Source organism: Bradyrhizobium sp. i1.15.2, from assembly GCF_040548425.1.
GTDB lineage: Bacteria > Pseudomonadota > Alphaproteobacteria > Rhizobiales > Xanthobacteraceae > Bradyrhizobium > Bradyrhizobium canariense.
This window is the reverse complement of sequence record NZ_JBEPRQ010000015.1, coordinates 57,355-114,485: the sequence shown is the minus strand read 5'-3', so window position 1 is coordinate 114,485 and position 57,131 is coordinate 57,355. Positions and strand designations below refer to the sequence as shown.

Below are 57,131 nucleotides of genomic sequence, written 5' to 3'. Positions count from 1 at the left end.
CACGCAGGACCCACAGCAGCGGCATGTCAGGTGGCGCGTCGAACGATTTCGTTTCGCCATTGATGGTGAGAACAGTTGCCATATGCATCCCCTTGCTCGCGCGATCGCTTACGGCGATCTAGTCAGCGAATTTGCGCGCACAATAATCATATCGATGCGAAACGATGAAGCGTCGACATTTCCGGCAATGCATATTTGCGCAGCGAGCGGGTCAGGCCATGACGTTCACGAATTTGTGCGGCGATCACTGCAGTGATTTTGGGCTAATTGATATGATAATCGTCATGTTTTGACGCTTTTGCTTCACATGCGCCGTTGATCGCCGCAGATGATCGTGCGAATGCGCAAAATCATGCGATGACGAAAGTCGTGCGATTGTGGAAGTCAGACGGCGACGCGGACTTCTGACGCGATCAATTGCAGCAACTCATTGTTGTGCCCTCTCCCCTTGTGAGAGAGGACAGCGACGCCGGTAGACGCAGGCTCACTCGGGTGAGGGGTCTCTGTCCGCGTATGGGCGCCGTTGTGGATCAACCGACAAAGGGGAGCCAGATCGTGAACGAGGCACCGCCGTGCTCCCGATTACTCGCTGATATGAATCCGTTGTGCGCTTCGATAATGGTGCGCGCAATGGACAAGCCCATGCCCATGCCTTCCGCTTTGCTGGTGTAAAACGGCTCGAAAACCTGTTTCAATTTGTCTTCTGGAATGCCGGGTCCGCGATCTGATACGGATAGCTCGGCAAACTGATCGGCGCGCGCAGTCCGGATGCTGATAGTGCGGCTTTCGTGAGACGTGTCCTTCATAGCCTCGACCCCGTTCAGCACAAGGTTCAAAATGACTTGTTGAAGCTGAATGCGGTCGCCGAGGATCGGTAGCGCATCGGACGTGATCACGTTGACCATTTCGAATTTTCGGCTGACGGTTAGCGCCGAAAGAAATCTGACCGTCTCTTGCACTACCTCGTTGAGGTCCAGTTGCTTCAATTCGAACGGCGCCTTCTTTAGGAGGCTGCGCATCCTGCGAATGACCTCGGTGGCGCGCCGGTCATCCTGTAAAATATCGTTCACAATTTCCCTGAGTTCAACAACATCGGAAAGTGCAGCGATATCGGGACGCTGCGATTGCAGGATCGCGGCTGCGGTTTCAGCGTTCGTCAGAATAGACCCCAGCGGCTGGTTGATCTCGTGAGCAATCGAGGCGGTCAGTTCACCAGCGGTCGCGAAGCGATTAACGTGAGCCAGTTCAGTCATGCGCTGTCGCGACTGTACTTCGGCGAATTGCCGACGACGATGTTCAAATAACAAAAGCGCGATCAGTCCCGCTTGCGCGAGGACAAGCGCGATAGTGAATGTGATTTGCCACCAATATCGCTCCCACAACGTGGGCTCCCGGAAGTAGACGGCGCTACCGGGCGGCAGATTGCGCTCGGCAATTCCCCACCGCTGCATTTGTCGCCAGTCGAATATGGGAGATGCAACGTCAACGAATGATGGCTTGATGTCGGCGATCTTTTCGCCATTGAGGATGCGAAGCGCGACCTTGGCGGCTTTGGTGCTTTGCTCAATCACGGAATGCATGGGGCCACCGACGATGCCGTCTCCAAAAAAAGATTGGTCGTGAGTAAAGATCGGCGCGTTGGCCACCTTGGAAAGTTGGAGTAACGCGCCGGGCCCCTCATACGCCACGCCCGCGGCGTCAACATTCAGCAAGAGCCAGAAGATCGCACTATGTGGCGGGAGGGTCGCTGCGTCCTTCTGAATTTCTTCAAATGAAAGTTCATTGTAGTATCGAATTTGTACTCGCCCGGCCAGCGGCGCGGTTCGTCGGCGCGTCTCTTCCAGCCAATACGTTTCGCTTGGAGATGCTCCAATTACGACTGCAATCGTGGTTGTTAGAGGCAAAACACTCAGAATGTTTTCGAAGAACTCGATGGTGTTGTTGGTCGACCCTACCACGGTGTCATTTTCGCCCAATTTATCGAAGGCCACGCGCCGCCGCTCCACAGCCGTCAAGACCATCGGCGTATTTGGGAAAAGCTCTTTTCGGTGTCGCTGGACAAAATTGGCGGCTGGGGCGCCAATGGACATGATTAGATCGGGCGGGTGCTGGGCATTAAGGGCGTGAAGATATTCGACGAACGGACCATCTGATTTGTCGTTACTCAGGCGAGCAACCACAAGCGAGTGGTCCTGAAACTCCACGTTGCTGCGCCGACTTATTTCGGATCGAATGGCCTCTGCATAAACGGTCCAGGGCTTGAACCGAAGGCCGAACGAATGCAGCATCAGAACACGTTTGGGCGCTGGATCAGCTGCATGACTTTGGCCTGTCGTCGCGATCAAAAATGCGACGGTCAACGCAGCGGTGAATCTCCGCACGCGACAGGTTCGCCATGAGTGAGGCAGCCAGAAAAGCATCGCACTCCGAGCCCCGATCCAAGTGGAGTACCGTATCCGCTCGATCAGATTATCAACAAGCGGAGACAAGGGAAACTACGGGGCAATTCTGACACGAACAGTCCGCAAGATTTCATAGCGGGGCGTCGCGCGGTCCCCGCGATACGCCACGTCGTCCAGAGTACCTGCAGACCGATGGCGCAGGGTCGCCATCGTCGGACGGTCACCGCCAGCGCTTGCTTGCGCGCACAGAGGGCCAAGTTGCGCTATCGCCGCGTCGCCACGGATTAATAGGCGCAAATATAGTTCCCGTAAGCATCGTAGCAACTGCGGCGGTACGCAGCAGTGCCAAGGGCAGCCGCGCCGACCGCTGCCGCTCCTACACCGTAGCCTCGATAGCCGTAGCCGCGATAGCCGCCACGATAGCCGTAGCCACGGTAGCCTGCGCCGCGCACTGCAACAGCGCCGCCGCCCCGCGGTCCTCGAACTGCGACCGCACCGCCGCGGTAACCGCCGCCGCCCCGATAGGCACCTCCGCCGCGCCGAGCCTCGGCGTCATCGGGGATCAAGCAGACGATGAGCAAAACGAAAGCGGCAAGAGGAGCGAGAATATAGCGGAGCATGATGGAACCCTTCCATGAATTCATTGAGCCCCGCTCGCGAGATTGCGGCTCCCTGTGCGCGTGGGCTTGATGTAGATCAATCGAACCCGCGCACTGCCACGCCTACGCTATGTTCAGCCGCACCTGAGGCGGCTTCCGTCACCTTTCGGTGACGCAAGTGCGAAGAGGGAGGTCCGCCATGCATCCGAGGAAGCTTCTTTCGATCAAGTCAGCGACGGTCGCGGGCATTGCCGCCAGCGGCCTGCTTGGGCTTGCAACCCTGTCGCTTAGTCCAACCCCAGCCAAGGCTGTGATTTACTGCCAGTACGTAGAATATCCCGCGGGTTGCGTTGCCCGGGCAGGCGTCGTGCTCAGGCCGCGCCCGGTGGCGCGCGCCGCAGTCCGTCATAACGCCGGTGGCAATGCGAATGGTGGCGTCAACCGCGTTGGAGCCGGGCGGTAAAGGCCGGTTTCGCAAGCCAGCAAGAAGCCGTCATCGTTTCGTCCCGGTGGCGGCTTTTCTTGGTCTGGCGGGGATAGTCACTAGTACCGCCGGGGCGGCATTAGGGCATGAAACACACTTGGTATGTCACTTTTGAAGTGCCGCCGGACGGCACACTGTCAAGGCGGCGACATCCGCGTCTAACGAACACGTTTGAAAGCGAAGCAGCAGCTAAGGATTTTGCGCGCACCAAATTCAACGACGGACTGATCGTCACTGCAGGGACTATCATCCCTCACTTTCCGAGAGTGTCGATCCCATCGACCGAAATCCCAACGTGGCTTGAAGCACCGAAACAAGTTGATCCAGATCAATAGCTAGGCCACGGACGCTGGTGACATGCTCTGACGGGGCAGCAACCGGGAGCCTGAACATGAATGAACGTTCGGAGCCGAAACAGGTCTGTCGTCGCAACGCACTCACTTTCCTTGGATACGCAGGGGTGTTTGGGCTTGTGGCTTCGTCCTCAATTTTTGCGGCCTCAGAGGCTGTTGCTCAAACCACCGCGCCAGCCGCCGCGCCTACTACGCCGCCAGTGGACGCGCCTAAGTCGGGTACGGAACGCCGCCAGGAGCGGCGCAGCGGGCGAACAGAGCGGCGGCAGGAGCGCCGCGCCGGCCGCACGGAGCGGCGGCAAGCACGGCGTACGGGACGCGACGAGCGGCGGGACGCACGCGACGGCACCACCACCGGCGCCGCGACGACCACCGAGCAAAAGAAGTAGTCCGTTCATTGCCAAGCACAGCTACCGGGCCACCTCAGCGTAGGCCCGGAACGCCGTACAGCGCGCGGCCTATCGAAATCGGCTTCTCTCGGAAGGGGAGAAGAGGGGCTGAAGATTTCGGAATAATAGCAGTATGCACCTGTTTTGCCCGACGGCGCAACCACTTTACGAGCGCCTAAGCCCACGGATTTATCGGGCACTTAAGCCATTGATTCCGCTCGCCCCGGCTACTGTGCATGGGGTTGTTTTTCAGGTTTTTTTGACCCAAGGGCCGCTGGAGCGGTCCTCAGCTCTGCCGAAAGCCCATCCGGAAGGCGCCCCAGTGCTTGCCGTGGATCATGATCGGTGAGGACAGGTCCTTCATCAGCACGAACTGACCGCCGCCCATGTCGCGGCGATAGGTCTGCAGCAGGAACGGCTTGGTGTTGGCTGCGACCTTCTGCACCGCGCGATCGGTGAACAGGCGGCGGTTGCGGCAATTGGCATTATTCCAGACCGGATCCTTGCCCTGCGGCAGACGGTAGTTCGGGTTGTGCGTTGGCAGATAGCCGCCCTTGGCCCAGGCGACGCAGAACACGATGCGGGGATCGGACTTCTGAATCGGATCCTGGATCGCGGGCAGCACGCGGTCGGTGAAGTCGACATAGCCAGTGTTGTACTGCTTGGGATCGGTGCCGGGGATTTCCCGGTAATTCTCGTCCATGAACTGGTCGAGCGTGATCTCGCCGCGGCCGATGGCGGCTTCGAACTCGTCGGAGATCCGCTTGGCGGTCTCGACCACGATTCGGATCAGCGGCGCATCCGACGTCTCGACGCCGCTGTCGGCGATCAGCGCGATCAGGCCTTCGGACGTGTCGAGCAGTTTGGTCACGCGCTGATCGGCGTTCTTGAGATCGCGCGAGGAGAGGTCGACGCCCTTGGCGAGCTCGTTGAGCTCGCTGATGACGGTGTCGCAATGTCCGAGATTGGAGGTCGCGGCGCGCGTGACGCTGCCGATCTCCGCTTCCACGGAGGCGAAGCCCTGCTGGACCCGCGAGATGATGCCGGAGATCCGCTGGGCGCCTTCGCCGGCCGTCTTCGCGCGCTGCGAGGCATCGCTGCTCTCGCCGATCAGGCCTTCGATCTGGCCGTCGAGATCGCGTACGGTGTCGGAGATCTGGTGTGTGGCCTGGCGGGTGGCTTCCGCGAGGTTCTTGACCTCGCTTGCGACCACCGCGAAGCCGCGGCCGGCATTGCCGGCGCGTGCCGCCTCGATGGTGGCGTTGAGCGCGAGCAGGTTGGTCTGCTTCGCGATCGCCTCGATCGAGCCGGACACTTTTGCGACTTGTGCCAGCGCGGAGCCGACGGCGCTGAGCCGCGCCTCGATCCGCTCCACCGCTGCAACGAGCTCGGAGATGTGGCTGACCGCGGCGTCGACTGCGCCGCGCGACTGCGCGATCTCGCCGACCGCCGCTGACGTGGTCGTCTGCACCGCCTGCGACGCATTGGCGATGTCGTGATTGGCCGAGACCATGGTCTCGGCGGTTTCCTGCAGGTGATGGAACCGCTCCGACTGGTTCGCGACGCGGCTTGCGACTTCCTGGACGTTGCCGGCGATGTCAGCGAGTTCCACGCCGAGGCCGCCGATGCGGTCGGCGAGCTGATCGATCAGCCGTTCGGAAAGTGTTCGGTTGGAGCCGGTGTCCAGTACTGCAAGTTGTACGACGGACATGTCTTGAGAGTCCTCCAGTCAGAGCCGTTCGCCGGCTCTCCGCGGCATTCCCATTCCAATTCCGGTCTTAAGAGGTGATTCGCGCGTTGGCGTCTTGCCTGAGCGCGCACTAGAGCTTGTAGGCCGTCCTGAATCCGCCCCAGTGCCGGCCCTGCACGCGGATCGGAACGTCGATCTCGCGCATCATCACCGTATTGCCGTTGCCCATGTCGCGCGCATAGCTCTGCACCAGATACGAGCGCAGGTTGCGCGCGGCGGCCAACCCCGCCGGATCGTTGAACATCCGCCGGTTGCGGCTATTGGCCGTGTTCCAGGCGGCATCGCCCGGCCGCTGCGGATGCGAGTAGATTCTGTTGTGCACCGGCAGGAACCCGTTGCGATCGACCATGGCGCAGAACGCCAGGCGCGGGTCCTTTGCCAAAAAGGCTTCCTGGAACGCCGGCAGCGCGCGGTCGGCCCAGTCGAGATATTTGGTGCGGTACTGCTGTGGATTGGTTCCGGCGATCTCGACATAATCGGTGTCGAAGAGCTCGTCGATCTTCACCTCGCCGCGGGCAATCGCCTGCTCGAAGATTCCGGTCAGCGCGTTACCGGCCTCCATGGCGCGGGTGACGAACTCCGTATTTTCCTCGTGGATCGACCAGAGCCTGTCCTCGATCTTCTCGCTGAGCGCTGCATCGGGATGGACGAAGTGCGCGCGGGCGCCGGCCTTGGATTGCTCGACTACGCGCAGGCGGCAGGCGCCGACGCCTTCGAGGGTGCCTTCGATCATGGCTTGCGATGCAAGGCGGCCCGCGTCCGCGCCGCCGATCAGCACGCCGTCCATCGCTATCTCGTAGACCGGCAGCACCCCGCGGGCGGTTTCGAGCTTGAGATGGCAGGGCAGCCGTTCGGTCTTGCGGCGGTCGTCGTGCTCGCTCTGGCGCAGCAGCACGGCGCAGCGCGATTTCAATTTCTGTGCGAAGGCGGTCACGGCCTTGCCTGCGCTGGCGACGTTCTCGCCGTGGCTCTCGGCCGCCTTGGTCGCGGCATCGATCTCGGCCGCGCTTTCGCCGACCGAGATGATGAACTCCGACGCGCTTGTCGCGTTGCCGGAGACTTCGCTGGTGGTGGCGTTCTGTTCGGCGACCGCGCCGTTGACGGTCTCGAAGACCGGGCGGATGGCCTCGATCGCCTGCGAGATGCGGTGCACCGCATCCGCGGAGCCGGCGGCGTCGCGCTGCAGCGCGTCGATCTTTTTGGTGATCTCCTCCGTCGCGCCCTGGGTCTGCACCGCGAGTGCCTTGACCTCGGTGGCGACGACCGCAAAGCCTCTTCCCGCAGCGCCCGCGCGCGCGGCCTCGATGGTCGAGTTGAGCGCGAGCAGCGTCGTCTGCCGTGCGATCTGTGCGATCAGATTGACGACGTTGCCGATGGCGGCCGAGGATTCGCGCAAGCGGTCGACATTGGCGCGGGCTTCCTGTGCCGCGGCGCTGGCCTCGTCGGCGAGCTTGCCGGCCTCGCGTACCTGGGCCCCGATGCCCAGCGCCGACTGGGTGAATTTGTCGGCGGCATGGGCGAAGGTGGAGGCGTTCGATTGCGCGGCGTTGGTCCGGCCGGTCAGGGCGTCGGTTCGGTCGCGAATGGCGGCAAGCGTCGTGGCGGTCGCCTCGGCACCGCCGGCCACCGAATTGGCGGCGCGCTCGAGCTGGCGAATCATCGCGCCCAGCTCGAGTTCCAGCAGTTCCAGGATTTCTTTGGCCGAATCGCTTTCGACGGCCACGGCAGACTCGGAATGGGCCGCCGGCTGCGCAGCCTGCGGGGCGGCCGCAGTTGCAGCCATGTCCGGCAGACGCTTCCGAAATAGTCCGAACGCCATCAGCTCTCTCTTGTCGGGGGACGGTCGGGCGCTATTTTCGCAAGCTGGAATGAAATCAGGGTTAACGATGCCTGACATCTAGGCACGGGCCCGTACGGTGTTACCTTAAAGTCGTAGAGCCTCTTTCTTTCCAGTGGGGTGGCGGCCTATAAGGCCGCGCTTCCCACGCTCACCTTGGCGCACGATTCCCCTAGAGAAGATCACGCATGGCCGGACATTCCCAATTCAAGAACATCATGCACCGCAAGGGGCGGCAGGATGCCCAGAAGTCGAAACTGTTCGGCAAGCTGGCGCGGGAAATCACCGTCGCGGCCAAGCTGGGGACGCCCGACCCCAACATGAACCCGCGCCTGCGTGCGGCCATCACCGCGGCGCGCCAGGAGAACATGCCGAAGGACAATATCGAGCGCGCCGTAAAGAAGGCGCTCGGCAATGACGGCGAGAATTACGACGAAATCCGCTACGAGGGTTACGGCCCCGGCGGCGTTGCCGTTATCGTCGAGGCGCTGACCGACAACCGTAACCGCGCGGCTTCCGACATCCGCTCCTTCTTCACCAAGTCCGGCGGCAATCTCGGTGAAACCGGCTCGGTGTCCTTCATGTTCGATCGCACCGGCATCGTCGAATACGACCGCAGCGTCGCCTCCGACGATGCCGTGCTGGATGCCGCGATCGAGGCCGGCGCCGACGACGTGATCTCGAGCGAAGGCGGCCACGAGATCTACGCCTCGACCGAAGGCTATCGCGACGTCGCCAAGGCGCTGGAGGCCAAGTTCGGCGAGCCGCGCAAGGCCGCGCTGATCTGGAAGCCGCAGAACACGGTCGCGGTCGACGACGAGACCGGCGAGAAGCTGCTCAAGCTGATAGACCTGCTGAACGAGCACGACGACGTCCAGCACGTCTACGCCAATTTCGAGGTGTCGGACGCGCTGCTGGCGAAGATGGGCGGGTAGGGGGCCACTTCCCCTGTTACTTTCGTTCTGTTTCTGTTTCCCCCACGGCAGCCAGCCGCTATCACTGGCTCATGACGACGCTCCCGATTCGTGGCCCCGTTCGCATCATCGGCATCGACCCTGGCTTGCGCCGTACCGGTTGGGGCGTGATCGAGGCCGAGGGCAACCGCCTGATCTACGTCGCCTGTGGCTCGGTGGAGCCGCCGGACGATTTGCCGCTGGCGAGCCGGCTGCTCGCGATCCATGAGGGGCTCGCCGCCGTCCTGTCCGGTCACAAGCCGATGGAAGCCGCGGTCGAGCAGACTTTCGTCAACAAGGACGGCGTCGCGACGCTGAAGCTCGGCCAGGCCCGCGGCGTCGCCATGCTCGCCCCCGCGATGTTCGGCATCAGTGTTGCCGAATACGCGCCGAACCAGGTGAAAAAGACGGTGGTCGGCGCCGGCCACGCCGACAAGCAGCAGATCGCGATGATGCTCAAGATTTTGCTGCCGAAGGCCGATCCGCCGTCCGCGGACGCCGCCGACGCGCTCGCCATCGCCATCACCCACGCCCATCATCGCCAGAGCACCGCGCTGCGGCTGAAGGTGGCAGGCTTATGATCGGCAAGCTCAAGGGCCTGATCGATTCCTACGGCGAGGATTTCGTCATCCTTGATGTTGGCGGTGTCGGTTATCAGGTGCATTGCTCGACGCGCACGCTGCAGCATCTGCCCTCGCCGGGCGAGGCCGCCGTGCTGTCGATCGAGACCTATGTTCGCGAGGATCAGATCAAACTGTTCGGCTTCCGCAGCGACCAGGAGCGCGAGTGGTTTCGCCTGCTCCAGACCGTGCAGGGCGTCGGCGCCAAGGTCGCGCTCGCCGTGCTCGGCACGCTACAGCCGTCCGATCTCGCCAACGCGATCGCGTTGCGTGACAAGGCTGCGGTGACGCGCACGCCCGGTGTCGGTCCCAAGGTCGCCGAGCGCATCGTCACCGAATTGAAGGACAAGGCGCCGGCCTTCTCCAATGTCGATCCGGCGGTCGTGCACCTCGCCGGCGCTGTCGATGACCAGCGCGCCCCGCGGCCGGTCGCGGATGCGATCTCCGCACTGGTCAATCTCGGCTACGGCCAGCCGCAGGCTGCGGCCGCGATCGCATCGGCCTCGCGCAGCGCGGGCGAGAGCGCCGAGACTGCGCAGCTCATCCGGCTGGGCCTGAAGGAGCTGTCGAAGTGAGTGCGGCTCGCGCCAATCCCGTCGCCGGTCTTTTTCGTCGCCTTTCGCGCGTGGCCGGTATCGTCGTGATCTTCTCCATTGTGGGGCCGCTGACGGTCGCCGCGCTGGTTTCGGTGATGGTGACCACGCTCGGGGCCGCGGTGCTGCAGATGTTTCTTGCGCTCGTCGAGCTGGAAGCACTGCGCACCCTGGTTTCGATCGCGATCGTGCTGCTGGCCATCGCCACGGTTCTCGCCTCGTTCCTTCCCGCAGTCGCCGCCGGCTTGATCTTCGCGCTTGCCGCGGTCTACGCCGACCTCAACATGATCTGGATGGCGTGGCTCGCCGCGGCCGTGGCCGCCGCCGGGTTCGTCGGGTTTGGCATGTTCGTTGTGCCCTCCGAAACCTCGGCGGTGATCTTGCCGAGTGTCCGTTCCGCGCCTGAGGCGCTGAAGCTTTCCGCCATGCTCGCCGTCGTCGCTGTCATCCCGGCGAGCCTGTGCTGGTGGCTCGCGAAACCGCTGCACCGTGTTATCCTGCCCGCATGAGCACGCCTCCCCGCATGGTCACGCCCGAGCGCCGCAGCGATGATGTCGGCGACACTGCGCTGCGCCCGCAATCGCTGTCCGACTTCGTCGGCCAGCAGCAGGCGCGCAAGAATCTGTCCATCTTCATCGAGGCGGCGCGCAAGCGCGGCGAGGCGCTGGATCACGTGCTGTTCGTCGGCCCGCCGGGCCTCGGCAAGACCACGCTGGCGCAGATCGTGGCCAAGGAGCTCGGCGTCGGCTTTCGCGCCACATCAGGCCCGGTGATCGCCAAGGCCGGCGATCTCGCAGCACTCCTCACCAATCTCGAAGAGCGCGATGTGCTGTTCATCGACGAGATCCATCGCCTGAGCCCGGCGGTGGAAGAAGTGCTTTATCCCGCGATGGAGGATTTCCAGCTCGACCTCATCATCGGCGAGGGCCCGGCGGCGCGCTCGGTGAAGATCGAGTTGTCGAAATTCACCCTTGTCGGCGCCACCACGCGCGCCGGCCTGCTCACCAATCCCTTGCGCGACCGCTTCGGCATTCCGATCCGGCTCAATTTCTACACCATCGAGGAGCTGGAAAGCATCGTCACCCGGGGCGCCCGCGTGCTCAACGTCGGCATGAGCGCGGATGGCGCCAACGAGATCGCGCGACGCGCCCGTGGGACGCCGCGTATCGCCGGCCGGCTGTTGCGCCGCGTGCGCGATTTTGCTTCGGCGGCCGATGCCGACAGGATCGATCGCAAGATTGCCGATCACGCGCTGAGCGCGCTCGAGGTCGACGCCGCCGGCCTCGACGCGATGGACCGCCGCTACCTCACGACCATCGCTCAGAACTATGGCGGCGGCCCGGTCGGCGTCGAGACGATGGCCGCTGCATTGTCGGAGCCGCGCGATGCGATCGAAGACATCATCGAGCCCTATCTGATCCAATGCGGCTATCTGCAGCGGACCCCGCGCGGCCGCCTGCTCACCTCGCACGCCTTCCGCCATCTCGGCATCAGCGAGCCCTCGCGCGATGCGGCGGCACAGATCGGCCTGTTCGGCACCGACGAGAGCGACGACTGATCTACGCAACTGCAGACTGCTCGCGCCGTCATGAATTTCCGGTGATCTCGTGCAGAGGGTCTGCACAAACCCACCCCATTTCCGCTCCAATAGGATCGCATCAAGAAGCCGCATCACGATCGGGCTGCCATGATCACGCGCCGTCATTTCTTCCGTTCCATCGGCGGCCTGTCCGCCCTCGGCGTATCGACCGCGGCCTATGGCGTCGGCGTCGAGCCGGTCCTGCGGCTTCGCGTCACCCGCTATCATCCGACGCCGCGGCAATGGCCCGCGGACTTTCCGCTGAAGATCGCCGTGATCGCCGACATCCATGCCTGCGATCCCTGGATGTCACTGGAGCGGATCGATTCCATCGTCGAGCGCACCAACGCACTGAACGCGGATATCATCGTGCTGCTCGGCGACTATGTCGCCGGCTTGCACCAGGTCACGCGCATCATTCCGGCGAACGAATGGGCCAAGGTGCTGGCCGGTCTGAAAGCGCCGCTCGGCGTCCATGCCGTCATGGGCAATCATGATTATTGGGCGGACAGGACCGTGCAGCAGGTGGGGCACGGGCCGACGGTCGCGCATCGCGCGCTGGAGGCGGCCGGCATTCCTGTCTACGAGAACGACGTCGTGCGGCTCGCCAAGGACGGCCGCGCGTTCTGGCTCGCTGGCCTCGGCGATCAGCTCGCCTTTCTGCCGGCGCGCCGCTTCCGGAGCACGGGACGCTTCGGCGCTGACGATCTCGACGCGACGCTTGCCAAGGCCACCGACGATGCGCCGATCATCCTGCTCGCGCATGAGCCCAATATCGCGCCGCGCGTGCCCGCCCGCGTCGCGCTGCAACTGTCCGGCCACACCCATGGCGGCCAGATCCGCCTGCTCGGCTGGTCGCCGGCAGTTTCGCGGCAGCATGGCCTGCGGCTCGCCTATGGTCACTTCCGGCTCAAATGCGACCTCATCGTTTCCGGCGGCCTCGGTTGCAGCCTTATGCCGGTCCGCGTCGGCGTGCCGCCGGAGATCGTCGAGGTGACGCTGGGGCGGGGGCCGGTGGTGATCTAAGGCATGGAATTCTGCATCAAATGATGCTATATTCGATGTAGAGGTGCCCCATGAGAACGACGATCGCGATAGACGACGAGCTTTTTGCCAAGGCGCAGGAATTTGCTGGCGTCAGCGAAAAGGCAGCCGTCGTTAGGGAAGCCTTGATAGCCTTCGTTGAACGGGAGGCCGCACGCCGTCTCGCGCGGATGGGAGGTACCGAACCCAACGCCAAGGCTCCGCCGCGCCGCCGGCCCAAGTGAAAGTCCTGGCGGACACGTCGATCTGGATCGACCACTTCCGCCGCACGGATGGACGGCTTGCTGGCCTCCTCGATCACGGTGACATCGTTATTCATCCGTTCGTGATCGGCGAATTGCTCCTGGGGCGCGTGTCGAAGGCTTCTGACATGCTTGATGAACTGAACCTCCTCCCTAAGGCGACGATCGCCAGCAATAGCGAAGTCTTAGAGTTTATCGTTAAGCGAAAGTTGTCCGGATTGGGCATTGGGTGTGTCGATGCCCACTTGCTCGCATCGACGATGTTGACAGTCGAGGCAACAATCTGGACACGTGACAAGCGATTGCTTGCGGCAGCTCGGTCGTTGAAATTGGCTGCCGATATCCAATGAGTACGCCGATGTCTCATCTCGACGGCGAGATCCGCGACGGCCGCCACCGCATGCAGGTCCGCGTCTATTACGAGGACACGGATTTCTCAGACTGGACGTTGTCGTAACAGATAAACGTGCTGATGTTCCCTGTTTTGGGACAGTTTTCTGGGAAAAGCTGCGGGCTGAAAAGGGCTGCGGCGTTCAAGTACGGGGTGTACTCGTAGGGCATCCGCTTGCGCACCGGATGCACTATAATGCAGTCGAGCAGGTTACGGAAAGCGACACGGGTCTCGATCGCCTTCGGATTTGTCTTGAGCGCGGTGACCAGTCTCTTTGCCTCCGAACAATATCGGTCACCAAACCTCGGATGATCGAACGGGATCACGTTTTCGCCACCGTTGCGGAGCAACCGCAGGCGCTCCTCGACAGTTTCCCGCTCCGCGTCACATTCATCTATCCGCTTGACTAACTCATCCGGCTTGCGACGGCTGTTCGCGATCGCATATGACAAGCGTTCGATCTCAGTGTTCAGCACATGGCACCGACGCTCTAGGTTAGAGCGTTCGCTGTTCTTTTGCTGATCGCTCTTGCGCTCCTCCTTCCAGGCACGCATCGCCTCTTCCATGGCTTTCGGAGAAAGCAATCTTACTTCCATTTTTTCCGCAACATCGTTCAGTAGAGCGTCCATATCAAAGCTGCGGGTATGCTCGCAGGTGCTTCGCTGATGCGCGTTGGCGCATGCGGCGCGTGGTCCGCCATTCCGGGAGGACTGAGCGATTCGCATATGGCCATAGCAAACGCCGCACCGAAGCACTCCTGCAAGCGGATGCTCGTTGTTGCGCGGGACCACGGGTCGGCGCCGCGGCTTGCCGGTCGGTCCGAACATGTGGATAGCGCGCTCACTGCGAACCTTCTGCGCTCTATCCCAGAGGGTTTGGGGAACGATCCGCAGATCGGCGTTTTTGACGATGATGTGGCGTTCTTCCGGATTGCGGCGCTTCTGCTTCTTCTGCGTTTCCGGATTGAGAATTGTTGAGCGAACATTCCAATGTATTTCGCCGATATACAGTTCGTTGCCGATAATGCCGCGACCATGGCGGCCGCCAGTGATGCACTGATGATTCCAGGTGGTACGACCAGCCTTGTTCTTATGACGAGTGGCCCCAGGCGAGGGAACGCCTTCGCGGGTGAGATCGGCGGCGATATCTCGCGTTGAACGGCCCGACGTATACTCAATGAAGATACGGCGCACGATCTTCGCTTCGCTCTCATCGATCATCCGCTCGCCAGGCGCGCCCGACCTTGGCCGATAACCATAGGCGTATGAGCCGGGAATTCTTCCGTTGCTGACAGCGTTATCGTGCCCGCGCCGAACCTTGTCGGCGAGCTGTGGCTTGTAGATCGTATTGTAGAGACTTGCGATGCTGATGTCAGTCGCCGTCGCATAAACGCCTTTCTGATCCATCAGCTCGACGCGGTTGAACTCAAACACCTGCTTGAGCCGCTGGATTGTGGCGGGGTCGCGCGACAAGCGGTCGAAATGCTCGACGATGATCACGTCGAAGTCTTGCTTTCGCACACCTTCGAGCAAACGCTGATAGCCATCGCGCTTGTCTTCGGTAAGGCCAGACTTTGCAGCGTCGACAAATTCACCAACGACATCAAGGCTATTGCGTGCGGCGACCTTCCGGCAGAGTAATAGCTGACCATCAATCGAGGTCACTTTTTGCATGTCGCTCGAGTAGCGGGCGTATATCGCGGCTCTCTTTTTTTGTGATGGTGTCGCCATCCCGTTCCTCTATCGACTGCCCCGAAACGCCTTGTTCATCCCGCGCAAGCTGCCGTCCAATGGCACGCGCCAGCTCAAGCCAAATTTCCTCATTGTTGGGATTGTCCCAACTTTGCAGGTGAGAAGGATCAAGCGGTCGCATGATCGCCTTTTGGCCCCGAGGCGATCGGATTCGGGTACGCATTACAGCGAAGCCTTCACAAGCTACCGTAAATTTCTAGCGCGCGCTATGGATAGGCGACAGGGATCACGTGCGGCGTTCGCGTGCTCCGTTCGGAGGCTCGATCGAAGCCCCTGCATTCGGCTTTCGCCCGATGCGGATCGCCATCCGGCAGCAGCCTCAGTCGGCAAGCGCCATGACCTGACAAGAGTCATGACAGGGCGACGGATGACTTTTGCTCCTGCAGCGCTCATGGAAGTCTCAATTGGCAATGGCGAGTCTATTCATGTTGACTGTTGCAGTCGTGAATGAAAATGAGATTCTTCGAATGTCGGGCGCGAGCGCGTCGCTGCGAAGGTAATCGTAGGCCGGAGGGAATTTACTAAGCAAAGCGGAGTAGAAATACTTGTGTCTGAGGGGGCGAGACATCCGATTCATCCGGTTCATAGCTTGACGATGCCGTTTTCGCAGTCATTACACGACGAACGTCATTGAATCGGACGCAAGGCACGTCGGAGTCGCGCCGACCCACTGGCGTGCGACTCTGGGACCGGATGGATCTAACTGCTTGCGCGCGCCTGCGCCGCAAATCCTCTGCCAACTCCTGGCAACCATCGGAGCCGTCATCTGCCCCGCTGCGGGAGACGAGGCCAAAGCAGCTGACTGCTATCGGACCTGCCCTAACCTTCCAGATATCATATCGAACAACGTACCAACACTGCGGGCGAGAACCGCTTCGGCGTTTGCCCGCCCGATGCGCACAGCGCGAACGAGAGGGCGCTGCAATGCCTAAGATTTTGATGATTGCTTGGAAAGGCGCGTCCGTGCAAGAGAACGAGTTCTCGAAAACCCAACAAGGGAAATCGCACTGTGACAGCCTCTCTTGACGGCGAAATTCGCGATGGACGCCATCAGATGGAGGTCCGCGTCTATTTCGAAGATACGGATTCCGGCAAAATTGTGTATCACGCGAATTTTATGCGCTTCATGGAACGCGGCAGGACGAATTACTTGCGCCTGCTCGGAACGAGTCAGCACGCGCTGCTCCAAGAGGCGCGGAACGATGCGCCCGGCTTTGCCTTTGTAGTCCGGTCGATGACAATCGACTTTCTAAGGCCGGCAGTCTTGGACGACGTGCTTGACGTCGTTACTCTCCCGCAAGAGGTGAGAGGCGCGTCAATTACCTTACTGCAGGAATGCAGGCGCGCAGAGGATCTCTTGGTCACGGCGCGTGTACGTGTGGCGTTTATCTCAGGCGGAAGAGCGCAGCGTATCCCGAAGGCGCTGCGGCTTGCTATGGAAGGGCATAAATTAAATCTGCTCCTAATTCAAGCCTTGGCCGTCCGGCGACAAACGAAGAGGTGCGTCGCGCCGCGGATCGGAGGCGCATAACTCCTGTGCTCTGTAGCGTGCAAATCGGACAGACCGGATGCGCTGTTGGCAAGCTCGCAGCACGCCGTGCCCGTGCTCACTTGGCCCCGTGTGCAAAGAAAAGACGAAGGTCGGCGTGAAGGCGCGCCAGCGCCCGGCCCGGGACCTTTCCAAACGTCTGGATGCCGCGCTCGTCGCGGATGAATTTGGCAGCACCGGTGGTCATACCCGCCGCCAGCAGCGCATTAATGCGTGCTTGAACTTCGGGCACATACCGAATCTCTCCGGCATCAAATCGCTGGCAAAACTGACATCTGAGCGAGTTCACGCATGGGACCAGCGGATAGGGGTCAACTGATGGAGAGTTGCGCCTCAATGTAGCTGTGCTAGTACGCCCACTCTCGAATCGAGGAGCTAAGAGTGGCGAAGAAGGCAAAGAAGACAGCTACGAAGAAGAAACCTGTGCGTCGTGAATACACGAAGGCTGACGTGAAGGAGCTGCGCGCTCATTCGAAAGCGAAGACTCCGGTTGCGAAAATTGCGAAGCTCACAAAGCGCTCCGAAGGCTCACTTCGCCAAAAGGCGCTCAAGCTTGGAATCCGGCTCGGTCACCAGCGCTAGAAGGCGGCATCATGACGCGCTTCAATAGAGTGTTCTCGACCAGAACGTTGTTGCAGCTCATCTGCGTTCTTGTCGCTGTTGTCACAATGAAGTTGTTGGGCGCTCATTATGACTGCAGCTGGGCAGCCGCAGTTGCGGTTGACAAGAACACCTTGGCAGGCTGAGCAGAAAAGAAGTACGCCTAGTGGCGAGCTATCACGCGGCGTTCAACCGTACGAAGTAACGGCGCCTTCAGAACCGCAGGGCGAAGAGGACCAATCAAAAATCTAGTGCGGGCGATTTCCCCATATGTGCGGCAGGACTCGAACCAGCAACCAGGCCGTTACGAGCGGCAAAATAACGAATAGCTTCGTTGATTTTACTGCCTTTCCGGTTGATTTTGGTCTCATTGGTGTGGTTTGTCGAGTTCGTTTCTGGTGCGAAACTGGTGCAGTTCTTCCAATCGAAGCTTGGACTTAGGGCGTTGCGCTCTGTTAGTGATAACGTGGGAAGGCATCTTGATGCCGGCGACGAGGCGAATTCTTTATGCCATCTTGCCGGCTGATCGCCGCGGCCTGTCCAGGTCAGCGTCTCGGTCCGCGCGCTATCGGTAGCGAGCAAAAAAGGGTTCAACGCCAGGGTGAAGGGATAGTCCAGACCACGAACGCCGGATCGGCGGCGGCGAAAGCCGAAGTGGTACGAGAATCCGTGGGGCCGCAAGGCCTGTGCCGGTTCGAGTCCGGCCGCCCGCACTAGATTCATCATTGGATATCTGCCACTTTCCGCGCCACTCGCGTGGCTTGCATCCACGAATCGATTTATATTTTTTGGGTAGCCGCAGCCGACCGTCCCGTGAGAGACGTAGCCCTTTTCGCGCTGCTGGATTGCCTGAAAATCTAATTGTAGTGCCAGCTCGGCCGAGGAGACGCGATGTTTGCAGACGTGAAAGGACCTTCTTTCATTTTTTGGCCTGTCGGGTGCGGCGACAGCACGACGATTGTCATCAGCGAGACCGAGGTGCTCCAGATCGACCTGAATGATAAGATCATGGCTGACGACGACGACAACGAGCACATCCCGTTAGTTGATGAACTCGTGGCAAAGCTCCCCCAGCGCGACGGGAAGCCTTACTTGTCTTGCTTCGTGCTTACGCATCCGGACCAGGATCACTGCCGCGGCTTCGCCGATCTACTCAAGAGAGTTGTGATCGGGGACCTATGGCATAGCCCCCACATCTTCCGGGAGTACGAGGACGAAAAAGTCCTGTGTGACGATGCAGAGGCTTTTCGCAAGGAAGCTCATCGCCGTGCGGCAAAAACCATTAAGGTGGGCGGCGATCCCGGGGCCGGAAATCGCGTAAGAGTTATCGGTTATAGCTCACTGTTCGAGCCTGGCGAGAAGTACCACAATCTTCCTGAGCAGTTTCACACTCGCCCAGGGTCTGAGATCACGACACTCGATGGCGCAGCTGTCAGCGACCGTTTCCATGCCTTCATCCATGCGCCGTTTAAGGAAGGTGAAGCTGACGCCCGCAACGAGACCAGCGTGGCAATGCGCGTGATTATTGGCTCTCAAGATCACCCGATGTACGGCCTCTTCTTGGGAGACGTCTCCTACCCGACCCTGATGCAGATCTTCCAGCAGACTCACGACCATGACAATGATGCCATGCTGAACTGGAACGTGCTGCTTGCTCCGCATCACTGCTCGAAGAAGGTTATGTACGAAGACGAAGCACTTCAGCAGGACGCAATGGACGAACTCCAGGCGCCCCAGCTCAAGATTGGTTACATCGTCGCTAGCTCGCCGGAATTCCCGGCGTCAAACTCCCCTGGCGACAATCCGCCCCATGTTAAGGCAAGAAACCGCTATGAGGAGATCGTCAACACAGCCTTCTTATGTACCGGCGAATATAGCACGCCCGAAAACTTGCGGCCGATCATCTTCACCGTGAATGAAAACGGTGTCTTCCTCGACGATGACGATTGCGAGGTATCTGATAGCGCGCGCGAAACGTTGGCAGCCGCCGTGGCCGGAGCCCGCGGGCACGCAGCACCTCCAACCGCCAAAGTTGGTTTCGGTCACGAATGAAATCTGACGGGCAGGCTTGGGCGCTCGAGCAATTAGCCGACATTGTTCAAGCCTCCTCTGGATTACTTGAGGTCATCGAGATCGTCGAGCCGACCGCCCAAGGCGAAGCGGTTTCTATCTCCCTATCGGTGGACTGCTTAGGGTATCCGCGAAAACAAGGCGGCATTCCACTTAAGGCGCGGGAGCGGTTGCTTCTTAAGCTACCAGCCAATTTCCCCTTAGAGTTACCGCGCTTGCACTTTGCGCATACGCGTTATCGCGACTTTTCGCATGTACAATGGGGCAGCTATATTTGCCTCTATCAAGCGACCGATAGTGAATGGCAACCGGAAGATGGTCTCTTCGGTTTCATGCAGCGCGTCGATGACTGGCTTCGAGCCGCCGCAGCGAATGAGTTAGACCCGGCCGGGATGCCGCTGCACCCGCCCGTCACCTATGCGGTCAGCGCGCTGAAGGTAGTCCCCACGCAAAATGCTCCCGTGCCTGATCCGACGTTTTGGGCTGGGTATGCCAAGATCACGCGTGAGAATGAGAACCGTATCGAACTCGGCCAATGGATCGAACACTCTGGCACTCTACCCGAAGGCCGGTTGGCTGCTGTCGTGCTATTGCCGACAGGGATGCCGCACGAATATCCCGACACACTCTCGGGGCTTCTGAAGGAGCTCAAAGCTCGTGATGTTCCCATCGAGATCATTCGGTTGATGATACAACTCGGCGTGCTTAGGGGTGACAGCGGCAAGCCGCTCATCTTCGTTCTGGGCGCTGCCATGCGAGGCATCGCGGGCGGGGAACGCCTACAGCATCTAGCCTGCTGGCAAATCGACGCGAAGCGCGTGGATCAGATGCGCGAAGCTATCAGGGCTTCTACGGACGATAACCCGATTGATGTAGCCGAGTTCTACATTTGGGCCGAAACGGCCAAGATCGATTGGTGCAGCGTCTTTGAGGACCGACCCGAGATTGTCACCAGAAGGGACGCCGAAAGCGCATCAGCATGGTGGGCTGGCCGTCACGCCGTTCTGTTTGGTTGCGGAGCTATCGGAAGCGCGGTCGCCATGCTCCTTGCTCGCGCTGGCGTCGCCAAACTGCAGCTATATGACAAAGATTCAGTCAAGCCAGGCTTATTGGTCAGGCAGTTGTTTGACCGATATCAGATCGGCGTCAACAAAGCGAAAGCAACGGCCGAAAACGTTCGCTTTGCGAATCCGTCAGTTGAGGCCCTACAATCGAGCGCCGATGTCATCAGATTGCTTGAAATCCCCGAGAGTCTGGCAGACATCCTGGCTGCGGACGTCATCATAAACGCGACAGCTTCGACAATGGTCGCGACCTCTCTAGAGAGGCAATTCCGGGATTGGCCCAAATCCCACCCACCGATTATCTCCATGGTTCTTGGGCACAAAGCCGACCAGGCATTGATGACGATGGGAGTTCATGGCGCTCCCGGCATCACGCTCGATATTGATCGCCGAGCAAAGATCGCCTTGTCCAATCTTGCCAAAGGAAAGCAGGTCCTTGACGAGTTCTGGCCTATAAGCCCCGACCGAACGCGTTTGTTTCAGCCAGAACCTGGATGCTCGAGTCCCACCTTCCGCGGCTCGGCTACCGACGTCATGGCGCTCACCGCTCAGATGACAAACGTCGCGAGTCGATGGTTGGCAGATCCATCGCCTGCCGTTTCGCGCGCTCGGTCCTTTGATCTGACAGGGCAACGCGCAGGCGGTCTCCGTGAGTTCGAGTTCGACTGGCCAAGCGACGTCATTCTTCCCGACGGTCGTAACGATTACCAAGTCCGCGTAAGTCAAGCAGCTCTTTCCGGAATGCGTTCGTGGATGCGCAGATCAGAGCGGGTTAATGGTCGGCGCGTCGAGACTGGTGGCATTCTGTTTGGCCATACCGATGAATTCCTGAAAATTATCTGGGTTGATGAGATCAGTGGCCCGCCCCCTGACAGCACACAGTCTGCCGCCGCGTTTATTTGTGGAACGGCGGGGGTTTCTGAAATGAACGCGGAAAAGATTAAAAGAACCAGGAAATCCGTCGCCTTTGTCGGAATGTGGCACACGCATCCGGGGGGAATACCAGTTCCCAGCCATACGGATTATAGCGCGATGGTAAACCTCCTTATAGGGGACGAATTCCAAGCCAAGCGCTTTCTGATGATAATCATCGGGGCCGACTCATCGCGGCCCCTCATATCGGGGACCGTTTTTGAGCGCGCCGACTACCGACCTTAGTCCGCTACAGAAGCGGCCGTTCATCGGACTCGCCATGTCCGGCGGTGGAGCGCGAGCGATGGCGTTCCATTTGGGATGTTTGCGCGCACTTCATGACCGGGGCCTCCTCGACAAAGTGAGAGTGGTCTCCACCGTCTCCGGGGGCAGCGTAATCGGTGCGTGTTACGCTTACAGTTCGGATGATTTCACAACATTCGACAAGAAGCTGGTCGAGCTACTCCAAAGAGGCATTCAGCGGATGATCGTGAAGGAGATGCTGCTAAGCTCTCAACTTACGAAAATCCTCCTAACGTTGGTCATAAGTGGACTGCCAACCCTCGCGCTGTGGTGCCTATCGTCACTCCTTGCGTTGCTGCGAATCTTCACGGGGATTACGACGAGACGGCTCGAGCATAGCCTGACAACGTTTCGGCAATCCCTGCCCGTTTGGGGCAGTCTCACCACGGCGTTCGAATTGGCTTTGACTAGGCTTTTTGGATCGAAGACCGTCCGCGACGTTGCGCGCCCAGGACTGCATGTTGTCATAAATGCCTGTGACTTGAAGACAGGCACGGCGTTCCGATTCGGCTCACAAAGGTCAGGAGGTTGGCGATATGGCCAGATTGCCGGAGCAACCCCGACCGTCGCGAAGGCCGTGGCGGCGTCTGCCGCCTTCCCGATCATTCTCCCGCCGTTGATTGAAACGTTCGAGTTCACCAAAGCTGGACGCACACAAAGCCAAACCGTTGTCCTAACTGATGGCGGAGTGTTTGATAATCTGGGTGTGGCCGTACTGGAGCCTGGTCGCGATGGCGACATCACTGACACTTATCCCGTGACACACATCATCAGCCTCAACGCGGGCCCAGGCCAGCTAGATGGAGGAGACCATCCATTCTGGTGGGCTAGCCGCGTCGCAAAGTCCTTTGAAGCTGTGCATCGCAAATCACAAGACCACGTCTATTCCCGGCTTCATCGCCACGTAGAAACGGGTGAATTAGACGGGTTCGGAATGGTCTACCTCGGCCAACAAGATCACCGGTTGCCCCACCGTCCGGCCGATCTGGTAAGTCGCGACGAAGTGCGTCAGTACCCGACAGACTTTGCGCCCATCGCGGCGAAAGACCTTGGTCTGTTGACCAAACGAGGTGAACAGCTCACCCACATCATCATCGATCGTTACATGCCTCACCTCTGACTTGTCCTGTTCTTTACGGACATTTCGGCTCGTGCCTACAATGTACGCTGGACCTAAGGAATGACCACTTTGCGAGACGAATTTCGCCGTCAGTTGCCATTGGCTATCGGAAGCCTAACTCCCGTCGAGCAGGCGGCTATTGCGGTAGAGGCGGCCAGATAAGCAATGAAGCCCGAGCAAGAACGGCTCAAAGACGAAGAAGACAGCGTCGCGGGCCACGAAGCGAGGGCCTGCCGCAGGTAGCGCGCAACGGCATCGGGTATTAATTTCCAAGCGGCCGTCACAGCGATTGCCGCAATCCACGTCGCGCGGGGGCGTCCACTTGGGTGGTTGGAGGATATAGCAGACGACGTCCCGGCATCTATTCGCGCCGAAACCGGCGGAGCTGGCGACGACCTCAATCTTCGCTATAGAGACGGCTCCGTTGCTGAGGTTCAAATCAAGCGCGGCCTGCACTCCGGCGCTCGTCTGTGGGAGCCTTTGCTAAAACTTGCTGGGGCTCTTCACGGCGGGACCATAGGCCATGGAATTCTGGTCATTTCGTCAGACAGCAGCCGAAGCACTAGCCTCGAACTGGCACGCGGTATCAAACAATTAGGGGAAGACCGAAACGAAGGGTTGGGCGAGCTAGCAACGAAATTGAGCGACAAGCTCAAAGCTGCAACGCTGCCCATGCAATCGGTTTGCTCGCGCCTTCGCATCGTTTCCATTCATGGCACAGACGCCGATTCAGCATCAATACGGGCCGCGCAGGCGGAATTGGCTCACCTTTGTAAGAGCCATGACGACGTGGGCAATTCATGGAACAGACTTTACAGAGACGCCACGTCCTTAATTGAGCATCGGGGACACCGAACCGCCTCATCTATCGTCGGCGTTTTGCGTACCGCAAACGTGGCGATCGCATCAGGCGTTGACACTCCGGGCTGCATTATTACTAGGCTCGTCGATTGGTCCCTCGCGGTGAACGCGACGTTCTCAATCTTCGGCGTTTCCAAGCCTCTTCCAATTGACACTGCGTGGATACCGGTGAGGGTAGCAATTCGCGATGAAGCTGGACACCCGCGCCTTCTAACCACCCGAAGCAACGTGTCGTTGCTCACGGGCAGCATAAGTCGACGGGCAAAATTCGCCGCCGGGCGGCCACCCAAGGCGAGGCCAAGGTGATGGACGATCAGATCGAGCCGGGTCGTTCGCCGCGCCCACGGTGCTAGAGCGCCGTCATCGAAGCGCTCGGTGAAAATACGCCGACCGCAGAGAGCAGTAACGCAGCGGAAGCGGCGCGCCACGACCACTAAGCGAACCTGCCGCCCCGCTAGCGGCAGATCGGTTAGGCGCCGCTGATATCGGCTATGGATCCGCCCAGAACTGGTCCCGCATCCGCGACAGAGACTCGTCCCGCTCGTGGGACGCACGGTGATCACGGTCGTAGCGCCATCACAAAAAGGCGCTTTCCACGTCAAACCCGTGAGGGACCAGAGCCGACGGACGTAGGGCTCGCTGCATCATATTGATTCCTTTGTGAAACCAACACGAGCCGGCGCTTGAACTTCATCAAAAGGGATGGTGTGGAACGGCCCTTCGGACCGGCATCAAAAGTGCCTAACGTGGTCGCGTAGAGAGGCGCCACAAAGGAAGGACCGTTCCATGGAGAAGATTATCACAGTGGGTTTGGATTTGGCCAAGTCGATCTTTCAAGTTCACGGCATCGCCGAAAACGGGAAAGTCTTGGTTCGTCGCACATTGCGGCGATCGCAGGTTCTGCCCTTCTTTCGGAGCCTTCCAGCTTGCGTGGTAGGTATGGAGGCGTGTGCGAGTGCCCATCACTGGGCACGCGAGATAGCGGCGTTGGGCCACTCTGTCCGCATGATGCCGCCAGCCTACGTGAAGCCTTACGTCAAACGAAACAAGACCGACGCGGCGGATGCTGAAGCCATTTGTGAGGCGGTCAACCGCCCGACAATGCGGTTCGTGCCCGTGAAGACTGCCGAACAACAAGCAGCCAGCATGATTTTGCGAACGCGAGAGATGCTGATGAAGCAGCGCAGCCAGACTGCAAATGCCCTGCGTGCTCATATGGCCGAATGGGGCATTATCGCCGGCACAGGCATGGCAAGCAGGTGCTTCTCCGGGACGAAAAAGACAATAGGATTCCCGGCGCCGCCCGCTTTGCCCTGATCCTATTCGCTGAACAGATTGAGCTGCTTACAACCCGCATAGAGAAGCTCGACAGAGAGATTTTGGTTGCCGTCAGAAAGGACCCTGATGCAAGGCGTCTGATGAGCATTCCGGGTGTCGGTCCTCTCATCGCCGCTACCGTTCGGACATCCGTCGTGGATGCTCGCGATTTTGCGACTGCACGAGATTTTGCGGCTTGGACGGGGCTCACACCGAGGGCACAGTCGAGCGGTGGGAAAGAAAGGCTCGGCGCGATATCAAAGCGTGGAAATCGGCAACTACGGACGCTCCTGATCGTTGGTGCGACCTCTATCATCAAGCTTGCTAAACGAGGCTTGAAAGTCCCACTCTGGATTCGGCCATGCTGCAAAGACGGCCGGTCAAGGTCGTATCGGTCGCGCTCGCCAATAAGATTGCGCGCACGATCTGGGCCTTGCTGGTCAGAGGCGGCATCTATCAGGCGCCGGCCGCAATGCTGAAATCCTAATCTCAAGAGCTCTCCGGCGGAAGAAGAACGCTGCCGAGGAGGCAAGGTGCAAATCTGGATGAACCCCGAATGACGTCATTCCCGGTAGCAATCAGACCGCCTGACTCACTGCGCTTCGAGCGCGAGAAATTGATTGGGCGATTGCTTCCGCGGATATCATCGTGGCCAGCGGCCAGGCGCCGCGTTCACAGGCCGAACATATGACCGCACCGTCATCCCTTGTTCAACCAGAGAAAGATCTTGCAGCCCGGGCCGTTCCACATATGAGTCAGAGCCCTTATTCCATGCCGAAACACAACGGGTGGATGGTCTCAAACTGGACATGGACCAGCGCGGCCTTGATGAGGGCGGAATACCGGACGATCTGAGCGCGCTCTGAAGGTCGACCAGCCTGAATTAATCTTCGTGGACTGCAGAGGTATTCTCAGGACGCGTTCGTTCGAACTCGTTCCCGGGACCCCCACCAGCGCTGCCAGCGTTCGCGCCGCCATCCCCGTTGCGCCGGGAGGCGCAGCGACGGCACTGCGGGACCGAAACGGATCTTCTTCGGCAACAGGCTCCAGATCACACGGACGAGCTTCCATAAACTCGAGCACCGCACGCCCCTTTTCGGTGATGCGCCAGCCGCCGTTCAGACGCTCGACGAGCGCTTGCGAGAAGATGTCCAGATCCGGCACGCGTGCGCCCAAGCGCTTGGTTCGCTCGGTCCAGTCGCGTCCGCTGGTCGCAAGAATCGCCATGTCGCGCTTCAGGTCGGCCATCACGGCGAACCCGTCCGGATAGCTGACCAGTATCTTCAGCACCGTGACCTGGAAATTCACCCTTAGGCCCCCTCGAGACCTAGCGCGACATCGTCGGCGCTTCGGACAGCTCGCGGCCGACCTGTATCACGCTGTCCGGGGATGTCTCGCCTCTGGTAGCGGTTTGGGATCTTTGAGGCCACGTGCGTACGGGCACCGGTTTCAGTCCGGGAAAACTTTTCGCAGACCTCGTTCAGGACGGCGCGCAGAAGCGCAGTCGTAGCAGGATCGAACATGGGAGACCCCAAAAGAAAAATGATCGTAAAGCAATCACTGCGGGCTTCGAATTCAACAGTGTTGATAACTCCCGAACTCTACACTTCCGCTTGGACTTGACGATAGCCCGAAAATGCGTGTCCCTAGCCGAGGCCTTAAGTTAGTGGCGGCGGGCGCCGATCGGACATTTATGGAGCGCAACAGGCGTATTTCGGTGGTTGAGGACGGTTTGATACGTTTGCTGGCCGTATCCTTGCGGCGTCGGCTCCCTGAAGCGCGGGATCAAGATTCCCTCTGTTCTCGGGCGATTTGGGCGAATTCTCGATCCAGCCGCGTACGATCGGCGATGGCAGAGGATTGTTTTCGCAGTCGCGGCAGACGTAGCCCTGGCGCTCTTCCGCGACATCGCCGGGGTGGGCCGTCATTGGCTTGCCGCACGTCGGGCACGCCTTCGGGCTTGAGTAGAGCTCCCCCACTGGATTTCTACTGGGTCGTCCGGTCGTGATGTGACATTGATGCGCGAATAGGCCCAGGCGAAGCCGCGGCAGCACGCTACAGGAATTCGCGTGTTGCAGCATCAAACGCGCCCGCGGGCATTCTTTGCGGCTCGCCGCCATCTATCCAGACAAACACGTTCCCCTCGGCGCGACACCGGCAATACACGAATTCGGAATCGCTTATCTGAATTCGGTGGAGCGCAAGGATAGTTGAGAGCCTGGAATTCCATTCGATAAATTTCTGCCATGCCGATTTAACATCGAAGCGCGGCCGATAGGGTCCATTTTCGTGTACGATCTCACTACAGAAATTGTACGCCTCAACCAGCTCGTCGAAATCAAACCCCGGCCTTTTCTCCGGCGAGATTGGCTCGAAGCTATTCGCATAGATCGGAACCATAAATGCGTGAACTCCGGGAAACCTGGCCTTCAAACTGTTCTGGATACCCTTGATCTGTTTCGTCTCATAAGAGATGCTCATACGAGGTTCAAAGGCGGTCCAGCACGCATAGATCATCAGCTCAAAAACCTTGCGGTAATGAATAGCGATCGATTCAGCTATTTCTCGACCTGAGAAATCGAACAACGAGACTTCTATTCCGCAGTTGGCAGCCCTGGTGGCTTCCTCGCTGGTCGCGAGGGACACAAGTCGACTTATGAAGCTGCGGCGCTTCCTGATATCTTCCATACATCCCTGATATGCGATCAAATCGGCAGGTGGTTCGGCCGTGTCGGGCTTGTCGAAAAGAATCGTGCCTCCGGCAAACGACATTTGGGTCCCGTAATACGCGACGTCCTGAGCCTCGAATGTCAGAATCCGGATATCGCCATCGTCATCGATCTCTGCCTTCAAGTTACGCAGGCTTCTCGCTCCTGCCGGACTCGTCAAATTCAGTATCTCGAGCCAGTGATGATCCTTGAGGCGGTATCTCTCGGTCGTGATGTTGATTCGCTTTCTCGTGTCTTCGCGCCTAAAAACGAGAAATCCATCGTGCCCAGGATCTGCATGCATGTTCACCACATGATTCAGATGTATGATGTCGCCCATCACAGCACCCATGTTGATGATCCTCCGAGCTTATGTGTACGGTCACCGGCCCGAGCATAGCCCTTTTCCAAAACCTCAGCCAGCGCTGGGGCACCTAACTAACCCGGTCGGCTGCAAAGAAGCAAAAAAGCAGGATCGCGGCCGTCCGCGTTGCACTTATGAGAGGGCTGCGCCAGGTTGGTTGGGCAGAGATCTGGGAGTTTGCAACAATAACGACAAAGCTGCGCGGCATCGACCGCCGCGAATTAACTATTATTCTTAGTGGCGCAAAGCGACGCTGGGACAAACGAAGCTTTCGCTTCTCTTCCTCGGAACGACTGTTCGACAGTCTGGATGGGCGTGAGTTCCGCTCGGCGCGCGATGCCGAACGCGTCTCATGTGCGTTTCTCTCCGAAGGCTTCGTTGCCGGAGCTAGCGTTGCGGCGAATGTTGCGCATCGCGATCCGGCTGGGATCGTCTACGCCAGTTTTCTCACGGTGCGCCTTGTTGGTAGCCGACATTTGCGCGCAAACGAGGGCAGCATCGAGCGTGATCCAGCGTGATCGACGAGGGGATAGTGGGGTGGTTGTGCACCAACGTACTCGAAGGAAAAATCCTATTTAGCGACAAGCGTCTAGCGATTTTCCAAGTTCGGAAGGGGTATGTAATTGGGGTTAGTTCCTCGTTACAGATCGTGATGGACCCGAAGTGTCATGCAGCGACTGTTACGCGCCCGCGCAATCACATTGTAGCACGGATTCCGAATCGATATCCATCTCGACTAGATCATCACGCTCATCGCCGACTGCTGGATCCGGCACGCGGCACTCCACGTCCTTCAAACGAAGCGATCGTGAAGATCGGCAAACGACCAGGTTTCTGCCATCCCAGCGATCGAGTTCCTTTAGCGGATAGAGAACGGCCTTGCCGATCTTGATGAACGACGGCCCGATCCTCATCGAACGCCAGTTGCGAAGCGTGCCTTCGCTGATCTGGCTGCGGTAACGTTCGATTCGACGACTTCGCTAAGCGTCAGGAATATCGGGTCGGACATGTCTGTCTTCCGTTTTTGTCCAGACATTTCCGAAAAGGCGAACGATTGCGTTCAGAGGTCTCACTCGTCCTGTCCGCGACGGAGGTCCGGAATTGAATGAGCCCCGTTGGATACAGAGCACGAAAATTCAATCCACAAAAACGTTGTTGAGGGAAAAACAGGCCGAACGCCGACGTCACCTTTTGTTCGCAACTGAAGATCGGACAAAGCGGATGCGCGCGACGTGATGATCCGAGTGCGATCATCGGGCCGACTTGGCCCAATGATGGATTGGACCGGGGTATCTCGGAAAGCGAGGCTCGCTAAATGGTAGCGCTCGAAGCAACTCGACAGGCCGTATTCGGGCCAGAAAACGACGCGTGTGTCGTCTCAAATAATTTGGTGCGTCTTTTTGAGGAGAGGGGCGGCCGCGCGGGGAATAAACGCGGGTCTTGAATTTGTTTCGATCGGCAGCTTTATTTAGGACCGTGGCGGCGGCCAGAAATCCGTCGATATAGGCGAGTACAGAGGCTTGTCTTGAGACTGCATTGGCCAACAGCTTCGTCGACTGCGCAGCGACGTCCGAGGCATCCGACAGGCGGGAGTTTAATGCGCGGCTTGTCGCGCATAGATCCCAGCCTGACGGTAAAACGGCTATGGTCGCCGAACTTGGAGACGATCACGTGCGCAATGGCCGCTTCGGTCGGCAGCCCACCAGGCAGGACATGCTCCGGCGCGTGTGCCTGCACGACAGCGCCCGAGCAGCGACGGCAGACGTATTTCGGGCGGCGCGTGACCAACACCCGCCATTGCGCCGGGATCACGTCGAGGCGTTTGCTGATGTCCTCGCCGGTCTTCGTCATGGCGCCGCAGCCGCACGGACAGAGCGTGCTCGCAGGCTCGATGATCCGCTTCACCCGAGGCAATGAGCAGGCAAGCAACCCCGATTGCGATGACGGTCTTGATCCGATCCGGCGCGCGATCGGCCCCTGATGATCGCCGCCGCCTTCTCCTGCGCCGCGTCCAGGACGCCTTGCGCGATCTCCACGTCTTCGAGCGGCAAATGATATTGATCTGGCCGCAGCTTCTCGGACTTCGCGCGAACTTCTCCCGGCGTAGTTCGCCGAGAATGACCTCCAACCGACGCCGTGCTTCTTCCGACGTCGCCAACGCCGCCTGATGCTCGCTCAACGCCGCTCGGGTTTGCGCCAAAAGCGCCTTCAGGCGTTCGTTCTCGTCGCGCAGCGTCGCGGTGCTCATGCGCAATGTCGAGCGCATCTCCGCCGCCGGCACCATGCGTAACTCGGCTCCGAGTCATTCTGCCGCAATTATCCAGCAGCCTGTGGACGCCGCGCTTCCTCCGGGCGGACCAACCTCCAATCCAGGCCTTCGAACAACGCCGCGAACATCGCCGGCGATTCCGCATCACGCCGTCCGCAATCTTTGGCCATACGAACTTGCAGCCCTCGAGGCGTTTGTGCACCAGCACCAGGCCCGTTCGATCCCAGACCAGAATCTTGATCCGCTCCGCCCGTTTGGACCGGAACACGAAGGCCGCGCCGCTGAACGGGTCGAGACCAAGCATCTCCTGCACCTTCGCAGCAAGCCCATCGTGGCCACAGCGGAAGTCGACAGGCCGCGTTGCGATATAAATCTTCAGCTCGGCGCCGGGGGCGATCATCGTGACGCCCGCACCGCGCGGATCACCCGAGATAGCTGCTCCCCATCTATCGCCGCGTCCGTCCGTACCACGACGTCGCCGATCGTAATTTCCAGCTTGGCCGCCAGAACGTGAGGCTCCTCTGCCGGCTCCTCCACCACCAGCGGCGCGAAGCTCGCTCCCGGATATTCCCGCGGAGCCAATTCGCCGCGCTGTCGAAGGCGCCGCCGCCAATCGTAAATCTGCCAGCGCGTTGCCCCATGCTTGCGCGCCACCTCCGACACCTGAGCGCCGGGCAGCAGACTCCCGGCGGCGATCCGCGCCCTTTCAGCCTCCGAACGCACACGAGGCCGAGACGGTCCTTCAAGCACTTCAAGCCGACTGACCGCCCCGACCGACGAGCCGTCCAAATGGACGTCCTTTTTGCCGTCCAATCCCATCCAAAACCTCCGTCCAAGCCGGAGGCCTTCTTCGCACATTTAATCTAACCTTGAAGCCAGGGTACCGGCTTCGCGCTTACCTGCAAACCGCTCGTCAGCTACCAGATCAATCGACAACTCTCTGGTGGAATCTTCCTCCACTGTTGATACGCGCCTTCGGGGCGCACCCCAGTTTCCCGCATAGCTCAGGTCACCGCACACAGTCCGACCGGTGTCGGGCGAGAGCCGCTCCAGCCAACTCTATCCGCACAAGCCAACATCAGCCTCTGAGACGGTTTTGCAGTGCCTGCCGATTGACGACGAACCGGTCCAGGTGGACTGTCTGCCCTACTTGCGCCAATCGCCTAACCAGCTCACGCGTACCGTCCACCACGAAGACGCCGCAATCATAACCGTTCTGCTGCTGGGCCATGCGGGCAGGCTTCAAGCGGAGGTCCAGCCTACCTGCGAGATGTTCTGCTTGCTTTTTGTTGAGTCCCCCGTAGGAATCGTAGTGATAGGCGACCGGCCGGTCCCGGTCGCTGCGATCAACGAACAGCAGCGACCAATGGTTGCCGCGGCTATTAGGATTTTCAGGATCGGCATTAATCACGGGCAGGAACAGGAAGTCGGCTGTATCATTACCATTATCATCATAGATGATGCGCTGGAATCCGGTTAGCACGACGCCATCGTGGTCAGAGCGCAGATAATTTAGGACTATGAGGGGATTCACGAACCGCGTCCGGGCGGCGAGATTTGGATGGTACCTCTGCAAGTCCTGCTCCTGGAGCCGGTAATCCCTGTCGATATGCTGGTCGCCCAGCCATTCCGTGTCATCGAGCACCAGCCCGCGGCCGTGAGACGACACTGTCGGATCTAAAGCCCTGATCTGAGCATTAGCGGAGGTGCTCGGAAACGGCCGTACAGAATTAGCATCGTCGCGTGATTCGGACGGCGTGGGCGCAGTCAGATCAACCAATGGAAAACCGCGGTAGGTGTCTGAGCCAGCCCTGGCAGCGGGCGCCGGCGCAAAGTGAGCATCGTCGCGCAATTCGGACGGTGTCGGCGCATTCAGATCAACAAACGGCTCAAGACCGCCGTAGGTGTCTGAGCGAGCCCTGGCGGGATACGCCGGCGCAAAGTGAGCGTCGTCGCGCAATTCGGACGGTGTCGGCGCATTCAGATCAACAAACGGCTCAAGACCGCCGTAGGTGTCTGAGCGAGCCCTGGCAGGATGCGCCGGCGCAAAGTGAGCGTCGTCGCGCAATTCGGACGGTGTCGGCGCATCCAGATCAACAAATGGCTCAAGACCAGCGTAGGTGTCTGAGCGAGCCCTGGCGGGATACGCCGGCGCAAAGTGAGCGTCGTCGCGCAATTCGGACGGTGTCGGCGCATCCAGATCAACAAATGGCTCAAGACCAGCGTAGGTCTCTGAGCGAGCCCTGGCAGGATGCGCCGGCGCAAAGTGAGCATCGTCGCGCAATTCGGACGGTGTCGGCGCATTCAGATCAACAGATGGCTCAAGCCTGCCCTTAGTATGTGACGGGGGCCTGGATGGTGATGCTGGTTCTTGCAGCTGTTCACCCAACCAAACCCAAGCTCCCGCGCTTGGGCTTGCCGGCGTTGAGGGAAGATCCTGCGCCGAGCCGGGATGCCGATCGCCCTGCGCGGCCGGCGAGCTCGGCTGCTCAGGGCCTGCCAGCCCCAGCTCTCGGTTCGCCTCGATGAGTTTTAAGTAGCTGCGAAGATGCGACAAATCGGGACCGTGTATTCTGCCTGCAGTCCGTTGGAACGCTAGCACATCGTTGTCGAACGTTAACTGCTCCTGGCTAGAGCCGTTAAGTCGCCCGATGATGCTCCCTTTGCGATTCCCTTTAAGCCACGCACTCAGTGCGCGAAGACGTGTCGCCCGCTTTTGCGCAGACCCCTTATCCTTCGCAGTTTTAAGATTTTTCAGAGCTTGGCTCAGCGCGCCCTCGATGAGGGGCGCATCTTCTGGATGAGGAACCAGGCGACGTGGGGCCCCGAGGACGCGGGGTTCGGGAGCTTCGGCTTCTTCACCCCCACGCAAGAGCCGCCGGAGAACATCCAGAGCCGATGTAATGCTGTGCTTGGGGTCACGGCCCAAGCTCCGGTACGCCGCAATTTCCGCATCCAGCGTTGCGCCTTTTCGCAGCCGAGATGCTACAGGCCCCCTAATACTTGCGTTGACCCAGCGAACAAATGTCCCAAGTCCGGAAACACTGTTCTTGATGGCGCCTGGGGTGAGCTTGCGCCGCTCGGCGTTTAAACGAAACCTCGCCAAGAGCTCCGCGTCTTCGCCCGGGAGCTGCTCGCCGATCAGCTCGTCCGGCGACGGCATCAGAGCCTGCATCTGCGATGGTGACGCCGCCAGTTGATGGGATGGCGTCTCCATCAGCTGCCGCTCAACGGCGACGCCCTGCGGATTGCTTAGCGTCTTCTGCCTCTTCGCTGATCTCAACTCCCCTATATCATGCTCATCGTTGACGACCTGCTCGCCTGGCCCGAGCGGGTTCCTGTGACGTTTATCCGTCAGTTCGTCGTCATGGTGGCGCCAGTTCAGGGACTCTGCAGGATGCAATGCCAAGCCATGCGGCGGTGGAACCCCATGGTCGTCGCGGGGCAAGTTCAAGTCACGAAAAGACCCTCCGGCATCCGCTGCTTGTTGATGGTGCGCGATTGTCTCGAGAGGCGGCGAGCAGCTGGGTCCGTCCATCGTCTCCAAAAGCAGATCCTGCTGGTTCGCAGGCAGAGTCTCCGGCCAGCTGATAGCTCCGTTCGACCCGCTGTGCTGCGCAGTCGCAGTCCGCCTCGGCTCGGCGCGAACCGCGTCTTCGAGATCAGGAACGGGGCGAATATGACGCCGGAGTTCGATCGCTCTAGCACCCGCCGGCGACCTCAGGAGATGAGCCAGTGCGGCCCCGGCTTTTCTGCGGCCACGGGGGTCCGCCTCCTTATACTGGCTGACATCATCATCCAGCGAGCCGTCGCCAAGTCGAGCAGCAATGCCGGGCTTATCGCTTTCACGGAGGTAATCACTGAAATCGATAAGAAGAGTTGCATAGCCCCTGACGGTGTTGGCGGTGCCTGACGCTGCATCTTCCTTGTACCTCTTGATGAGATCCGCATCTTGGGGATGGGGATTCAGCTCAACCCGGCTTGCAATCGGCGCGATGCCGCCCGGCGATTGGGAGGCTCGAAGATGATCCAGTGGCGTAGCGATGGCCTGCCCCTCCTGCTTGCCGAACTCCTGGGCATCCTTGTCCAGCGACTCTTCGGAAAGCCGGGCAGCAATGCCCGGCTTTCCGTTCTTTACGAGCCAATGTCCCAATCCGAGAAGACAACGTACATTGCGCCTGACGGTGCGATCGGAGGCCCCAGCCTTGAGGAGTGCCGGCCCGAGCCCCTCAATAAGAGACGCATCTTCGGAATAAACAGGATCCATGCTGCTACCTGCGAAAACCAAATTTGCATGGCCGAGCGGCAGCGCCGACGCATTCAGCATCGTTCCACCACCTTCACCGTGCGGAGCCGGCGTATATGGTTGCCCGCTCGCCCGCATGATGGGCCGCGCCTCAGATCGCGATGCATCCGCTTGATGGGCGCGGGCCTGCATGAGCACGGGAGAGGACGGGACAGCGACCTCGCTCAGCTGCTGCTGAAAGGCCGCCGCCTCTGCCGACGAGTCGGCCGGAGAGGCATCTTGCGCGTCCACGCTATCCGTTTGTTGACGCCCCCGATTCATTGAGACGAAGTTCATCTGTACTCACTTTCGATGATGAAGGGCCGGGAGCGCTGATCGTATGCGCCTGGAATTGAGCCGACACATCGCCGGCATTTGACGGTTCAGCTGCCAAGCGAAAGGAAGTCGGGGTCACGACGCTCCCGCTCGAATTTCAACGGACCCCGTTGTCGATCTGTTCGAGGGAGCCCGCGCCAGTTTCGAGCTCATCGAAAAGTTCCTCTCGGTGATAACGGTCTGCTTGATGGCGTCACCACTACATCCCCAGCCGAGCCATCTGCGCCGACACGTGCTCCGACTCCGGAACCGAGTGCAACGGACGGCCGCCAACTGCGTCGCTCATCAAGGACCTACAGAACGAGGCGTGAGAGCGGCGCCGTTCTATCTCGAGGCCCGGAGCGCATCCGCTCAACGACGGAGTCGAAAGATTGCCTGCCTTCCCCGGGGGCGGGACCGGGCTCCGGGCTCGAACTGCTCGATCCCGATGTGCTGTTGGCTCCTGCGGGCCCAACGTGCGATTTGCCAGGTCGGCCAATGCCCGTCATATTCCACCTCCAATCAAGTCGAGAGTGCGCAGCCTGTCTGGATAGACAGGCTGGCTGACGAGTAGCTGACGAAGGGCGTTTTTCCTGGATTCATAGGAAAACCCGGATCACCGCGGGTTGCAATTCTGGTGGATTGTGGTGAGGCAAAAATGCCCGGGGAATATCGAGTGGCGGACCTTCGGCTGCCGCACGTCCTGCTCTCCGGGAAGGAGATGCGAATCCGAAGAGCCTATCCAGCGGTGATGCACCATCCTGACCAGACGCAGAGCGTGGGTCAAAGCAACATTTTCTTGCTCCCCGTCCGAGATGTTGCGCAGCGCCTTTCGAAAGTAGCAGCCGAGGATCTCGCGCACAGCGCGGGTTACGTGACCCATTATTTTGCCTATCGAAAGCGGGCTGCTCAGCTGAGGAGGTGACGATGTTTTCACCTCACGGGAGATTGCTCTCGCCGCAGGTCTTTCGGCGAGGAATTACGGTTTCCTTGTCGACGAAAAGGTGGCACCGCCCGCGCTCGAACCGGCGGCCGATGGACGGTCCGGAAAGCAAACTCTACCACGCCGAGGCGTTGGCCCAGACGGCGCTGGTCGGCGCGCTGCACGCGGCCGGGTTCGAATTGCTGGTCTCCGCTCGGGTCAAGGATCGCACTAATCGTGGAACTGAATCAGCGCGGAAAGTCAGAGTTGATATTGGCATGGATGCCTCTCCAAGGCGCCAGCTCGAGGTCTGCGGTTTTGGGACGCAGCAGTGTGAGTTGGCTCGCCTCGAACTTGATGCGCACGCGCACCGCTGGGCACAATTCGTCATTGAACATCGCCCATCGCAGCACAATGGGCGGCGCCTGTTCGTCCCTGCCGACGCAAGGCGGTCTCGAGAGGATTGCGATTGCATCCCATACGACGTTGAAACGTTCGGTCGCGCAGATCACTGGGATGAATGGTGCCCCGATGTTCTGCATGCGCCTTCTGATCTCGATTGATCGCCCTTCCAGTTCTTGCCGTCGCCTTATCCCATTTCCCTATGAACTCTTGGGAAATACTCTCGAAATTGGCGAGTGAGATAGCTTATAGTCGTGTGATGCGGGTACGAAGGGGGCCTTTTCGGTGCACGATAGTTCGGTGGAAAGAGCCAGATGGCTCCGCGATTTGCTACGCTTTCTGCCTTTGCGTAGCCAATTCGTGCTCTCGGGCAATACCCGCGACCTTCAGACGCACGAGATCGTTCCGGGCGAGGTGACCGCAGCGCCCCTATCCAGGGTCTTGCCGGACGTTTTAAAGTCAGCTGGTTATGCGCAGATCGCATGGTTCGATCTTCTGAACGGATTTCGGGAGATCGAGCCGGCGGACGGAAGCTACCTCACGCGCGGGTTAGAGCTGTCGCCGCAGAAAGCTGATGGTATTCATGACGGTCAGCACCGAATATGGGAATAGCCGCAGCGTATAGTGTCCGCAGCCGAAGCGGATCCACGCGGGGGTCAGCCCGTGCGTCGACAGCCTGTCCACGTAGCGGCGGGTCGATTGCGGAATAAACACCGCGTCGCGCCGGCCCGATATGATCAATGCGTGATTGAGCCGTCGGCTGAGCCGTTGTGCGTAGGTCGCCGGGTTGATGACCGCCCACGCGGCCTGTACCTCCTCAAATGCAAAGCGTCGTTCGAGGCTCGACCTCACGTGGGCGGTGGCCGAGCCGGTCCAGACCACCTCGGCGAAATCAATCAGCCATCAGAATTAGGACAGCGGCGGACACGCGGGAGTCCAGCGCTGCGACGATTGAGCCGATCGAGGATCCGACGCTCACCCCAATGATGCCGAGCCGGCGGAATCCTAGCCGCTCGAGCCAGGCGAGGCAGGTGCGCGCGTCGAGGATTGCTTGCCGGTTGCTTCGGATCGTGAGCCCGAGATTCTCGCAGACCAGCTCACGGGCAAAGCCGACGCCGGGAGTTTTGCGCTCATGATGGTAGGGAAGACTCAGCCGCAGACAAGCGATGCCGGATGCCGCGAGCAGGCGAGCGAACGCGTGGTACGCCTCGGCCTCGGCGTTCCAGTGATGCAACAGGATGACGGCGCGCTCGCGGTGGCGTGCTTCGTACAGCCGAGCTCGCGCGACATCATTGGCAGCTCCGCTCGCGATAGGGCTTTTGAACGTGATGCTGTCGCGGTCTTGCGTGAATTCGACCGGCGTGTCGGGCGCGAAATAGCGCTCTGGGCTTTCGATGGCCGCGCCCGCGTGGCGCAACAAGGCGGAAAGATCGTCAGGTCGCCCATCGGCCTCGAGTAGATCGAAGCCGACCGAAGGGGCGGCCGAAAACTTGGTTGCGGCCACTTCAGCCGCGGCGGCGTGCTCGACTCCATCCACGTATCGTCGCCAGGAAATCACTCGCGCCATTCCGGATGAGTCTCCGCGCCGCTTCGAACAGCGTAGCGAGTCGGCCGCGATTGTCGAGGGCTACTCATCAAGCGGGGTGCCGCGGAGCGAAATCCCAGATTTTCGCTCGCTCCACGCCGGGCTACGCCTGCGACCCATAGATCGCGGCGCGAGATCAGCGCTGTGCACCCCTCAAGTATACGCGCTCGGTTCGGCGCGTTACGCGTGCTTCCGGCAGGCGTGCTCCTGACGCTCCACGACGGGAGCATTCTCGTTCCGCCGCCCGATTTCGCTAATCCCGCCGAAACCCTGACGCCGGCGGTCCGGCCCCGGTCGGGAAGTTCGATCCGGCCGAGCGGGACGCGCGCTGTGTGGCCTTCGCCTTCGGAGGGCAACGATGCCAGTCGTGATCATTCCCTCGATCGGCCAGAAGTACGAGGCGAAGATCACGCTCGATCACCGCCTAAGTGTGCTCAACGATGAACGAGCGTGAGGACGGGCCGCGAGTGGGATTGTTGTGCATCAAACCACTGCCGCTTCTATCCAATTAAACGCGTCTTAGTTCTTGGGATCGAAGAGGCACTGGGGACGCCAATAGGGATTGTAGGCTATGATCGTTTATGATCTTCACGTTGTTCATCGACACTCTCGTGACCTGCCTTTAGCCGAGCTAGCGACCTGCGCGTCGGCGCGAGCCGTCAGCATCATTGAAGCGAGAAGCAGAAAAGGAGCGATTATCGTTTTCATGGTGACGATGGCATGTTTGTGACAGTTATTTGAGGCTGCACACTCACCTTAGACGCCGCGCTAACCGCGCTGTCATGATGTGCTTGGGCCGCCGTTTTAGCGCCCGATACTGAGACTGTCCAAGCAAGGTAAAGCTGCGGTCATATCAGAATGCAAATGACAATAACTGCAAGAGCACGGCCCTACCATCTAAGTGAGGGCCAATCGAAATCGGTTCCGAGCGCGAGAAGCGGCTCAATCGCGACAGTTTGGTCTGTCTAGGAAAGGATCTCTGCGCGTATCCTCCGTACCTACCCCGCGCGAGCTTTACCGCCCCCTCTGCGAGCCGCGCCTCGCACGGTCATCGATCTCCTCGCGGAACGCGGGAGCCGTAGAAGTGACATCGTCTTTGTCTGCGGCTTCAACGGACCGTCTAACTTCAGCCGCTGCTTCGGCCACCGTCTCGAACTACGCTGGCGGCCGCGTGGGAAGCGAGGCGATTGGCTAACCGGTCGGCCAGATCTGCCCCTGCTCAAGGAAAGCGCGCTTTATAAAGTCGGCAACGCGGGGCCATATTTCCGGGCTAAGACGCGGCAGATATTGAAGGTGTCCGTAATCGCCTAGCGGCTCGCTAACGGCGATCTGCCAGGGCAGAACAACCTGCGGCCGCGCGGGCGGCGGAGGCCCTTCGGCTCCCAGCGCGATCTGGAAGGCGTGTGAACGTCGTGGAGCAGATTGGAGAGGGGATCGCCAATTGGAAACGCGAGCTTGAGCACCTTGTGAGAGGCGAGAAGCGAGATGTGCTCGCTATTCTTCGCCGCCACAGCGCATTGGGTGGTCAGGCACTCGCGGTTGACGCCGCCGCGGTGAGGCAGACCGAGCGCGCCTTGCGATTGAGGCGGGACACCGCCCCGAGAGCGAGCCGCGCGCCGAGGCTGTGTGTGGCTCGACGACCGGCCGACGCTCCTCATCATCGACGAGCGTTGGCTCGTCCTCGACGATCCGGCCTTCGGCCAGCAGCTTCGGGAAATGGCTGAAGACGCTTCGGGAGAAGAATGCGTCTGTCGTCTTCGCCATGCAACAGCTCTCCGACATCGACGGCAGCAACATCGTGCCGGCGATCGTCGAGAGCTGTCCGACGCGCGTCTTCGTGCGGAACGAGCGCGCGATCGAACCGCAGATCACCGCGATCTATCGGCGGTTCGGTCTGAATGATCGCTAAATCGAGGTTATCGCGCGCGCGACGCCGCAGCGGACTACTACTACTGCCAATCGCGACGCGGCAACCGGCTGTTCGAACTGGGTCTCGGGCCGATCGCGCTTGCATTCTGCGCAGCATCCGCAAAGGGCGACCATGCCGCCGGCTGCTCGCCGAGCACGGCCGCGAGAATTTTACGCCGGCCTGGCTCGCCGATCACGCGCTCCTTTGGGCTGCCGATCTCATCCCTGAACTGACAAACCTGGAGGTGCAATCATGATCGTCCGCAAGACGCGCCGTGGCTTAATGGCCGCGAGCGCCCTGTCGCTCACCTTGTCGATCTCGCCGTTTTTGACGGCGCGCAGTGGATCGTCTACGACCCGACGAACTTCAGCCAGAACGTGCTGACGGCGGCGCGCGAGCTGCAGCAGATCAACAATCAAATCCAAATGCTGAACAACCAGGCCCAAAGCCTAGTGAACCAGTCGAAGAATCCGGCGAACCTGCCGATGTCGACACTCGCGCAGCTTCAATCGACGATCGCTCGGACCCAACCGCTTCTGAGTCAGGCGCGCGCTCTCAACGTTCAGGGTATTCAAACTGTCTATTCCAGCAGCTACCGCACGGCGCCAGTCACGGGCTCCAATGCCACGCTGTTCACTGCTGCTCAAACCCGTTGGCAGAACTCGGTGGCCGCTTTCGAGGATTCGCTGAAGGTGCAGGCCGGCGTCGTCGGCAATATCCAGACCAACTCCGGCGCGATGACGTCGCTGGTCACCGCCAGGCAGTCCGCCAGCGGCGCGGCAGGCCGCTCAGGCCGGTAACCAGCTCCTCGTCCTGCAATCCCAGCAGTTGTCCGATGTCGTTGCTTTTCTCGCCGCGAAGGGACGAGCGGACGCGCTGGAGCAGGCGCGCGTGACGGCGACCGAGTCGCAGGGCCTGCAATAGTGCAAGCTCTTCGCGACGCGCAGCGGCTACCAGCCCGGCAACGTCACCATGTTCAGCGGCAACTGAGGCACAGATCATGGAGCGCTCGGATGTGCAGCCACTCCTTGACGCAGCAAGCCAGATGATGGGCTTCACCAGCTTCTTTGCGAACTTCGTCCAGATAGCCGTCTTGATGGTGTCTGGCTCCTGGTGCTGATCGCCTTCTTCATTCCGGCGGTGCAGCTGTTCGTCACGCTGATCGAATTCAAGCTGACCACGCTGGCTTCATCCTCATTCCCTCCGCCCTCTTCAGCAAGACCGTCTTCCTCGCGGAGAAGGTGCTGGGCAACGTCGTCGCCTCCGACGTGAAGGTGATGGTGCTCGCTGTCATCGTCGGCATTGGCACCGGGCTGTTCTCTCAGTTCACCACCGCTTATGGGGGCGGCCAGCCGACGATCGAGCAGGTGCTCACGGTCGTGCTCGCAGCTCTCGCCATGCTCGGCCTTGGCATTCTTCGGGCCCGGCATCGCAACCGGTCTGATGTCAGGGGCGCCGCAGCTCGCCGCGGGCGTTGTGCGGAACTGGCCTCCCCGTCGCCGGGACGGCGTGCAATCGTTGCTGCGTAAGCCGGAGGATGAAGACCACATCAGCAGATATCACTAGCGCAGAACAATCTTAATTTGATTGGGGAGCCAGTCCTACTGATGCGAGCGCTCGCACCCATTTCGTTGAAATCCTGCGTAGCAGCGTCAAAAGTGCTTAAAGTTCTGCAAGTTTTCGTTCCAGCTTCGCGAGTTTGCAGAAAAACAAACTGCCCCTTGGGTTAAATGAGGGGCTTGAAAATCAGGAGATTGCACATGAAGGTCGGTGTTCCAAAGGAAATCAAGGCGCACGAATACCGCGTGGGTCTGACCCCTGGCGCCGCCCGCGAATATGTAGCTGCCGGTCACAGTGTACTGGTCGAGACCAGTGCGGGTGCCGGCATCGGCGCGACGGATGACAATTATCGCAAGGTGGGCGCAACGATTGTGAGCTCAGCTCGTGAGGTATTTGCAGCAAGCGAGATGATCGTAAAGGTGAAGGAGCCGCAGCCTTCCGAGTGGACACAGCTGCGCGAGGATCAGATCCTTTTCACCTACCTGCATCTGGCACCAGACCCGGAACAAGCGAAAGGGCTCCTGAAATCGGGATGCTCTGCCATCGCCTATGAGACCGTAACGGATGCGCTTGGTGGCCTTCCGCTGCTTGCGCCGATGAGCGAGGTGGCGGGAAGGCTTGCGGTCGAAGCGGCAGGCAGCGCCCTCAAGCGCTATACTGGCGGACGGGGACTGTTGATTGGCGGCGTTCCTGGCGTGCAGCCGGCTCGCATCGTCGTGATTGGAGGCGGCGTTGTTGGGACTCATGCGGCACGAATGGCGGCGGGCTTAAGCGCTGAGGTCACAATCCTAGACCGCTCGATCCCCCGTCTTCGCGAACTAGATGAACTGTTCGAAAGTCGCATTCGTACCAGATTTTCGACGATCGATGCTGTCGAAGAGGAGGTCTTTGCAGCCGACGTAGTCATCGGCGCGGTCCTCGTCCCCGGTGCGAGCGCGCCGAAACTTGTCAGCCGCAGCATGCTAGGCTCGATGCGCAAGGGGTCCGTGATCGTTGACGTCGCCATCGATCAAGGTGGCTGTTTCGAGACATCACGCCCGACCACGCACGCCGATCCCACTTACGAGGTCGATGGCGTCATTCATTACTGTGTCGCCAATATGCCCGGAGCCGTCCCGCTCACTTCGAGTCAGGCATTGAACAATGCCACGCTACCCTTTGGGTTGGCTCTCGCCAACAAGGGTTTTGCGGCGGTGCTCGAAAATCCGCATCTGCGGGCAGGCCTTAATGTCTATCGTGGCCGGCTCACGTCCAAGGCCGTAGCCGAGAGCCTTGGCTTGCCATTTTCTCCGATCGAACAGGCTGCGGCCTGATCCCAGAGGTCCCTATGGGACGTTTCCTCCCTGACTTGGGCCACTCCTCGGAGTGGCCCGTTTTTTTTGAGGTGAGGGCACCGCACGCTTCGTTGGCGACTTGCGAGAGTTCGATATCTTGACCGCGCCCAGTTGAGCTTCTTCGTTAAGCTGCTCCAAGCCGCGGTGCGAACAAGTCGGAGAACTGCGAAGCGCTCTGTGAGCTGTGAAACGAGCTCACCTCAATCATTGTGCGGCGGGCGGCGCGGGAGGAGTCGACGCGCAAGAGACATCTAGACCAAGCTCGCTACCAGCTTCATGGCTCGATACCTTCCGATCAGACCGATGCAGTCTTGGACTTGTCGAGATACTTCTCGTGGAAATTTGTTGTTGTTGGCGGCGGCGGTCAGCTTCGTAGTCCGTGCGATCAGCCCCTCGATGCGCTCGATATCGTCCCATGTCCCGCCCGAGAGACCAGATTCGGTGATGCTGTGCGTGCGATAGCTTACGATGGACTTCAAACCTTCTAAGCAATCACACAATCCACTGCGCGTTCGAAGCGCTCCGCGCCGACACCCGGCTTGAACACCGCCAAGACAAACCGGACAGTAGCCATCTCGAATTCAAGCTCCTCAGGACCGCGCTAGGATAAGGAGAAGACCTTCTCAGACCAGGTGACAGGCGACGGACCGGCCGGGCGCAATCTCCTTCAGGGGCGGTCGTCTTTGCGCGCAGACAGGCTTGGCCAATGGACAACGCCCTCTCAGCATGCATCCGGGCGCGATATCGATAGGGCTTGGAATCTCCCCCGACAAAGCGAAATCCTCGCGCTTTGCGTCGGGATCCGGAATCGGAACGGCTGCCAGCAAAGCTCGCGAGTAGGGATGCAACGGGTTAGCAAACAGATCCTTTGTGCTCGACATTTCCACAATGCTGCCGAGATACATCACTGCAACGCGACTCGCGAGGTACTTCACTGTGGCCAGATCGTGTGAAATGAAAAGATAGGACAGACCGAGTTGCTCGCGCAGCTTCTCCAATAAGAGAATCGCGCGGGAGCGTAGCGATACGTCCAGCGCGGAGGTTGGCTCATCGAGAACAACGAACCGGGGATTCGTTGCAATCGCCCGGGCTATGTTGACCCGCTGGCGTTGACCGCCCGAAAGCTCGTGCGGATATCGGTCCAACTGGTCGCGGCCTAGTCCGACCTCCTGCATCAGGTCCTCAACGCGCTCTCGCCGCTCCTTTGCCTGAAGCTTGGTGTGAAGCGTGAGCGCCTCCTCGACCATCCGTCTCACCGACAGCCTGGGATTGAGCGAGGCAGTCGGATCCTGAAACACCATCTGGATGTCGCGGCGCAAAGGCTTCATGGCATGCGCATCAAGCGTCGCTATCTCCTTGCCATCATAGCGGACGGATCCTGCCGTCGGATCAAGCAGCCGGACCAGGCAACGCGCAACGGTCGATTTTCCGCACCCGGACTCGCCGACTAGGCCAACGGTTTCGCCGGCCTCGATGTCGAAGGAGACGGAATCGACCGCCCGCACCACGGGCTGCTTCTGACCGCGCAGGCGCGCGAGTGTGCTGGCCATCCCGCCGAGCGGAAAGTGCATTTGCAGATCACGAATTTCAACAAGTGCCACGGCGTTCCTCGAATCCATAACATGCAACAACATGGCCGGGACCGGCCTCGATCAACGCAGGGCGCGAAGCGCGACAGCGATCCATCACCCACTCACAGCGTCCTGCATAACGGCACCCGCTCGGCGGGTTGACCAGCGAAGGGACCGACCCGGGTATGGGCTCGAGAACGACGTCCCGATCTACCCGCGGTATCGACCGGACGAGCGCCTTGGTATAGGGATGGGCGGGATTATGGAACAGCTCCCGTACGGGAGCGCATTCAACCACCTGGCCTGCATGCATAACGGCAACGCGGTCGCAGATCTCGGCAACGACGCCGAGATCGTGCGTGACGAGCATGATCGCAGCACCTGTTTTCGCGCTCAATTCGCGCAGCAGATCGAGAATCTTGGCCGCGATCGAAACGTCGAGCCCGGTCGTTGGCTCGTCCGCGAGCAGGAGCTGAGGTGAGGTGGCAAGCGCCATCGCGATCATGATGCGTTGACACATTCCTCCCGAAAGCTGATGCGGATATTGCTGGGCTCGCTTTTCCGGCGCCGGGATGTGGACAAGGCGCAGCATTTCCAGCATCCTCTTGTCCGCCTCGCGTGCCGACAAGCCTGCGTGGACCATCAGCAAGCGTGAAATCTGCTTTCCAACAGTCAGTAGCGGATTGAGCGCGGTTCGCGGCGTTTGCGATATCATCGCGATCTTGGCGCCGCGCATGCGCCGCATCTCTTCCTCAGGAAGCGTGCCGAGATCAACGCCCTCAAAGTGGACCTTTCCTGAGACCACACGTCCCGGCGGACGGATCAGACGCAGCACGGCGAAAGACGTGACCGACTTGCCCGAGCCCGACTCGCCAACCAATCCGAGAACCTCGCCTCGGCGAATCGTCAGGTTGATGTGATCGACAGCTTTAATTGCGCCTTGGTCGATCTGGAAATGAACCGTCAGATCAGAGATTTCAAGAAGTGCGGTCATCGCAGTCCCCTCATGCGTGGGTCCAGAAGATCACGCAATCCATCGCCAATAAGGTTGAATGCAAGAACGGAAATCATGATCGCAAGGCCCGGAAACAGGAATAGCCACCACTCGCCCGTGACGATCTGCGAGGCGCCTTCCGCCGTCATCACGCCCCATTCGCTCTGCGGCGGCTGAATTCCAAGGCCTATGAAAGACAGGGAGGCCATCGTCAGGAGTGCAAAGCCCGTCGAGAGGGTCGCCTGGACGATCAGCGGCGGAAGACAGTTGGGCAGCAGGTGAATGAGCACAATCCTCCAGGTTGGATTACCAAGAGTGCGCGCAGCATCGGCATATTCCATCTCACGAAGCCGAAGCATCTCCCCACGCGTCAGCCGCAGGTAGGCCGGGATTTGCGTGATCGAGATGGCAATGGCGACATTCGTCGTGGAATTGCCAAGCCCCGCCGTGATGCCCATGGCGAGCACGAAGGCCGGGAAGGCCATCAGCGCGTCGACGACGCGCATCGCGATCGTATCAGCCCAGCCCCGGCTGTATCCGACGACGGCTCCTAGCAGCCCTCCGATGCAAACCGCGACAAAGGTTGCCGCAAAGGCCACCAGCAGGTCGACACGTGCGGCAAAAATGATCCGCGAGAGTTGATCGCGGCCGAACTCGTCAGTGCCAAGCGCATGATGCCAGGACGGCGGCTGCAGAGAGGCTGCAGGGTCGGTGGCATCGGGCGCGTAGGGCGCTATGATCGGCGCCAATATCGCGGCCGCTGCGATCAGCATGATGACACACAGGGCCGCAAACGAGATGGGATTGCGCTGAAGCCGCCGCCACGTCAGAGACGAAGCCGCTGGTTGCGAAATCGAGGTAGACACAAACGATGGTGAGGACATCAGCTGAACCTTATCCGGGGATCTACGAGGCCGTACGCAATATCGACCGCCAGATTGACCGCGACACACGTCACCGCGACGAAGAGGATGAAAGACTGGATTGGAGCCGAGTCCTTCGTGAGCAATGCAGTCACCGCGTAATTGCCGATACCCGGCCACGAGAACACGCTTTCAACGACCGCATTTCCAGCTATCAGAAATCCGAAAACGATTCCGGAAATCGTGATGACGGGTATGAGCGCATTTCGCAGGGCATCCCTGTAGATCACCGTTCGCGCCGGCAATCCGGCCGCCCAGGCTGCCTTGATGTAATCGGACTCGAGGATCTCAAGCATGGTGGATCTCACCATGCGGGCGACCGGCGCGATCGCACTGAGCCCGAGGGTAGCTGCAGGGAGCATGAGCTGATGCAGGCTTGAGCATAGGGTGGTCCAGTTGCCGGTGATCAGGGAGTCGATCACATAAAGCCCAGTTATCTGTGCGGGTGGTTCGATGCCGGATCCCAGCCGTCCAAGCGGAGAGGGGGCCAAGTTGAGCATGTAAAAGAAGACGTAAACGAACAGGAGCCCCGTCAGGAAGCTCGGCATCGCGACACCCATGATGCCGACCACTCGTCCGATATGGTCGATGAATGTGTCACGATGCACCGCAGATAAGACCCCGAGAGGCAGTCCGATCACGATCGCGATGAGAAGGCTCGCCAGATTGAGCTCGAGAGTGGCGGGCAGGCGCTGCAGGAAGTCCTGAGACACCGGCCGTCCCGTGGAGGCACTCTCACCAAGATCGCCTTTGAAGATGCCGGAGACGTAGCGGTAATACTGCTCTGGAAACGCACGATCCAGGCCCATTTGGTGCTCCATCACCGCCAGATGCTCTGGTGTGGCAAAGGGGCCCGCCTTCACCATGGCCGGATTGCCCGGGAGCAGGTAGGTGAGGGTGAAGCAGATCACGCTGACGCCGAACAAGGTCGGCAGAGCCAGCGCAAACCGTCGCATCACATAATTGAAAAAACCCATTGAAGCGATCTCCCGATCGAGACGAAGATTGACGTGTTCAGGCGAGCTTCATGCTGAAAAAGCGCTCATAACTATCCCAGCGCTTCTCAATGCCAACGAGGTCGGATCGCATGACGCGGGTCCAGTTCTCGTACCAGAGATGTCCCCAGACGGCATCGCCGATGACGATCTCCTGCAGGCGTTTTGCCGCCGCCAGACGCTTGCTGGTGTCGGTTTCGTGCATGTTCTCATCAATCAGCTTGTCAACTTCCGGATTGGAATAGAATGAGCTGTTGGTGCCTTTTGCTGTGCTGTGGAAGTTGAAGAACAAATGATAGAAGGGATCGTTGATCCAGGACTGCCACGACTCGATCGAAAGCTGGTGATCGCCTTTGGTTGCGATCTGCCGGAATGTGGCCTCGGTTTCCTTGACGATGCTCACCTTGAAGCCGATCTTCTCCAGCTCGGTCTGAAGCCAGACCGAGGCCTGCTCATGCGGCTGCCATCCAGCGCGCACCGCAAGGTCGATCGGAATCGGCTCCTTGCCGAAACCGGCCTCGCGCATCAACTCCTTGGCCTTTGCGATGTCGTACCTGTAGGGACTGATCGTGCTGTCGTAACCCGGCGTCAAACTCGGCACAGGACTCTTCATCTCGGTGCCAAAACCGTACAGCACGCTCGGGATGATGGCCTGAACCGGGATCGCGTAATTGATCGCCTGGCGTACCTTGACATTGTCAAGCGGCGCCTTCTGCGTGTTCATACAAACCCAGTGACACAGCGTGTCCGGCACGGAAACGGTCTTCAAACCCGGCTCCGCCTCGAGAGCCTTCACATTGCGCGGAGACAGAGTTGATCTACCGACCACCATATCGATGGCCTTGCGCTTGAGCAGCAGCACGCGGTCGGCTTCGTTCGGTACATATTTGAAGACCACCCGATCGAAGTACGGCCGGCCACGCCAGTGCTCGGCCTGCGCTTCCAGGACGACCTCGACCCCCGGCTGGTTCTTCACCAGCTGATACGGCCCGAGGCCGGCGGTGTTTCGCTTCAACCAGTTGGCAGCCCAGGGATCGTCCGCCGTCGCGTTCGCCTTGACCTCATCCGGGTCAAGCATCGCGTTGTTCATAAGCGCCATCATGTCCAGCGCCATCGGGCTTGGCGCGGGCATGTTGATCTCGATTGTAAACTCGTCGCGCCCCTTGAACTGCTCGGGCTTCGTCACCCCCAGAAGCCGCGGAAACAGGAGGCGCATATAACCCGGCGACTGCAGCCCGCGGTCGAGGAGATACTTCACGGTCGTGGCGTTGACATCGCGGCCGCTCGGTAATTTTACGCCTTTGCGGATGTTCAGCACGACCGTGGAGCCACCATTTTCGAAGGACCAGGACTGGGCGATGCCGCCCTCGATCTCGCCAGGCTTTGCTTGCGAGACTCCCGGTTTTCCCTCGACCGGCTGCACCTTCCACATCAGCGGGCTGTCGTAAACGTTGGCCTGTACGGTGTAGCCGGCCGACGTCTTGAAGGAGGCCGGATCGAGTGTGTCGATGTCAGCATCCCAGGCAACTGTCAGCGTTCGCTTTTCCTGCGCGGCAGCCAAACGAGCTGTGCCGGTGCATGTGAGGGCCGCGACGCTGGTCGCCGCAAATTTCAAGAAATCCCGACGGCGCGTGTCGCTTGTCATCTCATTCCCCTCCTGCTTTGCGCGAAAGATTTGCCGGTGATCCGGTGCGCGATGGCTTGCATTATTGTCATCGTCCTGTTATTGTCAACTGAGTTTCAATATACGAAACACGGTGATTAAAAAGTGGGCTCTATCGAGAATGCAGCGCAGATCCTCAGGCTTTTTGGCCCTGGCAGGCTTGAAGTCTCGGTGACGGATGTCTCGCAACTGTTGAATATGCCTAAAAGTTCAGCATCTCGATTGCTCAAGACGATGCTGCTGGAGGGGCTGTTGTCGCGCTCGGAGAATCCGCCGCGCTACAAAGTCGGAAATCTGCTTTTCGAGATTTCGCGCCTCTACAAGCTGAGCTCCTCGCTGATTGACGCGGTCGATGAGGCCATAAGAGAAATCACCCGAGTGACCGGGCATACCGGTTATGTCTCGATCCTTGATGGTGCGGATGTTCTGGTCATCCGGATGCATCAGGGGTCTCACGCCTTGCGCGTATTCACGCCGCTCGGGCAGCGTGCCCCGGCATTTGCGACGGCGATTGGGCGCTGTCTGCTTTCGCGCCTTCCGGATAGCGTGGTGCGCTCCCTTCATGCTGGAGGCCTCACTCCGCCTTCGCCGCGCGCCCCTCAAAATGTCGACGAGCTGGTGGCGGCGCTGGACCAGCCGCGCCGGTTCGGCTGGGCCGAGGCCCTCGATGAGGCGATCCCCGGGGTCGGTTCGATATCCGTGAGCGTCTCCGATCCTGAAATCGGCGAGACGGTGGGCTTCTGTATTTCCTATCCGGCCTCGCATGTGAACGATGAGGAGAGGAGTCGCGCAATCACGCAGCTTACGACGGCCGCCCAGCGCATCGCGCACCGCTTCGGCGATCAGTTTCTGTTGCAGCGGGCGCAGCGCGCCCTTGGTGGTGGCGGTCCTGTTGCTGCGTGATTTGTTTTTTTATCGCCGCGATGGATGCGGCTCGGAGGCTCTAGATGAAACAATTGAGTCCAGAGGATATCGAGGCGCTCTCGGTCGGTGCCTGGATTCTCGGAACAGGCGGCGGCGGGAGCCCGTATCACGCGCTGCTCAACTTGCGGCGTTTCTACGATGAGGGCGTTCGCCTCGATCTGATCGATCCCGACGAGCTGGACGATGATGACGCCATCGCGGTTGTCTCCATCATGGGCGCTCCGCTTGTTTTCCAGGAGCGTCTGGTCGACAGCCGGCTGATCGCTCGTGCCGTTTCGGTCATGGAAGAGCATCTTGACCGCAAGTTCAGAGCGGTCATGGCCGTCGAAATCGGTGGCGGCAACGGCATGCAGTCCTTGCTCGCGGCCGTCCACCTGAAAATTCCAGCTGTCGATGCCGATGCAATGGGGCGGGCCTATCCCGAAGCGCAGATGACGAGCTTTGCGGTCGGCAATCTCGCTCCCTATCCGCTGACCTCGGTAGATCCGCGAGGTAATGAGGCCATCGTCGGCAAAACCTCCTCCTGGAAATGGATGGAGCGTGTCAGTCGTAAGCTTTGTACCGAGTTCGGATCCATTGTCGCGACCTGCAAGGCACCGCGCTCCGGCGCTGAAGTGAAAAAATGGGCCATTCCCCGCACCACATCCAAGGCCATCAATCTCGGACGGGCGGTTGCCGAGGCCAACCGGCAGCATGCCGACCCGATCGCGGCCATTCTGAAAGCGGAATCCGGCAAGTTCCTGTTCGCTGGCAAGGTCGTTGAGGTCGAGCGGCGGACAACGGAGGGCTTCCTGCGCGGCCGGACTGTCGTGGAGGGGCTTGGCGATGATCACGGCAGCCAGATCCGGATCGACTTCCAGAACGAGTGGATCGTCGTCTGGCGCGATGGGCAGGCGCTCGTCTCGACGCCAGACCTCATCTGCGTTCTCGACAGCGAATCCGGCGAGGCGATCGGAACGGAAACCATTCGCTACGGGCAACGCACGACGGTGATCGCGCTGCCAGCAGCTCCAGTCTTCCTCTCGCCGCGCGGGCTCGACCATGTCGGTCCCCGTGCCTTTGGTTATGACATCGATTTCAAGTCGGTATTCTGCTCATGAGACGCATTGGTATTGACGTAGGTGGGACCAACACGGACGCCGTGCTGATCGACGGCGGAAAGGTCGTGCAGGGCGTGAAAGTCGCCACCACGGCCGACGTCACCAGCGGTGTGGCTGCGGCGATCGATGCACTCGATCTGAGCGCCGAGCTTGCAACCAGCATCGACGCGCTGATGATTGGTACGACCCACTTCATCAATGCGGTCGTGCAGCGCCGTCATTTGACCAAAGTGGCGGTGATCCGGGTCGCGCTCCCCGCCACGAGCTCTTTGCCGCCCTTCACCGATTGGCCGGCTGACCTGGCTGAGCTCGCCAATGGCGGGGTCTGGCAGATTGAAGGCGGTCACGATTACGACGGCCGCAGGTTCGCCACTCTGGATATTGCCGCCGCCAGGCGAATTGCCCGCGAAATCCGCAGCCTCGGCCTCGAATACGTCGTGGTCAACGCACTGTTCTCCCCACTTGATCCGTCCGACGAAGAAGCCGTCGCCGCCATCCTGCGCGAGGAGATTCCCGATGCATCGGTGACCTGCGCACATCTGCTCGGCGGGATCGGATTGCTCGAGCGCGAGAATGCGGCAATCCTCAATGCCTCTCTCATTGCGCTTGCGCAGAAGACCATCACGGCCTTTGAGCATGCCAAGTCAAAAGTCGGACTTAAGGCGCCGCTTTTTGTCACGCAGAATGACGGCACCGTCGCGGAGGCCTCTCGCGCCGCCGCATATCCGGTGTTCAGCTTCGCCTCCGGTGCGACCAACTCGATGCGGGGGGCGGCCTATCTTTCCGGGCTCAAAGATGCGGTGGTGGTCGATGTCGGCGGCACGACGGCCGATTTTGGCTTTTTGCGGAACGGCTTTCCCCGTGAAGCCAACACCGTCGTTCACATTGGAGGCGTAAGGACCCTGTTCCGCATGCCGGATCTCGTTTCCATCGGACTTGGCGGCGGCAGCCATATCGACCTAGAAGCGGCAACCATCGGGCCGCTCAGTGTTGGGTACCGCCTGTCCTCGGAAGCGCTTGTGTTCGGCGGCAATAGCGTGACCTCGACCGACATCGGCGTTGCCGCCGGACTGATCGACCTCGGCGATCGCAAGCGTGTGGCACACATCACCGCTGATGACGTGAAGAGGGTTCTGCGCCGCTGCAAGGAGATGCTGGAAGCGAACGTCGACCGGATGAAGACAAGCGCTTCAGACGTCACGCTCATCGCGGTCGGTGGGGGCGCCTTTCTTGTTCCGGAAGAATTGCAGGGCGTCGGGCAGGTGGTGCGCGTTCAGCACGGGGGCTGCGCGAACGCGGTTGGCGCAGCCATCGCTCAGATCAGTGGTGAAGTCGATCAGGTCTTCCAGGGGCTGACGCGAGAGGAGGCCGTCGGCTCAGCACGCAAGCTTGCCGAATCCCGAGCGGTGGAGGCCGGCGCGGAGTCGAAATCGCTGGCCCTGGTCGAGGCGGAGGATACGCCGATCGCATATCTGCCCGGCAATGCCATGCGCGTCCGTGTCAAGGTCGTCGGCGATATCAGATCAACCCGTATTGAGCAAACAGCCAAGGAGAAAGTCATATGCCAGTCCGTTTCCTGATCAGCACGCTCAAGGAAGGTGTCGACCCAGTCGAATACGAGGCCTGGGTCCGCGAGCGCGACTACGCTCTTGTGCGTAGCCTCGACAATTATGTGAGCTACAAAGTTCATCGCATTCGCCGCCCCATCCAAGGCGCCGAGACCGCAACGTGGCAGTACATCGAAAGAATCGAAGTCAAGAGCCTGGAGCAACACGACAAGGACCTTGCCTCATCTGCCGGTGTTGCGCTGCGAGAGGAGCTTTATGGCAAGTTTCTCGATCGCTCAAAGAACATCTATTTCGTCAGCGACGAGATAGAATGACCTCTTCGCGCCGTTGAGCTCCCTGATCCAAGACGTAAGCGCAAACAGGACACCAAGATGACCCTCGATCTGCTAATTCTCGGCAACGCGCCCATGGTCAAGATGCTTGAACGCGTCAAACTCGCCGAAGCGAGCGGATACGATACGGTCTGGCTTGCCGATGAAAGGTTTTATCGGGAGGTCTATTCGTGCCTGGGATATTTTGCGCAAAATACGTCACGGGTCAGGCTCGGGCCTTGCGTGACAGACCCCTACGCCAGACATCCGGCGCTGACGGCCATGGCGATTGCGACGCTCGACGAGATTTCGAACAAGCGCGCAATCCTCGGCATCGGCGCCGGCATTTCCGGCTTTGCCGAGCTCGGCATCGATCGCAAGAAGCCCGCGCGCGCGATCAGCGAAGCGATCGAGGTCATTCGCATGCTCCTGCGCGGCGAAACCGTCACCTACGAGGGAGAGGTCATTCAGTTCAAGGAGGGCAAGCTGAACTTCGCTCCCATTCGCGCCGATATCCCGATCTATGTGGCCAGCAACGGGCCGCTCGGCCAACGAACCGCAGGCGCTTGCGCCGATGCCGCGTTCATGGAGGCGGGCGGCAATGCTCCCGAAGTCAAGGCCTTCCGTGCGAGACTGGATGACGGGGCGAGGAAGGCGGGCCGCGATCCCAAATCCGTCAGGCTGATCGTCAGGCTCAATGCCTGTATTGCCTCAGACGGTCAGGCCGCCCGTGACACGCTCCGGCCGACGGTTGCAAGACTGCTGGGTGCAGGACGTCTCAAGTTTGAAACGGCCGAAGAGCAAGGGTTGACCCTGCCGGAGGACGCACTCGCATCGGTTCAGGGCGCCCACTACGCCGCCGGCGTGACGCCTTATCTTCCTTTGCTGCCGTATGTGACCGATCGCCATATCAACGCCTTCACTCTGGCCGGCAATGTCGAGGAGGTGACCGCGCGTGTGATCGAGCTGCGCCACGCCGGCGTCGACGGGATCATCATCATGCCCTTCGCGCCTGAAGGAGGTGCGATCGAGGACACGATTACCATGATGGGCTCCGAGGTGTGGCCTGCTGCCCAGGCCGAGCAAGGGAGCAAGCCATGAGCTTTGATCTTCATCGCCCGGCCACCGTCACCGAAGCCATCGACCTTGCTCAACGCTTTGCGCCGACCGCGCGCTATGTTGCCGGCGGGACCGATACAATCATCCAGATCAATCGGAAGAAGATCGATCCCTTACATCTGATCGATGTCGCGTGCCTGCCCGGCATGAGCGAAATCACCGAGACCGCCGAAGCATTCACCCTTGGCGCGCTGACAAGGTACCGCACGATCGAAACCCATGATGCATTTCGGGGTAATTTGCGGGCGCTGCTCGAGGCTGCCAGCGTCGTCGGTGGCCATCAGGTACGAAACATCGCAACCATCGGCGGCAACATCGTCAATGCTTCGCCTGCCGCCGATTTTGTGCCGCCGCTGCTCGCGCTCGATGCCAGTCTCGACATCACAGGTCCCGATGGCCGGCGCTCTGCCCCCTTACGCGACTTCATCATAGGTCCGGGAAAGAACGGCCTGCTGCCAGCCGAGATCCTGACCAGCATCCAATTTGCCAAGCTTCCAACCCGATCCGCAACCGCCTTCCTGAAGGAAGGTCGCCGGCGGGCCATGGAGATATCGGTGGTTTGCGTTGCAGCTTGTTTGACGCTGGAGGCTTCCACCTCGCGCTGCGCTTCAGTGCGCCTGGCCATCGGGGCGGCGAGCCCAAAGGCGTTCCGGCCCGAACAGGCGGAGAGCTATCTCCTTCGCAAGCCCGCCGGCAAGGAAAGCTTTGCGGAGGCGGGCAGGCTTGCGGCAGAGGCGTCCAGTCCGATCTCCGATGTCCGCGCGTCGTCCGGCTATCGCCGTGGTCTTGTCGCGATCATGGTCGAGCGGGCGCTTGAGACGTGTTTGCAACGAATTCGGGAACAGGATCAATGAACCGAACAATTCTCAATCTCGTTGTCAACGGCGAGAGCCATCAGCTGCTCATTGAGCCCCATTGGACGTTGCTGCAGGTCTTGCGCAACGAGATCGGCATGATGGGTACCAAGGAAAACTGCCTGGAAGCTGAGTGCGGCGTCTGTACGGTGCTGCTCGACGGAAGGGCCGTGAACTCCTGCATCCTGCTCGCAGGCCAGGTCGAGGGATCCTCGATCACCACGATCGAGGGGATCGGCGATCCCGAGCATCTGCATCCCCTTCAGGAGGCGTTCATCGAATGCGGCGCCGTTCAGTGCGGCTACTGCATCCCGGGAATGATCCTGACCGCAAAGTCATTCTTGGATGAAAATCCGGGCTGCCGACCCTCGCGCGACGAGATCAGGGAAGCCATCGCAGGGACGCTATGCCGCTGCACAGGCTATCGCAAAATCGTTGATGCCGTGGCAACCGCAGCAGACCGCATCGCACTCTCGGGAGTCAAGCAATGAACGCTCATACCCATCGCGTCGCCGGTCACCGCCTGCCCCGGCTGGATGGTGTTGGCAAGGTTACCGGAAAGCACGTTTATGCTGCGGATTTCAAGTTGCCCGGCATGCTCTATGGCAAGATCCTGCGCAGTGCTCGCGCGCACGCGCTGATCAAAAGGATCGATACCTCGCGCGCCGCTGCAATTGCCGGCGTGCGTGGCATTATCACCGCCGCTGACATCCCGCAGGTCCGTTACGGAGCGGCGGTGCGCGACACGACCGTGTTCGCAACCGATCGCGTCCTGTTCATGGGACATGCAATCGCCGCGATTGCTGCCACCTCTCTCGAAATCGCGGAGCGCGCGATTGAGGCCATCACGGTTGAATACCAGGATCTGCCGGCGCTGTATGATCCGGAGGAGGCGCTCACTAGCGATATCCGCATCCATCCGGATTGGGAAAGCTACAAGGCGCTGCCAATCATTTCGCGCAAAGGCAATATCGCAGGACAAGCCCGTATTCACGTCGGCGACGTCGAAGGGACCTTCGCCACGGCTTATAAGGTCTACGAGCATCGGTTCACAACCTCGCTGCAGCATCCAGGATACACCGAGCCGCGGGTCGCAACCGCGGACTGGGACGCCAACGGGATCGTGACGGTCTGGTGCAACACCCAATTGCCGTTTGACACGCAAACGACATTGGCCGAAATCCTCGATCTGCCGGCCGCGCGGGTGCGCGTGACTGTGCCAGGTATCGGTGGCGGCTTCGGCGGCAAGCTGAGGATCGGTGTTGAGCACTTCGCAGCTCTGCTCGCGCGCAAGACCGCGCGCCCGGTCAAGGTGATGTCGACGAGCGAAGAGGAGCTCACAGCAGCACTTCCCCGTCAGGCCTCCGTCGTCCTGCTCAAAACTGCCGTCGACAAAGACGGACACCTTCTTGCCCGAAGCGGCAGGATCATCGTGGATTGTGGGGCTTATGCAGGCTCAGGTCCCGGCACGGCTGCAATCGCACTTCAGGTCATGGCGGGTCCTTACAAGACCGGAGCGCTCGCATTCGAAAGCATCGCTGTCTACACCAACAAGGTCCATTCGGGCTCGTTCCGTGCGCCGGCAGGGCCGATGGCGAATTTCGCGATGGAAAGCCAGATCGATATGATCGCAAAGGATCTCGGCTTGGATGCTCTCGACATGCGCCTGCGCAACATCGTCAAGGAGGGGGATCCAGGTCCTTCCGGCGAGACGCACATATCCGTGAGCATCGAGGAATGTCTGCGCAAGGCAGCCGATGCGATTGGCTGGCACGATCGCAATCCCGAGCCAGGACGCGGCAAGGGCATTGCGTGCAGCTGGTGGATGACGACCGGAGGCTCGTCCGGCGTCTATGTCAAGATCAATCCCGACGGCAGTGCGACACTCGTCAGCGGCGCCGTCGAAATTGGCACGGGCGCCCTCACGGGAGCTGCTCAAGTGCTGGCCGAAGAGTTGTCCCTCGATCTGACCGACATCAACGTGACAGGTGTCGACACCCAGGCCGCGCCGTTCGACTACGGCGCCCAGGGGAGCCGCACGGCGTTCTCCGTCGGAAATGCGTGTCTGGCTGCGGCTCGCGAACTCCGACGCCAGATGTTCGAGATCGCAGCCAAGCAGCTACAAGCGCCGATCGAGGACATGAAGCTGCAAGACAAGCACGTCGTTGCCGGCAACAAGTCGATTTCGATCGCGGAGCTGGCGCGCATCTCGCGTCTCGCCGGCGGCGGGCTCATCGCGCATGGCACGGCCATTTCGCCGGCGCCAGCGTATGATCCGACACGCGTCAATAACCATCCGCTTCCCGTATGGAATACACCGAGCTACCATGCCCATGCCGTCGACCTTTCGGTCGATCAAGCCACCGGCAGGGTGACGATCAATCGATATGTCGTAGCCCAGGACGTCGGATTTGCGATCAATCCGACTTACATCGAGGGCCAGATCGAGGGCGGAGTGGCGCAAGGTATCGGTCAGGCCCTGTCGGAAGAGATCGTCTATCAGGACGGTCGTGTCATGAATGCAAACCTGACTGACTACAAGATGCCGACGGCAATGGATGTTCCGGAGATCGAGAGTATTATCGTCGAATGCCGCTCCGCAGCCGGTCCTTACGGCGCCAAGGGCGTCGGCGAGCCGCCCTGCATCGAACCACCGGCCGCAATCGGCAATGC

General features: G+C 60.1%; 48 protein-coding genes and 9 pseudogenes (2 of these 57 only partly in view). 33 read left to right on the top strand and 24 right to left on the bottom strand.

The genetic code is table 11. The features are described from left to right. The 3 genes from ABIB80_RS24895 to ABIB80_RS24885 form a co-directional block, all read right to left on the bottom strand. Positions 1-82 carry the 5' end (the start) of a (2Fe-2S)-binding protein gene (locus ABIB80_RS24895; RefSeq protein ID WP_198288264.1) on the bottom strand. The gene continues 383 nt to the left of window position 1, outside the view, so 82 of the gene's 465 nt are visible here — the first part of the coding sequence; the start codon lies at positions 80-82; the stop codon falls past the left edge of the window. A gap of 448 nt (positions 83-530) precedes the next feature. Continuing rightward, positions 531-2,420: a sensor histidine kinase gene (locus ABIB80_RS24890; RefSeq protein ID WP_354128647.1), complete on the bottom strand. Its 1,890-nt coding sequence runs from the start codon at positions 2,418-2,420 to the stop codon at positions 531-533. 266 nt (positions 2,421-2,686) lie between these two features. Further along, on the bottom strand, positions 2,687-3,022 hold the full coding sequence (locus ABIB80_RS24885; RefSeq protein WP_245285968.1) for a hypothetical protein: 336 nt from the start codon (positions 3,020-3,022) through the stop codon (positions 2,687-2,689). A 178-nt stretch (positions 3,023-3,200) separates the two neighbouring features. Between ABIB80_RS24885 and ABIB80_RS24880 the strand changes: the two genes are divergently transcribed. Further along, positions 3,201-3,464 (top strand): hypothetical protein, encoded by a 264-nt coding sequence (locus ABIB80_RS24880; protein WP_007599963.1) that lies wholly within the window; start codon positions 3,201-3,203, stop codon positions 3,462-3,464. Positions 3,465-3,571: 107 nt separating this feature from the next. Next, positions 3,572-3,820, top strand: a complete 249-nt coding sequence (locus ABIB80_RS24875; RefSeq protein ID WP_007599964.1) for a hypothetical protein — start codon at positions 3,572-3,574, stop codon at positions 3,818-3,820. A 693-nt stretch (positions 3,821-4,513) separates the two neighbouring features. Here ABIB80_RS24875 and ABIB80_RS24870 read toward each other — a convergent pair. Beyond that, entirely contained in the window at positions 4,514-5,938 is a 1,425-nt protein-coding gene (locus ABIB80_RS24870; RefSeq protein WP_007599966.1) for a methyl-accepting chemotaxis protein, read from the bottom strand. A 109-nt stretch (positions 5,939-6,047) separates the two neighbouring features. After that, positions 6,048-7,796, bottom strand: coding sequence for a methyl-accepting chemotaxis protein (locus ABIB80_RS24865; RefSeq protein WP_007599967.1), 1,749 nt, complete (start codon positions 7,794-7,796; stop codon positions 6,048-6,050). Between the two features lie 206 nt (positions 7,797-8,002). On the opposite strand from ABIB80_RS24865, the gene ABIB80_RS24860 reads away from it, so the two are divergent. From ABIB80_RS24860 to ABIB80_RS24820, 9 genes and pseudogenes are all read left to right on the top strand, one after another. Further along, entirely contained in the window at positions 8,003-8,749 is a 747-nt protein-coding gene (locus ABIB80_RS24860; protein ID WP_007599968.1) for a YebC/PmpR family DNA-binding transcriptional regulator, read from the top strand. Between the two features lie 71 nt (positions 8,750-8,820). Further along, on the top strand, positions 8,821-9,348 hold the full coding sequence (gene ruvC, locus ABIB80_RS24855; RefSeq protein WP_007599969.1) for a crossover junction endodeoxyribonuclease RuvC: 528 nt from the start codon (positions 8,821-8,823) through the stop codon (positions 9,346-9,348). After that, on the top strand, positions 9,345-9,962 hold the full coding sequence (gene ruvA, locus ABIB80_RS24850) for a Holliday junction branch migration protein RuvA (RefSeq protein WP_007599970.1): 618 nt from the start codon (positions 9,345-9,347) through the stop codon (positions 9,960-9,962). Before ruvC ends, ruvA begins: the two co-directional genes overlap by 4 nt. A 50-nt stretch (positions 9,963-10,012) precedes the next feature. Continuing rightward, positions 10,013-10,489 carry a hypothetical protein gene (locus tag ABIB80_RS24845; RefSeq protein WP_245285969.1) on the top strand — a complete coding sequence of 159 codons (477 nt, stop codon included), beginning with the start codon at positions 10,013-10,015 and terminating at the stop codon, positions 10,487-10,489. After that, positions 10,486-11,538, top strand: a complete 1,053-nt coding sequence (gene ruvB, locus ABIB80_RS24840) for a Holliday junction branch migration DNA helicase RuvB (RefSeq protein ID WP_007599972.1) — start codon at positions 10,486-10,488, stop codon at positions 11,536-11,538. Before ABIB80_RS24845 ends, ruvB begins: the two co-directional genes overlap by 4 nt. Before the next feature lie 129 nt (positions 11,539-11,667). Next, entirely contained in the window at positions 11,668-12,585 is a 918-nt protein-coding gene (locus ABIB80_RS24835) for a metallophosphoesterase (protein ID WP_219682863.1), read from the top strand. A gap of 50 nt (positions 12,586-12,635) precedes the next feature. Continuing rightward, the gene (locus ABIB80_RS24830; RefSeq protein WP_007599974.1) at positions 12,636-12,827 is read left to right on the top strand and encodes a type II toxin-antitoxin system VapB family antitoxin; all 192 of its coding nucleotides are present in this window, start codon (positions 12,636-12,638) and stop codon (positions 12,825-12,827) included. Next, positions 12,824-13,195 (top strand): type II toxin-antitoxin system VapC family toxin, encoded by a 372-nt coding sequence (locus ABIB80_RS24825; protein ID WP_007599975.1) that lies wholly within the window; start codon positions 12,824-12,826, stop codon positions 13,193-13,195. Before ABIB80_RS24830 ends, ABIB80_RS24825 begins: the two co-directional genes overlap by 4 nt. After that, a pseudogene (locus ABIB80_RS24820) lies at positions 13,192-13,284 on the top strand (4-hydroxybenzoyl-CoA thioesterase); the annotation flags it as partial. The gene ABIB80_RS24825 and the pseudogene ABIB80_RS24820, both read left to right, overlap by 4 nt. Here ABIB80_RS24820 and ABIB80_RS24815 read toward each other — a convergent pair. Together ABIB80_RS24815 and ABIB80_RS24810 are read right to left on the bottom strand one after the other, a co-directional pair. Then, positions 13,263-14,909, bottom strand: a complete 1,647-nt coding sequence (locus tag ABIB80_RS24815; protein WP_354128646.1) for a recombinase family protein — start codon at positions 14,907-14,909, stop codon at positions 13,263-13,265. The pseudogene ABIB80_RS24820 and the gene ABIB80_RS24815 sit on opposite strands and share 22 nt — an antisense overlap. Then, complete coding sequence (locus ABIB80_RS24810) at positions 14,887-15,108, bottom strand: hypothetical protein (RefSeq protein ID WP_354128645.1); 222 nt, start codon at positions 15,106-15,108, stop codon at positions 14,887-14,889. The genes ABIB80_RS24815 and ABIB80_RS24810 overlap by 23 nt, the downstream gene beginning before the upstream one ends. A gap of 888 nt (positions 15,109-15,996) precedes the next feature. Between ABIB80_RS24810 and ABIB80_RS24805 the strand changes: the two are divergent. From ABIB80_RS24805 to ABIB80_RS24795, 3 genes and pseudogenes are all read left to right on the top strand, one after another. Further along, positions 15,997-16,428: pseudogene (locus ABIB80_RS24805) on the top strand (YbgC/FadM family acyl-CoA thioesterase); the annotation flags it as partial. Between the two features lie 205 nt (positions 16,429-16,633). After that, on the top strand, positions 16,634-16,855 hold the full coding sequence (locus ABIB80_RS24800) for a hypothetical protein (RefSeq protein WP_354128644.1): 222 nt from the start codon (positions 16,634-16,636) through the stop codon (positions 16,853-16,855). 62 nt (positions 16,856-16,917) lie between these two features. Next, positions 16,918-17,118: a hypothetical protein gene (locus ABIB80_RS24795; RefSeq protein ID WP_057848204.1), complete on the top strand. Its 201-nt coding sequence runs from the start codon at positions 16,918-16,920 to the stop codon at positions 17,116-17,118. A 258-nt stretch (positions 17,119-17,376) separates the two neighbouring features. Here ABIB80_RS24795 and ABIB80_RS24790 read toward each other — a convergent pair whose 3' ends face one another. Then, complete coding sequence (locus tag ABIB80_RS24790; protein ID WP_354128643.1) at positions 17,377-17,862, bottom strand: hypothetical protein; 486 nt, start codon at positions 17,860-17,862, stop codon at positions 17,377-17,379. A gap of 165 nt (positions 17,863-18,027) precedes the next feature. Here ABIB80_RS24790 and mblB point away from each other — a divergent pair, with 165 nt between their 5' ends. From mblB to ABIB80_RS24775, 3 genes are read left to right on the top strand one after another with little or no spacing between them, the layout of a single operon-like run. Then, positions 18,028-19,188, top strand: coding sequence for an anti-phage 6A-MBL system MBL-fold protein (mblB, locus tag ABIB80_RS24785; protein WP_354128642.1), 1,161 nt, complete (start codon positions 18,028-18,030; stop codon positions 19,186-19,188). Next, positions 19,185-21,428: an anti-phage 6A-MBL system cap2_3 protein gene (gene cap2-3 / locus ABIB80_RS24780; RefSeq protein WP_354128641.1), complete on the top strand. Its 2,244-nt coding sequence runs from the start codon at positions 19,185-19,187 to the stop codon at positions 21,426-21,428. The genes mblB and cap2-3 overlap by 4 nt, the downstream gene beginning before the upstream one ends. A gap of 34 nt (positions 21,429-21,462) precedes the next feature. After that, positions 21,463-22,605 (top strand): patatin-like phospholipase family protein, encoded by a 1,143-nt coding sequence (locus ABIB80_RS24775; RefSeq protein WP_354128640.1) that lies wholly within the window; start codon positions 21,463-21,465, stop codon positions 22,603-22,605. A 1,055-nt stretch (positions 22,606-23,660) separates the two neighbouring features. Here the strand turns inward: ABIB80_RS24775 and ABIB80_RS39440 are convergent. Beyond that, positions 23,661-24,111 (bottom strand): annotated as a pseudogene (locus tag ABIB80_RS39440) (transposase family protein); the annotation flags it as partial. Positions 24,112-24,252: 141 nt separating this feature from the next. On the opposite strand from ABIB80_RS39440, the pseudogene ABIB80_RS24765 reads away from it, so the two are divergent. Beyond that, positions 24,253-25,270, top strand: a pseudogene (locus tag ABIB80_RS24765) (IS110 family RNA-guided transposase). Between the two features lie 311 nt (positions 25,271-25,581). Here ABIB80_RS24765 and ABIB80_RS24760 read toward each other — a convergent pair. The 3 genes and pseudogenes from ABIB80_RS24760 to ABIB80_RS24750 all read right to left on the bottom strand — a co-directional run bounded on the left by ABIB80_RS24760 (position 25,582) and on the right by ABIB80_RS24750 (position 27,843). Further along, entirely contained in the window at positions 25,582-26,091 is a 510-nt protein-coding gene (locus tag ABIB80_RS24760; RefSeq protein ID WP_502918753.1) for a hypothetical protein, read from the bottom strand. A gap of 19 nt (positions 26,092-26,110) precedes the next feature. Then, positions 26,111-26,306: pseudogene (locus ABIB80_RS24755) on the bottom strand (hypothetical protein). Between the two features lie 532 nt (positions 26,307-26,838). Beyond that, positions 26,839-27,843, bottom strand: coding sequence for a hypothetical protein (locus ABIB80_RS24750; protein WP_354128639.1), 1,005 nt, complete (start codon positions 27,841-27,843; stop codon positions 26,839-26,841). Positions 27,844-27,989: 146 nt separating this feature from the next. Between ABIB80_RS24750 and ABIB80_RS24745 the strand changes: the two genes are divergently transcribed. Next, positions 27,990-28,373, top strand: a complete 384-nt coding sequence (locus ABIB80_RS24745) for a hypothetical protein (RefSeq protein ID WP_354128657.1) — start codon at positions 27,990-27,992, stop codon at positions 28,371-28,373. Positions 28,374-28,649: 276 nt separating this feature from the next. Here ABIB80_RS24745 and ABIB80_RS24740 read toward each other — a convergent pair. The 5 genes and pseudogenes from ABIB80_RS24740 to ABIB80_RS24720 all read right to left on the bottom strand — a co-directional run. Beyond that, positions 28,650-28,823, bottom strand: a pseudogene (locus ABIB80_RS24740) (DNA-binding protein); the annotation flags it as partial. A 496-nt stretch (positions 28,824-29,319) separates the two neighbouring features. Continuing rightward, positions 29,320-29,706: an IS66 family transposase zinc-finger binding domain-containing protein gene (locus ABIB80_RS39435; RefSeq protein WP_502917082.1), complete on the bottom strand. Its 387-nt coding sequence runs from the start codon at positions 29,704-29,706 to the stop codon at positions 29,320-29,322. Between the two features lie 50 nt (positions 29,707-29,756). Then, the gene (gene tnpB / locus ABIB80_RS39430; protein ID WP_502918752.1) at positions 29,757-30,524 is read right to left on the bottom strand and encodes an IS66 family insertion sequence element accessory protein TnpB; all 768 of its coding nucleotides are present in this window, start codon (positions 30,522-30,524) and stop codon (positions 29,757-29,759) included. Further along, a complete protein-coding gene (locus ABIB80_RS24725) occupies positions 30,521-30,943 on the bottom strand; it encodes a transposase (protein ID WP_354128638.1) in 423 nt (140 codons plus the stop codon). Before ABIB80_RS24725 ends, tnpB begins: the two co-directional genes overlap by 4 nt. Before the next feature lie 259 nt (positions 30,944-31,202). Further along, positions 31,203-34,706, bottom strand: coding sequence for a Ulp1 family isopeptidase (locus ABIB80_RS24720; protein WP_354128637.1), 3,504 nt, complete (start codon positions 34,704-34,706; stop codon positions 31,203-31,205). 945 nt (positions 34,707-35,651) lie between these two features. Here ABIB80_RS24720 and ABIB80_RS24715 point away from each other — a divergent pair. Continuing rightward, a complete protein-coding gene (locus tag ABIB80_RS24715) occupies positions 35,652-36,209 on the top strand; it encodes a hypothetical protein (protein WP_354128636.1) in 558 nt (185 codons plus the stop codon). A 124-nt stretch (positions 36,210-36,333) separates the two neighbouring features. Then, a complete protein-coding gene (locus ABIB80_RS39425) occupies positions 36,334-36,660 on the top strand; it encodes a hypothetical protein (RefSeq protein ID WP_502918751.1) in 327 nt (108 codons plus the stop codon). Here ABIB80_RS39425 and ABIB80_RS24710 read toward each other — a convergent pair. Then, positions 36,598-36,930 carry a hypothetical protein gene (locus tag ABIB80_RS24710; RefSeq protein ID WP_354128635.1) on the bottom strand — a complete coding sequence of 111 codons (333 nt, stop codon included), beginning with the start codon at positions 36,928-36,930 and terminating at the stop codon, positions 36,598-36,600. The two genes, ABIB80_RS39425 and ABIB80_RS24710, sit on opposite strands and share 63 nt — an antisense overlap. A gap of 10 nt (positions 36,931-36,940) precedes the next feature. Beyond that, complete coding sequence (locus ABIB80_RS24705) at positions 36,941-37,615, bottom strand: alpha/beta hydrolase family protein (protein ID WP_354128634.1); 675 nt, start codon at positions 37,613-37,615, stop codon at positions 36,941-36,943. A gap of 1,650 nt (positions 37,616-39,265) precedes the next feature. On the opposite strand from ABIB80_RS24705, the pseudogene ABIB80_RS24700 reads away from it, so the two are divergent. The 4 genes and pseudogenes from ABIB80_RS24700 to ald all read left to right on the top strand — a co-directional run. Next, a pseudogene (locus ABIB80_RS24700) lies at positions 39,266-39,798 on the top strand (conjugal transfer protein TrbE); the annotation flags it as partial. Beyond that, a pseudogene (trbJ, locus tag ABIB80_RS24695) lies at positions 39,795-40,532 on the top strand (P-type conjugative transfer protein TrbJ). The pseudogenes ABIB80_RS24700 and trbJ, both read left to right, overlap by 4 nt. A 28-nt stretch (positions 40,533-40,560) precedes the next feature. Continuing rightward, a pseudogene (locus ABIB80_RS24690) lies at positions 40,561-41,046 on the top strand (type IV secretion system protein); the annotation flags it as partial. A gap of 256 nt (positions 41,047-41,302) precedes the next feature. Continuing rightward, entirely contained in the window at positions 41,303-42,415 is a 1,113-nt protein-coding gene (gene ald / locus ABIB80_RS24685) for an alanine dehydrogenase (protein WP_354128633.1), read from the top strand. Between the two features lie 644 nt (positions 42,416-43,059). On the opposite strand, the gene ABIB80_RS24680 is transcribed toward ald, so the two are convergent. Genes ABIB80_RS24680 through ABIB80_RS24660 form a run of 5 tightly spaced genes read right to left on the bottom strand, consistent with a single transcriptional unit; the run spans position 43,060 to position 48,564 of the window. Beyond that, positions 43,060-44,037 (bottom strand): ABC transporter ATP-binding protein, encoded by a 978-nt coding sequence (locus ABIB80_RS24680; protein ID WP_502918750.1) that lies wholly within the window; start codon positions 44,035-44,037, stop codon positions 43,060-43,062. Continuing rightward, entirely contained in the window at positions 44,024-45,001 is a 978-nt protein-coding gene (locus tag ABIB80_RS24675) for an ABC transporter ATP-binding protein (protein WP_354128632.1), read from the bottom strand. The genes ABIB80_RS24680 and ABIB80_RS24675 overlap by 14 nt, the downstream gene beginning before the upstream one ends. Next, on the bottom strand, positions 44,998-45,885 hold the full coding sequence (locus ABIB80_RS24670; RefSeq protein ID WP_354128631.1) for an ABC transporter permease: 888 nt from the start codon (positions 45,883-45,885) through the stop codon (positions 44,998-45,000). Before ABIB80_RS24670 ends, ABIB80_RS24675 begins: the two co-directional genes overlap by 4 nt. After that, the gene (locus tag ABIB80_RS24665; protein WP_354128630.1) at positions 45,885-46,901 is read right to left on the bottom strand and encodes an ABC transporter permease; all 1,017 of its coding nucleotides are present in this window, start codon (positions 46,899-46,901) and stop codon (positions 45,885-45,887) included. Before ABIB80_RS24665 ends, ABIB80_RS24670 begins: the two co-directional genes overlap by 1 nt. Before the next feature lie 37 nt (positions 46,902-46,938). Next, positions 46,939-48,564 carry an ABC transporter substrate-binding protein gene (locus ABIB80_RS24660; RefSeq protein ID WP_354128629.1) on the bottom strand — a complete coding sequence of 542 codons (1,626 nt, stop codon included), beginning with the start codon at positions 48,562-48,564 and terminating at the stop codon, positions 46,939-46,941. A 123-nt stretch (positions 48,565-48,687) separates the two neighbouring features. Between ABIB80_RS24660 and ABIB80_RS24655 the strand changes: the two genes are divergently transcribed. The 8 genes in view from ABIB80_RS24655 to ABIB80_RS24620 are tightly spaced (at most 57 nt apart) and all read left to right on the top strand, a layout consistent with a single transcriptional unit that may run on beyond the window. After that, the gene (locus ABIB80_RS24655; protein ID WP_354128628.1) at positions 48,688-49,485 is read left to right on the top strand and encodes an IclR family transcriptional regulator; all 798 of its coding nucleotides are present in this window, start codon (positions 48,688-48,690) and stop codon (positions 49,483-49,485) included. 44 nt (positions 49,486-49,529) lie between these two features. Beyond that, positions 49,530-50,606 carry an S-methyl thiohydantoin desulfurase family protein gene (locus ABIB80_RS24650; RefSeq protein ID WP_354128627.1) on the top strand — a complete coding sequence of 359 codons (1,077 nt, stop codon included), beginning with the start codon at positions 49,530-49,532 and terminating at the stop codon, positions 50,604-50,606. After that, positions 50,603-52,186 carry a hydantoinase/oxoprolinase N-terminal domain-containing protein gene (locus ABIB80_RS24645; RefSeq protein ID WP_354128626.1) on the top strand — a complete coding sequence of 528 codons (1,584 nt, stop codon included), beginning with the start codon at positions 50,603-50,605 and terminating at the stop codon, positions 52,184-52,186. The genes ABIB80_RS24650 and ABIB80_RS24645 overlap by 4 nt, the downstream gene beginning before the upstream one ends. After that, positions 52,168-52,488: a RedY/HapK family protein gene (locus ABIB80_RS24640; RefSeq protein ID WP_354128625.1), complete on the top strand. Its 321-nt coding sequence runs from the start codon at positions 52,168-52,170 to the stop codon at positions 52,486-52,488. Before ABIB80_RS24645 ends, ABIB80_RS24640 begins: the two co-directional genes overlap by 19 nt. A gap of 57 nt (positions 52,489-52,545) precedes the next feature. Beyond that, positions 52,546-53,586 carry an LLM class flavin-dependent oxidoreductase gene (locus ABIB80_RS24635; RefSeq protein WP_354128624.1) on the top strand — a complete coding sequence of 347 codons (1,041 nt, stop codon included), beginning with the start codon at positions 52,546-52,548 and terminating at the stop codon, positions 53,584-53,586. Continuing rightward, positions 53,583-54,458 (top strand): FAD binding domain-containing protein, encoded by an 876-nt coding sequence (locus ABIB80_RS24630; protein ID WP_354128623.1) that lies wholly within the window; start codon positions 53,583-53,585, stop codon positions 54,456-54,458. The genes ABIB80_RS24635 and ABIB80_RS24630 overlap by 4 nt, the downstream gene beginning before the upstream one ends. Beyond that, on the top strand, positions 54,455-54,949 hold the full coding sequence (locus tag ABIB80_RS24625) for a (2Fe-2S)-binding protein (RefSeq protein WP_354128622.1): 495 nt from the start codon (positions 54,455-54,457) through the stop codon (positions 54,947-54,949). Before ABIB80_RS24630 ends, ABIB80_RS24625 begins: the two co-directional genes overlap by 4 nt. Further along, positions 54,946-57,131 carry the 5' portion of a xanthine dehydrogenase family protein molybdopterin-binding subunit gene (locus ABIB80_RS24620; RefSeq protein ID WP_354128621.1) on the top strand. It continues 88 nt past the right edge of the window, so the window shows 2,186 of its 2,274 coding nt (coding positions 1-2,186); the start codon lies at positions 54,946-54,948; its stop codon lies beyond the right edge, outside the window. The genes ABIB80_RS24625 and ABIB80_RS24620 overlap by 4 nt, the downstream gene beginning before the upstream one ends.

What these genes read in the sequence shown, in the direction of transcription:
- ABIB80_RS24640 (WP_354128625.1), top strand. Translation starts at nt 52,168, where the DNA reads ATGCCAGTCCGTTTCCTGATCAGCACGCTCAAGGAAGGTGTCGACCCA.
- ABIB80_RS24705 (WP_354128634.1), bottom strand. Translation starts at nt 37,615, where the DNA reads ATGGCGCGAGTGATTTCCTGGCGACGATACGTGGATGGAGTCGAGCAC.
- ABIB80_RS24675 (WP_354128632.1), bottom strand. Translation starts at nt 45,001, where the DNA reads ATGACCGCACTTCTTGAAATCTCTGATCTGACGGTTCATTTCCAGATC.
- ABIB80_RS24790 (WP_354128643.1), bottom strand. Translation starts at nt 17,862, where the DNA reads ATGATGAATCTAGTGCGGGCGGCCGGACTCGAACCGGCACAGGCCTTG.
- ABIB80_RS24815 (WP_354128646.1), bottom strand. Translation starts at nt 14,909, where the DNA reads ATGCAAAAAGTGACCTCGATTGATGGTCAGCTATTACTCTGCCGGAAG.
- ABIB80_RS24670 (WP_354128631.1), bottom strand. Translation starts at nt 45,885, where the DNA reads ATGTCCTCACCATCGTTTGTGTCTACCTCGATTTCGCAACCAGCGGCT.
- ABIB80_RS24860 (WP_007599968.1), top strand. Translation starts at nt 8,003, where the DNA reads ATGGCCGGACATTCCCAATTCAAGAACATCATGCACCGCAAGGGGCGG.
- ABIB80_RS24890 (WP_354128647.1), bottom strand. Translation starts at nt 2,420, where the DNA reads ATGCTTTTCTGGCTGCCTCACTCATGGCGAACCTGTCGCGTGCGGAGA.
- ald (WP_354128633.1), top strand. Translation starts at nt 41,303, where the DNA reads ATGAAGGTCGGTGTTCCAAAGGAAATCAAGGCGCACGAATACCGCGTG.
- ABIB80_RS24720 (WP_354128637.1), bottom strand. Translation starts at nt 34,706, where the DNA reads ATGAACTTCGTCTCAATGAATCGGGGGCGTCAACAAACGGATAGCGTG.
- ABIB80_RS24715 (WP_354128636.1), top strand. Translation starts at nt 35,652, where the DNA reads ATGTTTTCACCTCACGGGAGATTGCTCTCGCCGCAGGTCTTTCGGCGA.
- ABIB80_RS39435 (WP_502917082.1), bottom strand. Translation starts at nt 29,706, where the DNA reads ATGACGAAGACCGGCGAGGACATCAGCAAACGCCTCGACGTGATCCCG.
- ABIB80_RS24835 (WP_219682863.1), top strand. Translation starts at nt 11,668, where the DNA reads ATGATCACGCGCCGTCATTTCTTCCGTTCCATCGGCGGCCTGTCCGCC.
- ABIB80_RS24745 (WP_354128657.1), top strand. Translation starts at nt 27,990, where the DNA reads ATGAGAGGGCTGCGCCAGGTTGGTTGGGCAGAGATCTGGGAGTTTGCA.
- ABIB80_RS24660 (WP_354128629.1), bottom strand. Translation starts at nt 48,564, where the DNA reads ATGACAAGCGACACGCGCCGTCGGGATTTCTTGAAATTTGCGGCGACC.
- ABIB80_RS24885 (WP_245285968.1), bottom strand. Translation starts at nt 3,022, where the DNA reads ATGCTCCGCTATATTCTCGCTCCTCTTGCCGCTTTCGTTTTGCTCATC.
- ABIB80_RS24630 (WP_354128623.1), top strand. Translation starts at nt 53,583, where the DNA reads ATGAGCTTTGATCTTCATCGCCCGGCCACCGTCACCGAAGCCATCGAC.
- ABIB80_RS24880 (WP_007599963.1), top strand. Translation starts at nt 3,201, where the DNA reads ATGCATCCGAGGAAGCTTCTTTCGATCAAGTCAGCGACGGTCGCGGGC.
- ABIB80_RS24750 (WP_354128639.1), bottom strand. Translation starts at nt 27,843, where the DNA reads ATGGGTGCTGTGATGGGCGACATCATACATCTGAATCATGTGGTGAAC.
- ABIB80_RS24645 (WP_354128626.1), top strand. Translation starts at nt 50,603, where the DNA reads ATGAGACGCATTGGTATTGACGTAGGTGGGACCAACACGGACGCCGTG.
- ABIB80_RS24650 (WP_354128627.1), top strand. Translation starts at nt 49,530, where the DNA reads ATGAAACAATTGAGTCCAGAGGATATCGAGGCGCTCTCGGTCGGTGCC.
- ABIB80_RS24625 (WP_354128622.1), top strand. Translation starts at nt 54,455, where the DNA reads ATGAACCGAACAATTCTCAATCTCGTTGTCAACGGCGAGAGCCATCAG.
- tnpB (WP_502918752.1), bottom strand. Translation starts at nt 30,524, where the DNA reads ATGATCGCCCCCGGCGCCGAGCTGAAGATTTATATCGCAACGCGGCCT.
- ruvA (WP_007599970.1), top strand. Translation starts at nt 9,345, where the DNA reads ATGATCGGCAAGCTCAAGGGCCTGATCGATTCCTACGGCGAGGATTTC.
- ABIB80_RS24665 (WP_354128630.1), bottom strand. Translation starts at nt 46,901, where the DNA reads ATGGGTTTTTTCAATTATGTGATGCGACGGTTTGCGCTGGCTCTGCCG.
- ABIB80_RS24865 (WP_007599967.1), bottom strand. Translation starts at nt 7,796, where the DNA reads ATGGCGTTCGGACTATTTCGGAAGCGTCTGCCGGACATGGCTGCAACT.
- mblB (WP_354128642.1), top strand. Translation starts at nt 18,028, where the DNA reads ATGTTTGCAGACGTGAAAGGACCTTCTTTCATTTTTTGGCCTGTCGGG.
- cap2-3 (WP_354128641.1), top strand. Translation starts at nt 19,185, where the DNA reads ATGAAATCTGACGGGCAGGCTTGGGCGCTCGAGCAATTAGCCGACATT.
- ruvC (WP_007599969.1), top strand. Translation starts at nt 8,821, where the DNA reads ATGACGACGCTCCCGATTCGTGGCCCCGTTCGCATCATCGGCATCGAC.
- ABIB80_RS24830 (WP_007599974.1), top strand. Translation starts at nt 12,636, where the DNA reads ATGAGAACGACGATCGCGATAGACGACGAGCTTTTTGCCAAGGCGCAG.
- ABIB80_RS24635 (WP_354128624.1), top strand. Translation starts at nt 52,546, where the DNA reads ATGACCCTCGATCTGCTAATTCTCGGCAACGCGCCCATGGTCAAGATG.
- ABIB80_RS24775 (WP_354128640.1), top strand. Translation starts at nt 21,463, where the DNA reads ATGTCCGGCGGTGGAGCGCGAGCGATGGCGTTCCATTTGGGATGTTTG.
- ABIB80_RS24870 (WP_007599966.1), bottom strand. Translation starts at nt 5,938, where the DNA reads ATGTCCGTCGTACAACTTGCAGTACTGGACACCGGCTCCAACCGAACA.
- ABIB80_RS24810 (WP_354128645.1), bottom strand. Translation starts at nt 15,108, where the DNA reads ATGCGACCGCTTGATCCTTCTCACCTGCAAAGTTGGGACAATCCCAAC.
- ruvB (WP_007599972.1), top strand. Translation starts at nt 10,486, where the DNA reads ATGAGCACGCCTCCCCGCATGGTCACGCCCGAGCGCCGCAGCGATGAT.
- ABIB80_RS24725 (WP_354128638.1), bottom strand. Translation starts at nt 30,943, where the DNA reads ATGGGATTGGACGGCAAAAAGGACGTCCATTTGGACGGCTCGTCGGTC.
- ABIB80_RS24875 (WP_007599964.1), top strand. Translation starts at nt 3,572, where the DNA reads ATGAAACACACTTGGTATGTCACTTTTGAAGTGCCGCCGGACGGCACA.